Below are 55,615 nucleotides of genomic sequence, written 5' to 3' on the forward strand. Positions count from 1 at the left end.
ATGACGTGTGTGTTGATTTTTGCCGACACGAACAGCAGCAACGAAGCACCCACCGCCAGCGAGATGGACAGGAACACGCCGATCAGCGTGTCATTGGCCAGGGTGGTGCGATGCTGCGTGTACTTGAGAGTCAGGGCAAACAGCAGGCAGAAGCCGAACATCGAAAAGTACGGCGAGGTGTAGGATTCGCCGACCAGCACGCCAATCGCCACGCCGGTCATCGCCGCATTGCCCACGGATTGGCTGAAGAACGCCATCCGCTTGATCATCACCATCGACCCCAGCACACCCAGCAACGGTCCGATCAGCACTGAGCACATCAGCGCGTTGATCACGAACTCGTACTCGAACGGTTGCGGCAGCAGGTGACTCGCGGCGAGCGCCTGCAGGTGGTCGCGGATAAAGTCGTACAAGGCATTCATCGAATGGCCTCCAGGCGGTTGTCGATCTGATCGGCGGGGCCGTGAAACAGCACCCGTTGGTTGATAACGGTCACGGACTGCGCGATTCGCTTGACCTGTTCCAGGTCGTGGTTGATCCACAGGATCGTCACTCCACGGCCGTTCAGTTCGGCCACCAGCGCCTCCACCAGGCGCACACCGGCTTCGTCGATCCCGGCGGTCGGTTCATCGAGGATCAGCAGCCACGGCGCCGGGCTGATTGCCTGGGCCAGCAGCACGCGCTGGCGCTGGCCGCCGGACAGGCTGCCAAACGGCTTTTTACCCATCCCCGCCATGCCGGTCCGCGCCAGGGCCTGGGCGTTGGCCGCCCTGGCGGCGCGGCCTGCGCCGAGAAAGGCCGGCCGGCGTTGACCGAGCATGGCCATGAGGTCGTTGACCGTCATCGGCACGTTGCGGTCGAAGTCCGGCAATTGCGGGACATAGCCCATGGGCGTGGTGACCTCACCCTCGAAGCGGATCGCCCCCGTATGCGGCATCTGCCCCAGCAGCGCACGCACCAGTGAGGTCTTGCCGCCGCCGTTGGGGCCTACCAGGCAGTGCAAGGCGCCGGCTTCAATGCGCATCGTTACCTGGTCGAGCACCTGCGTACCTCCCAGTCGCAGGGAGACGTTGTCGAACACAATGGCGGGGCCGCGCATCCCGTAGTCCTCCTTCAGCGCATTCATTGCTGGGTGTACTCAACGGCTTGCGCCAGGGTTTCGAGGTTGTCGCGCATCGCCACCTCGAATTCGTCAGCGCTGTAGGTATCCCCGGTGATATGGGACAGGGCGAACACCTTCACGCCGGTCGCGGCTTCGATGGGCTTGGCCAGGTCGAGGGAAAAGTTCTTCTCGGCGAACAGCACCTTGACGTTGGCCTTCTTGATCGCCTCGATGGTGTTGGCCAATTGGCGTGCCGTCGGCGCGACGCCGTGGCGCGGCTCGATCACCGCGCTCACGAACAGGCCGAACTCCTGCATCATGTAGTCGTAGCCGGCATGGGTTGTCGCGCAGCGGAACGACGACAGGTCCAGCGCGGCGAAGCGCGTCATGAAGCCGGCGCGCAGCTCGCGGATACGGCCCGCATACGCCAGGGCATTTTTTCGATACACCGCGGCGTTGTCCGGGTCCAGCTCTCCGAGCCGGCGAGCGATCTCGAACACCTGCTGTATCGCCGCCGTGGTGGAGACGAAGGTGTGCGGGTTGACCACCTTGACGCCTTCCTGGTCGCCACCGATGGGAATCAGCGCCACCGTGGCATTTGCCTGGATAATCGGCAGCGTCTGCGTGCGGCCGGCAGCCTTGATGATCTGGAAGGCCCATTCATCGTGGCCGATGCCGTTGACCACCAGCACATCGATATTCATCGCGCGGGTAATGTCATCGGGCTGCGGCTGGTAGTTGTGCGGGTTGGCCTCTGCCGGGATCAGCGCAATGACTTCGGCCCGATCGCCGACGATATTGGCCACGAAACTGTAGTAGGGATGCAGGGTGATGCCGATCCTGAGTTTCTTCGCCGAGGCGAAGGCCGGGCCGGCGAGTGCGATGGCGGGTATCAGCACCAGCAGCGCGATGCAGCGGCGCCACAGGGCGCGGTGTTTCAGGGCAACAGTCATGGCTGGGTTCCTTTTACGCGTTCGATTTCGCTGGCGCCGTCGTAGGGGATGACTTGGCGCCAGCCTTCGCCGACCAGGGATTCGGGCTTGACGATGGCGGGGTAGGGTGCGTTCGGGTCACGGTGGACCCAGATCGTTGCCTGGTTGGCCCACATCACCCCGGCATGGGCGTGACCGATGACCAGCAGGTAGGCGCTCTGGCCCGGTGCATGGCCGCCGGAGCCGTAGTAGACCGTCGCGCCCTGGCCCTGGGTGGCCTGGGAGACGTCGCTGACGGGCTGGTCCGCCCCATGGGCATCCTCGTCGCCACCCTGATGGGCCAGGTGGGAACCGGGCAGGATCAATTGCCAGTGCACCTCGCCATTGGCCTTCCAGAAGGCGTCACGGTAGAAGGGCGGCAACAGCAGTTTCTGCGCGCGCTCCAGGGTGATCCAGCCGCCGGTATCGTTGTTGGACCAGATGATTTCTTCACCGGCGGGCAACAGCGCGCTGTGAATCGCCTGGTCGACCGCACCCAAGCCATCGAAGGAGCGCACCTGCCAGCTCAGCGGGGTGGGCGGGCCCACTCTTTCCGGGCGCAGCAGCACATAGCCGGCCACACCGGCGACGACGGCCAGGGTCGCCAGCACCAGGGCCAGGGACTCCCAGCCGCCGGAACGCGGGCGCACCTGTGTGATTGCAGTGCTCGGGCGCGCCATCAGAGGAACGCAATCCAGCGGCCCAGGAACACCACCCCGGCCCACAACAGCAATGAGCTGAAGCCGGCGATGCGCGCCTGGCCGGGCGGTGGCAGCGTCGTGTCCCATTCGGCGATTCGACGAAAGGCCCCCAGGTGGAAGACGGCCATGTTGATCCCCGCCAGCATCAACAGGCCCATCTTGAACAGGAACGCGGTGTTCTGCACATAGGTGGTGCCGTTGGCGCAGAACATCAGCAGGCCGGTGATCACACAGACCACGAATGCGGCCCAGGTGTACGGCAGCAAATCCTGGATCAGCTTCAGCGCGCCGCGCCGATGGGCGGCCACGCCCAGCAGGCGCAGGTCGACCACGGCAATGGTGCCGTAGACGATGGCGATGCCGATCACATGCACCGACTCCAGCATCGGGAACGCCGAGCCTGACTCGCGAATGAACGTCGCGACCGGGGTGTCCTGGACGGCTTGCAGCAGGGGTTGAATATCCATGACGAATACCTGAGAACGTGGGTTGAAAACGCTTAGATCGTGTAGGCGATCCAGCGACCGCAGATGATCACGACGCACCACAGGCCGATCGATAGCCACGCAAAGGCCTTGACCGGGCGCGACGCGTCGCCGCCGGCCTGGCCGGCAGGACGCAGCAGGGGGCGGCGCAGCAGCCAGGTCACACTGAACGCCGTCACCACCAGCACCATCTTCAGCCAGAACGTCGAGTTGACGAGGACCCGGTCAGGCTCGGCGATGATCATCACCAACCCGGTACACAGCAGCACGATCAGCGCGTTGCGCATCCACGGGTAGTAACGGCGTACGACGCCGCGCAAGGGCTCGTCGCCGGCGAATACCCCCGCCAGTCGCAGATCGGAAATCAGCGCGCAGCCGAAGAGCACGGTGATGGCGATGATATGAATGCTCTGCACCGTGGGGATGACCCACAGGATGTCGCGGATGGCAGTGCTCAACGGCGACGCATAGATCCAGGCAATGATGAGTGAAGAGGACATCGGCTTTTCTTCCGCAGTGGCTTAGAAATCTTGGGGGGTGGCGATCGGATGCAGGCCCGCCGCATCTTCCGGCAGCAAGTACCCTTCCTTGATCGAAACGGCTTTGGCGTCTTCGAACTTCTGGGCGTAGCGGCCGAAATTTCCATAGCGCCGGCCCAGCACGTCCTTCGAGTAGGGCACCTTGGTGTCGTAGATCAGCCCGCAGCCGGTTTCCTGATCGGTGAGGTAGCTGGCGCTGGGGACCTGGACCCACGGCGGGCGCACGCCGCCCTGCAGGTTGCCGGTGGCGGGCGCGCGGGCGGCGGCCTTGCCATCGCGCACCACCCGGGGGGCGGTGGGCATGGGCTTGCCTTTGCGTACCCATTGGTCCATGCCATCCAGCAGCGCCGCGACCACCAGCTCGACCGGTTCGTCATACAGCGTCCGGCAGCGCGGGTCGTCGCCCTTGCCGACGTCGGCAGCGAGGTGTTCGGTGTGCTCGGTGCCGAGGTCGGCCAGGCGCAGGTGGGGCATGCCGGTCACTTCGTAGTAGCGAAGCTGCGGGGTGTCGGTGTCCGGGGGAAGGGGGATGCCTTCGATCACGTCGTGCATCAGTTCGGACTGGCTGTAGACCGTCACGAAGGGCACGCCTTCGGGCATCTGCCGTGGCACTCGGATCACGTCGCCGCCCACTTCGCCGTAGGCCATGCGGCCGGTCATATAGGCGTCGATCAGCGGGGTGTCGTCGGGCATGCGCCATTGCTGGTGGCGGCCCTGGTCGAGATAGTCCATCCAGACTTGCGCGGTGACGGCCCAGCTATTCACATACACGCGCTGCACATCGAGGCCTGCCAGCGGGCTCTGGGCGCCGTTGGTTTTTAGCAGCAACGCCAGTTGTGCGCCGATGCCCTGGGACTGGGGCGCAAACGGATCGGGCGCTGCGCCGCGGGTGAAGTGTGCCGGGTCGTAATAAGTGCCCAGGGGCGCATAGCGGGCAAAGTCGAAGCGGCGCATGAACTCGAAGTTGACGATCCTTCCGTACTGGGCGATCTGCTCGGCTTCGGCTGCCGGGGTATCGGCGATGAACTTGGGATCCACCGCCGGCGCGTTCACATTCAGCGTGTAGCCGACGTACGCGTAGCCGCGCCGCAGCAGATAGTCGCGGGTCAGGATCCAGCCCGCGCCACGCTCGCCGAACCAACTGAACGGTTCGATGACCACCGTGCCATTGAAGCGCGCCGGGTCGGCCGGTTTGCGTACCAGGATACGCGTGGTGTAAGGCGCTTCCAGCAGGGTTTGGCCGGCGGCGTTGATGGCCGGGGCAACGCCTTGCAGGTAGTACTCCTCTTCGACGTAGCCGTACCGGTCGAGGTCGCTGTATTCGGTGCCCGGGCGTTTTGCCGAGGACAGCGGCGGTTTGCCGGAGGGCGGCACGGCGATGGCCGTGGGCATGCGCGGCACTTCGGCGAAGGTGTTCGAGGCGATCAGCAGCGACAGCACGACGCTGATACTGATGGGGATCAGGCGTTCCATGGGTAAAGCTCCAGCAGGGGTGGATGGGTGGCGTCACTCAAGGCTCAGAGATGCCTTGCCCTCGCTGTCGATCACGATCTGGTTGTTCTCGCACACGTATTCTTGAATGGCGTAGTTGGAGCGCTTGTACTCAAACGTAAAGCGATACGGGGTATTGAGTACCTGCGGGTCTTCGATCAGGACCTGGTTTTCCAGGTGATCCGGCCCGCGCAGCCGGATGCGTTCGGTGATCTTCATCGCCGGCCCGTGGGGCACGTCGTAGAAACGCACGTCCGTTCGCACGCGCTGGGTTTCGACTACGAGCGTGTCGCCTTCCCAGTGGCCGCGGGAATGGCCCTGGTACAACGGGTCGAGCTTTTCGCTTGGCGGCATGGCCTGGTCCAGGAGAATCCGCCGCACTTGCTGGAGATACTCGCCGAGGATGATCACTTGCTTGTCATCGCGAATGATCTGGATCGGGAAGAGCGCCGCCATCATCGTCGGCATGCCCTCGGGCAGGCACCTGGAACTGGTGGTGGCAATTGGCGTGCCGGCTGCGTTGGCCACGGCTTCTTTCTTCTTGAGCTCGACGTACTCGGCGGCGTAGGGCGCCTTGAGGTCCATCGGCCCGCCGGGGTGAACCGGGTCATCGGGGTTCTCGCCGAACCAGTCATCCGGGGTTCTTTCCCAGGTGCCACTGATGTCCGGCCGGGTAGCGGCGCTGTGCTTGTCGGCCTGGGTTTTCGCTGCCGTGGCGGCGTTGCTCAGCCCGGCGAATGTCACGAGGACCACACTCAGGACGAGCATGGCGGCGTTGGCGGTGCGTGCTGGTTTCATTGAAATATCTCCGCGTTGCTGGTTTGCCCAGTTCTGTTGTTATCGCACTCGGGGAGGGATGCGTTCAGCCGCCGCCCGTGAGCACCACGTCGCCGATCTTGATCTCCACCAGCAGCCCGCCCGGCTCACCGTTTTTCAACGGCTTGTAGGACACCTCGGCGTTCTCGCCGGCCTTGATCGACTCCGCCGTCCAGCCCGTGCGCTGCAGCGCGTTGACGCTGCCGGTCTCGATCTTGAAGCGCTGGGCCGGCGGGCCGGGAACGTCGACGTAGATCGTGATGTGCGGGTTGGTCCAGGCGAAGCGCTCGACCACACCCTTGATCGTGAGCGTCTGGGTCTGGTCGAACAGCGCGAATGAATGGTGGGCGCTGGCAACAGGCGGCAAGGCGCTGCAGGTGATGAGGGTCAGAAGACAAAGCCCCTGACGGAGCAGCGGGAAGGGGGACAAAAGGGTCATGACGGTGCCTCGGGTTTTTATGGTTCTTATGGGCCCAGCATAGGGCGCGTGCGTTCCGAGGCCGTAGCCCAAAACGGCAACCATTGAAGGCACTCGGACGGTTTTGTGCGGTGGAGACCGTGTGCAACGACGAGTGGGCGCCCCGGCCCGCGCACATGCTGATTTGGGTTACCGCATGCCCGGCCCTGGCCGGAACACTCCTGCCTCGCCTCACAACTATAAAAACAGGAGAGACGTCATGCGCATTCCCCCCTACGCGCCATTACTGTCGCTGGTTGCACTCTGTGCCGCCGGCTCCCAGGCACAGGCCTATACGGTCTACAGCGAAGATGACGGTGCAACCGTTTTGAACGCTGACCTGGGCGCCGGCTTCGGCTGGTTCGGCAGCACCCGCAACTACATCGGCGACCCGCAGAAACGGCCCGGCAGCATGCGCTGGCAGGAGGGCTACGCCAAATATGGCCTCAACGGCACCACCGACAAGATCACCGCCGGTTCCGTATACGGCGGCTTCGCCCTGCTCAGCAGCGGTACATGGGGGGACGGGGACCCGGGGGCGATCACGGCGGGCAATGAGCGCAGAACTGCGGTGGAAGATGCTTTCCTGGGCTGGAGGTCCGGCGACCTGCTGCCGGCCCTGGGCCCGGACGGCGTGGATTTCTCGTTTGGGCGCCAACTGGTCACGGTGGACGGTTTCCTGATCACCGACGATGGCTTCAACCCCGGCAAGGCATTCAGCCCCATCGAGGGCGTGCGCGATGGTCGGTTCGACCGTGGAGGCGCCTTTTACCTTGGGCAGCGCCTGGCGTTCGGCAACACGGCGGTGCTGAAACTGGGCGGCAAGGAGGGGCTGCACGGCAGCCTGATATGGCTGAAATCCGAGAACCCCGGCCAGTCCAAGACCGAGCTGGCGGTAGGCACTGTCGATTACACCACACCCATTGGCTCGATCGGTTCGACCTATATTCACGGCCTGGATGTGGATGAGAAATACGCCTTCGCGGATCGGCTCGAACGCAAGGGCATGAACGTCTACAGCATTCGCGGGCAGGGCAACGCCGGGATTGAAAACGCCGACTTTGCATTCGAGGTGGCTCGCCAGGAAAAACGTTCCGGTTCGCAGCGGGCAATGTTCTTCGACGCCGGCTACACCTTTGCCGATGTGCAATGGCAACCGACCGTCAGTTATCGCTACTCGCGCTATTCCGAAGGCTGGGATTTCCTGTTCCAGGGCGGCTTTCGCAAACGCTACCAGGGTGAAATCGCAGCCAACTACGCCGGCTCGGTGACGTCGAACATGCAGATCAACGATGTGCTGCTCTCTGTCCGGCCCACCGAGAAATTGACCCTGAACGCGATGGCTTTCGACTACCACCAGCTGTCCCGTCGCAATGAGCGGGATTTCGCGGCGCGGGAGGTTGACCTGTTCCTGGATTGGATGGTCACGGATAACGTCACGTTGTCACCGTTGATCGGCCTCTATAAGCCTGAGAAATGGTTCGGTAACGGTGGCGGGCAGAGCGGCAGCGCGTCGACCAACGCGTACCTGCAGTTCATTATGTGGGTGACGTTCTGAGTCGTCATTGACGGTTGTTGCAGGTCCCGCAGGCGTTGACGTGTCGCGTCAACGCCTGATTCATTCAGAGCATCCGGCGCAGCACGTCGTTGCGCGGATCGCGGTCGTAGAAGCGGTGCTTGAGGGCGCCTGCGACATGCAGCACGATCAGCACCAGCAGCGTGTAGGCGAGGACTTTGTGCAGCCACTGGAACACCGCGAACCAATCGTCATTCTTCGGCAACAGCTCCGGCAGGTTGACCCCGAAAAAGAACACCCCGTCGCTCATCGTAAAGGTGCTCGACATGGAGTAACCCATCAGCGGCACGATCACCAGCAGGACATACATGACGCGCTGCGTCAGGCGTGACAGGAAGCGTTCATACCCGGCCAGGGTTTCCAGCGGCTGCGGCAGCCTGGGGGTACGAAAGCGCACGGCGAGCTGAGTCAGCACCACCAGGAACGTCAACACCCCGAAGGACTTGTGCCACGGGTAATAGAGCTCGAATTTGCTCGCCACCTCATCATTCATGCCGGTCATATGCCAGCCTGCCCAGAGCAGGCCCAGCACCAGTACGGCCCGCAGCCAGTGCAACAGGCGCAGGGACGTCGGGTAGCGATCGATTGTCGGTTGATCCATTGGGTTCATATCAAGCTCTCCAGGGAGCGATGCACGGTGGAATGGCCACCCTCGACGTTGGAGGGTGGCTCGGTCAGGACAGCGCGTGTGCTCAGGCCGGCAGCAGCACGGTGATGACTTTCTCCTCGGTGTAGGCCAGCGCGCCGCTGAACCCGCCTTCACGCCCGATACCGCTGGTCTTGACGCCGCCCCAAGGCAGGTTGGCGTCCAGCGGGCTCCAGCAGTTGATACCGACGGCGCCGGCCTTTACCGCCGCCGCCACACGGTGCGCCCTGGCCAGGTCGCCGGTCCAGACCGTGGCCGCCAGGCCGTAGGTGCTGTCGTTGGCGAGGGCGATCGCTTCGTCTTCGCTGTCGAACGTGATCAGCGTGCCGACCGGCCCGAAAATCTCGTCCCGGGCGATGTCCATGTCGTTGCGGGCGTTGGCGAAGATCGTCGGGCGCACGAACCAGCCTTGCTCGGGCGTCGAGACGCCGCCGGCCAGCAGGGTTGCCCCCTGGTCGATGCCCCGCTGGATGTAGCGGTTGACGCGATCGAACTGGGCTTTCTTGGCCACCGGGCCCATCTGTACCCCGGGCTCGCGCGGGTCGCCGACGTTCACTGCGTGTGCGGCCTCGGCCAGCGCGGCGCCGAAACGCTCGGCGAGGCTGCGCTGCACCAGGATCCGCGAGCCGGCGGCACACACCTGGCCCTGGTTGGCGAACAGGCCGAGTGCACAGCCGCGCAGGGCATCGTCGAAGGACGCATCGTCGAACACAATCTGCGGGCTCTTGCCGCCCAGTTCCAGGGCCACGCGCTTGAACAGCACGCCGGCCGTGCGCTGGATTTCACGCCCGGCCTCGGGGCTGCCGGTGAAGCTGATCTTGGCCACATCCGGGTGCTCGCACAGGGCGCGACCGACTTCGTTGCCGTAGCCGGTGACCACGTTGATCACACCGTCCGGGAAGCCGGCTTCCTGCGCCAGCAGCGCCAGGTGCAGGGCCGACTGCGGGGTTTCCTCCGAAGGCTTGACCACCACGGTACAGCCCGCCGCCAGCAACGCGGCGAGCTTCCACACGGTGATCATCAGCGGCGAGTTCCAGGGCACGATGGCACCGACTACGCCGACGGGCTCGCGCACCGTGTACGACAGGGTTTTGGTGCCGAAGTAACCGCCGGTGGGAATGGTGCGACCTTCGAGCTGGTTGGCCCAGCCGGCGGCGGCGCGCAGGTTGGCGATCGCGTTGGGCAGGTCCATCCGGCGCGGTTCGACGGGCGAGCGGCCGATGGCATTGGCGTCCAGATCGGCCAGCAGTTCGCTGTCGCGCTCGACCAAGTCGGCCAGTTTCGCCAACAGTCGGCCACGCTGGGCGCCGCCGAGTTGGCTCCAGTCGCCCCTTTCCAGTTGGTGGCGTGCCGCCGCCACGGCACGTTCCACGTCTTCGCGGGTGCCACGGGCGGAGCTGCCATACACCTGCTCGGTCACGGGGTTGACCAGGTCGAAACGGCGACGGTCAAAGGCTTCGCAGGGCGTACCTTCGATGAAATGATTCAAGTGCTCAGTCATGTTGCGGTCCTCGAGTAGTGGGCAGGCTCACGCCTTGAGGGACGCCAGGGCGTCGCCGAAGATGTCCAGGGCCTTGAAGAACAGTTCGCGGGAGATCGTCAGCGAGGGCATCACGCGCATCACGTTGCTGTAGCGGCCGCAGGGGATCATCAGCACGCCATGGTTGAGCAGGTAGCCCATCAACTGGCCGATCTTTTCGCCCGCCAGGGGCGCCTTGGTGAGCGGATCCTCGACCAGTTCGATACCGATCATCAGGCCGCGCCCGCGCACTTCGCCGACCAGCGGGCTGTTGAAGCCGCGAATATGCGCCTGGGCTTCCAGCCCCAACGTGTGGGCGCGGTTGAGCAGGTCGAGTTGTGGATCCTGCAGGATGCTGATGTTGGTCAACGCCACGGCCGCCGACAACGAGTTGGCGGCAAAGGTGTTGGGCATCGAGCCGTCGGGAATCTTGGCCGCCAGGTCCGAACGCATGATCAGCCCGGCCATGGGCAGGTCGCTGCCGATGCCCTTGCCGAAGGTGAGCATGTCGGGCTTCACGCCGGAATGTTCGACCGCCCACATCTTGCCGGTGCGTCCTGCGCCGGATTGCACTTCATCGACAATCAGCAATGTGCCGCTGCGGTCGCAGGCCTGGCGCAGCAATTGCAGGAATTCCGGCGAGGGTGGCACGTAGCCGCCTTCGCCCTGGACCGGCTCCACGATCACGGCTGCCACGTCATCGGCGGCGGTGTAGGGGGTGTTCAACAGGTAGTCGATGTACTCGCCGGCGATCTGCTCGGCGCTTTTGTGGGTGGTGTCGAAGGGGAAACGGTAGGCGTACGGGTAGGGCGCGTGGATCACGCCCCCCATCTGGGCACCGAAGCCCTTGCGGTAGGCGGTGCCGGTGGTCAGCGCGCCCGAGGCATGCCACACGCCGTGGTAGCCGCCATGGAAGGCGATGATCTGGTGGCGTCCGGTAATGCGCCGGGCAAACTTGATCGCGGCCTCCAGCGCATCGCTGCCGCTCTGGGTGAAGAAGGTCACGCAGTCGCCACGCAAGCCATCGGGGGCGATCTCGGAGAGCTTGGCCGCCAATTCGGTGCGCCGCGTGCTGTTGATTTCCAGGGCGTGCATCAGCACTTCGGACTGTTCGCGAATCGCCTGCACCACTTTGGGGTGGCAGCGGCCGACGCTGCTGACGCCCACGCCGGCGGACAGGTCGATGTAGGTGTTGCCGTCGGGGTCTTTGAAGGTTGCACCGAAGGCGCGGTCCATGGCCACCGGCATGCGGCCGCCGCCGCGTGCCATCGACTCGGTGCGCGCCGACAGCGCCAGGGCATCGCGGGTCTTGGGGCCGGGCAGTGTGCCGGAGACAATGTGCGGGGCATCCGCGAAGTGCAGGGCTTGAAAGTTGGCTTCACTCATGACGGTCTCTCTGGAATGTCGATTTAAGTGTGCCGATCATCTCCGCCGCGGGTTCCCGGCCGGTAGCCCGAATCGGCACATGAGACGCGGGCAATCCAGCGCATAAACAATTTGCAGGATGTGACCGATGTGCGAGTATCAAAGGCATCGGCGATCTAAAAACAAGAATGTTGGTAGAGGCACACCCCCCCAATGAAAAACCAGACGATCAGCCATTTCCGCGATATCCACGTCCACGCAGCCACTATCCAACAGTGGAGCCAGGACTACAGCCAGCTCACCGCCGGTTCGGCCGAGAGTTCGCTGATGCAACTGACGACGACCGGTTGCCACCTGTTCCTCGAGCAGATCAACCAGCGTGTGGTGCAGAACGGCGTGGCGCCTCGCGACAAGATGTGCTTTGCGGTGCCGATCAATGTGCCCGGCTCGGTTCGCATGCAGGGCCGCGAGGTGGATGACAGCAGCCTGTTCTTCCTCCACGGTGGCGAGGAGTTCATGTTCCATATGCCGATGGGCATGGAGCTTTTGTCCATTACCTTTGAGCGTGAATTGTTCGAAGAGGCGCTGGAACAGACGGCGTCGGCGAAAGAACTCAATCGGTTGCTGCGCCAACCGGTGATAAAGGTGTCGCCCCAGCGTTTCGCCCAGGCCCGGCGTCGATTGCTGGCATTGTTCTCCGAGGCCCTGGTAAACGATGACCTCGACTACACGCGCGAGCGTGAGTCGGCGCTGGAACAAGCCATGCTCGGCGAGCTGCTGCAACTGATGACCGACCCGGCCTGTGACAAGCAGCAGCGCAGCCCCAGTTCCACGCGCAGCTTTATCGTCGAGAAATGTCATCGCCTGGCCACGACCGAAATGATCAACGTGCCCAGCGTGATCGATTTGTGCCAGCGTCTCCAGGTGAGTCGGCGCACGGTGCAGAACAGCTTCCGCTCGGTCGCCGAGACCACACCGCTGAATTACCTGCGCTCAGTGAGGCTCAACGGCGTACGCCGAACCTTGATGTCTACCCGGGCATCCGAGCTGTCGATTGGGGATGCCGCCGCCCAGTGGGGCTTCTATCACCTGAGCCATTTTGCCGCGGAGTACCAGGAGCTGTTCGCGCAGTTGCCGTCCCACACGACCCGCGCCGCCATTACCGGCAACGTGCGAGCCTGAACCCAAGCCTTTAGCAAGATCGGAATCAGCCTGCGTCGTCCGCTCGGGATGTGCAGGTGTTTCGCCGTGGGCGCTTGCGTTACCGATTTGGGATACCGGCACGCTGTCGGGCAGGCATAGGATCGATGCCAGCGTGCAACAACAACGACAAGCTATTCGGTACCGGTCGACAGCCGGCTGCACCGATCCTACAGCGACTGCCTCATACAATAAGGTCAACAGCATGAGTGTATCCAACTCGATCAACAGCTCCACGGAGCTCAAGCGTGGCGCCCTGGGTGTGGGCTTTATCATCTTCTTCGTGGTATCGGCGGCAAGCCCGCTGAGTGTGATCGCCGGCGGCTTCCCCATCGGCATCATGCTGGGTAACGGCGCGGGCACCCCGACGTTGCTGATCCTGGCCTTGCTGGTGCTGCTGGCGTTCTCGGTGGGCTACACCACCATGGCGCGCCACCTGACCAATGCCGGCGGTTTCTACGCGTTCACCGCCCGTGGGCTGGGCGGCCTGGCCGGTGGCGCGGCCGGGGTGCTGGCGATGTTTGCCTATAACATCCTGCAGGTCGGCTTGTACGGCATGTTCGGCGGGGTAGTCAGCGGCACCATGGAAGCCGCCTTCGGCCTGGTGCTGCCGTGGTGGTCCTATTCGCTGATGGCGATGGGAAGTATCGCGATCCTGGGGTATCGCAAGATCGACCTGTCCGCGCGGGTATTGTCGGTGATGGTGATCGCCGAGTACCTGGCGATCCTGGTCCTGGATTTCGCCATTCTCAAGTCCGGTGGCGACAGCGGCATCAACCTGGATTCGTTCAGCAGCCGCCATGTGTTCAGCGGCACGCCGTCAATCGGCCTGCTGTTTTGCTTCGCCGCCTTTATCGGCTTCGAGGCCACCACCATCTACGGTGAAGAAGCCCGGGACCCGCAGCGCACCATTCCGATTGCGACCTACTGCTCGGTGTTGCTGATCGGCGGTTTCTACGCGTTGTCGGTGTGGTCGATGGTGGTGGGCGTGGGCGCGGACAAGATCGTGCCGATGCTGCAGGCCTTGCAGGACCCGACTACGTTTATCTATGGCATGTCCGACCACTTTGTCGGCCCGCAACTGACCCAGGTTATCCGGGTGCTGTTTATGGTCAGCATCTATGCCGGCCTGCTGGCCTTTCACAACGCCGCCGCGCGTTACTTCTACGCCATCGGCCGTGACGGCTTGTTGCACAGCCAGTTGGGCACCACCCATCGCGTGCACCAGAGCCCGCATATGGGCTCGGCCTTGCAGAGCCTGATCTCGGCCGTGGTGGTGTTGATTTTCGCGGCGCTGGATGCCGATCCGATCCTGCAGCTGTTTGCCTGGCTGTCCAACCTGGCCACACTGTGCGTGATACTGCTGATGGCGCTGACCTCGGCCGCGGTGCTGGTGTTCTTCCGGCGCCATCCGCAGCTCAAGGTCGGGCTCTGGCGTGGGCAGATCCTCCCCGGTTTCTCGTGCCTGGCGCTCGTGGCCGTGCTGGTGCTGGCGGTGGTGCATTTCGATGTGCTGACCGGTGCCAGCCAACTGCTGTCCTACGGCCTCTGCGCGATCATTCCCCTGGCGTTGCTGGGCGGTGTATTCCTCGCGGCGCGGCTGCGCAAGGCGTCGCCGCAGCGGTTCCTGGCCTTGGGCAGCCACAAGCTTTAAGGCGTGGGCGGCGGTGTCTGCCTGCTCAGCCTGACCAGCAGCGCGTGGTCAAGGCTGTCGAAGGGTCAACCAGGCTGGAATGACCACGCCTGCCGAGTAGGCCCCGCTGGAAATACTCCCGAGGATCAGCCAGCGGCGTGGATAAATCATGGGGGAATTCAATGTTGGAGAGTTGAAAGGCGGCCACCGCAGCTCAGTCAGGCGGCACGCCATTACACGCGGAAATGCCCGACCAGCTGTTGTTGGTGATTGGCCATCTGATGCAATGCGTCACTGGCCTGCGACGCCTCGTGCATGCGCCCGGCGAGTGTTTCGCTGATACCGCGGATGTCGCTGACGCGATGGCTGATATCGTCCACCACGCTGCTCTGCTCCAGGGCCGCACTGGCGATCTGCTGATTCATTTGTTCGATCACATCCACGGCCTGGGAAATATGCCCCAGCGCAACCCGGGTCTGTTGCACCTGGAGCACGCTGCCGCCCGCTTGCTCGCGGCTCAGTTGGGTACTGTGCACCACCGCCTGGCTCAGCTGTTGCAACGTTTCGATCACCGTGCGCACCTGTTCGACCGAACTCTGGGTGTTGCTGGCCAGGTGCCTGACTTCATCGGCCACCACCGCAAAACCGCGACCCTGTTCGCCGGCCCGGGCCGCTTCGATGGCCGCATTCAACGCCAGCAGGTTGGTCTGTTGCGCGATGGCGCTGATCACGTCCAGTACCTGACCGATCTGGTTGCTGCTGTCGGCCAGGGCGTTGACTTGCTGGAGGGTGGTTTCCAGGCGTTGGTCGAGGGCCTCGATGCTGCGTTCGGCGGTGGAGAACACCGCCTGGCCTGAGCGGCTCGCGTTTTCGGCGGCGGTGGCGGCGTCGGCGGCGCTGTGGGAGTGACGGGCCACTTCCTGGGCACTGGCGCTCATTTCGTGCAGCGCGGTGGCGGCCAGCTCCACTTCGCGGTATTGGCGCTGCATGCCGGCGCTGACTTCGCGGGCAATACCGGAGGAGGTGTCGGCGCTGTCGCGGGTGTCCAGGGACGCGGTCTGGATGGCGCGAATAATCGGCTGCAAGGTGTCGAGGAAACGGTTGAAACCATTGGCCAGGCGGCCCAGCTCGTCGCGTCGCCCGAGGGGCAGGCGCTGGGTCAGGTCCCCGTCGCCTTCGACAATGGCATCGAGCAGCTCGGCCATCTTCAGCAATGGGCGAGTCACGCCGTAGGCCGCCAGCCAGATCAGCAGCATCCCAAGGCTGCTGGCCAGGATGCCCAGGCCAAGGTTGAGCCAATTGGCCTCACGGCTTTTGTCGTCCAGTTCGCTCTGCATCTGCCGGGCGGAGGCCTGCACCCGTGCCTGCGGGACCTTGATCTGCAGTTGCCAGGCTGGAGTGCCCGCTGCCGTTTGCACGGATTGGCGGATGTCCAGGGTTTCCCCCGCGACATCGCCGCTGCGTCCCGCCACTTGACCCGAAGCCGACACCAGGGTGACCTGGCTGTCGCCCTGGTAGAGGTCCTGGCTGAGGTTGGCGGCCAGTTTCTGCAAGGTGTCGAGGCTGATGTCCATGCCCACCACGCCGAGCACGTTGCCGTCGACGATCAGGGGGATGGAAATGCTGCTCATCAGGGCTTTGTGGCCTTCCACTTCGATGGTGTACGGCTCGACCACACACACCTGTCGTTGCGCCTGAGGGCAAGCGTACCAGGCGTTTGCCGGTGCGCTGCCGGGGGGCGCAGTGTTGGCGGCGATTTGTGCCTCGCTCAACACCTCCTGCACCAGTTGACCCGGCTGGCTCTGGGACCAGTACAGCGCAAAGCGCCCGGTTTCATTCCCGGCCAGGGCGCGTTGGTCGCGCCAGTCGGCGTCGCTGCCGGCCAGTGCATCGGGCAGCATGATCACGTACAGGCCGAGGACTTTTTCGCGCTGCCTGAGGGCTTCTCGGGCGATGCCGACCAGGGCTTGACGCAATTGCACGACCGTCAGGCGTCCATTGAGGGTTTGCTCGCGCAGTTGCAGAACCTGCTGGGCGAACCCTTCGCCATACAGCGCGGTTTCATTGAAAAAACGCTCCACCTGTTGGCCATGAGCCACGGCCTGGGCCTGCAAGCGTTCCAGCGCGGCCTGTGTCAGCAAAGCGCTGCTCTGCTCCTTAAGCAGCTTTGCACTGGTTTGATTCTGGTAGGCGCTGGCGCCAATCAGCGCGCCCACGACTGCCAGCAGGCAAAGTCCGCTCAGCAGGGTGATACGCCATTGGAGGGTGAGATGGGTTGGACGCATGGCTGGGGCTTCCTACGGGGGGCGTTGGCTGTGATGGGCGCGTTCTTATTCTTGTTGCGGCATCCGCGCATAGCACGGGTGAGGCTAGGGTGCGGGCATGACAGGCCGGGCGGCTATCCCAAATCGGCAACAGCGCGAGGATGGATCGGGCGGCCCCGACCTGTTTTGGGGCGGGGCTTTGGATGCTACCGATTTGGGATAGCGAGCCGTTCCAGGGCGGGCATAGGATCAAATTCAGCGCGCAACTAAAACAAAACGCTAACCGGTGCCGATGCGGTGTGGTCGGGCCAACCCTAAAGCGACTGCCTCATACAATAAGGTCAACAACATGAGTGTATCTATCCCGGTCAACAGCTCTACGGAGCTCAAGCGCGGTGCCCTGGGTGTGGGCTTCATCATCTTCTTCGTGATATCGGCGGCAAGCCCGCTCAGTGTGATCGCCGGCGGTTTCCCGATCGGCATCATGCTGGGCAACGGTGCCGGTACCCCGGCTTTGCTGATCCTGGCCTTGCTGGTGCTGCTGGCGTTCTCGGTGGGCTACACCACCATGTCGCGCCACGTGACCAATGCCGGTGGCTTTTACGCGTTCACGTCCCGTGGCCTGGGTGGCCTGGCCGGTGGCGCGGCCGGGGTGCTGGCGATGTTCGCCTATAACATCCTGCAGGTCGGCTTGTACGGGATGTTCGGTGGCGTGGTCAGTGGCACCATGGAAGCCGCCTTTGGCCTGGTGCTGCCCTGGTGGGCCTACTCGCTGATGGCGATGGTGAGCATCGCGATCCTGGGCTATCGCAAGATTGACCTGTCGGCACGGGTGCTGTCGGTGGTGGTGATCGCCGAGTACCTGGCGATCCTGGTCCTGGACTTCGCCATCCTCAAGTCCGGCGGCGACAGCGGCATCAACCTGGACTCGTTCAGCAGCCGTCATGTGTTCAGTGGTACGCCGTCAATCGGCTTGCTGTTCTGTTTCGCCGCCTTTATCGGCTTCGAGGCAACGACCATCTACGGTGAAGAGGCCAGGAATCCCAAGCGCAGTATTCCGATTGCGACCTACTGTTCGGTGTTGCTGATCGGTGGTTTCTACGCGCTGTCGGTATGGTCGATGGTGGTGGGGGTGGGGTCGGACAAGATCGTGCCGCTGCTGCAGTCCTTGCAGGACCCAACCACGTTTATCTATGGCATGTCCGACCACTTTGTCGGCCCGCAACTCACCCAGATTATCCGCGTGCTGTTCATGGTCAGTATCTATGCCGGGCTGTTGGCCTTTCACAACGCCGCCGCGCGTTACTTCTACGCCATCGGCCGCGACGGTCTGTTGCACAGCCTGCTGGGCACCACCCATCGCGTGCACCAGAGCCCGCATATGGGCTCGGCGTTGCAGAGTTTGATCGCTGCGGTCGTGGTGCTGATATTTGCCGCGATGGATGCCGATCCGATCCTGCAACTGTTTGCCTGGCTGTCCAACCTGGCCACGTTGTGCGTGATCCTGTTGATGGCGCTGACCTCGGTGTCGGTGTGCGTCTACTTCCATCGGCATCCCGAGCTGAAGGTCGGGCTGTTGCGTGGACGGATCCTGCCCGGTATTTCGTGCCTGGCGCTGGTGATGGTGCTGGTGTTGGCGGTGGTGCATTTCGATGTGCTGACCGGTGCCAGCCAACTGCTGTCCTACAGCCTCTGCGCGATTATTCCGGCGGCCTTGATCATCGGCATCGTGCTCGCCGCGCGACTGCGCAACAGCTCGCCGCAACGCTTCCTGGCCTTGGGCAGCCACAAGCTTTAAGGCCCTCGCGTTTTTATCGCTCGACTAACCAGACAATCGCAGCCTGCCGTTGCTCGGCATGGCGCGCCAGCGTGTGAAAGGAAGGTTTCAAATGCACAACTATAAAATGCTCATCGATGGGATCCAGGTGGCCGGTGAAGAAGGCCGGTTCGATGTGATCAACCCGGCCACCGGGGCCGTGTTCGCCCAGTGCCCGGCCGGTTCCCTGGGGCAACTCGACCAGGCGGTGAACGCCGCGCAGTTGGCCTTCAAGAGCTGGCGCCACAGCAGCCACCCTGATCGCTGTGAACGTTTGTTGGCGATTGCCGCCGATATCGAGCAGGAGGCCCCATCACTGGCCCGGCTGATTGTGCTGGAACAGGGCAAGCCGCTGGAGCTGGCCTTTTCCGAGGTCATGGGCGCCGCCGCCTGGACCCGCTACGCGGCCGGGCAGGAAATTGCGGTGGAACGGGTGGAAGAAACGCCCACCCAGCGCATTGAGCTGCACCGCAAACCCTTGGGCGTGGTGGCGTCGATCACCCCCTGGAACTGGCCGTTCATGATCGCCGTCTGGCACATCATGCCGGCGCTGCGTGCCGGCAACTGCGTGATCAGCAAACCGTCGAGCCTGACGCCGCTGAGCACCCTGGGCCTGGCCGACATCATTGCCCGGCATGTGCCCCGTGGCGTGATCAACTGCGTGACCGGCGAGCAGGGCTTCGGCAGTGCGATCACCTCGCACCCGGGGATCCAGAAGATCGTGTTCACCGGTTCCACCGCCACCGGGCAAAGCGTGATGCGCGGTGCCGCCAGCAACCTCAAGCGCCTGACCCTGGAACTGGGCGGTAACGACGCCGCCATCGTGTTGCCCGGCACGCCGGTGGAGGCGGTGGCCGAGGCGATCTTCCAGGCGGCCTTTCTCAACATGGGCCAGACCTGTGCTGCGCTCAAGCGCCTGTATATCCATGAGTCGCAGTACGAGGCTTTTGCCGACGCGCTGACGCATATTGCGGCGCGCCAGGTCGTGGGCGACGGCCTGGACGCCGGTGTCACCTTCGGGCCGGTGCAGAACCTTGAGCAACTGGAACTGGTGGAAGCCCTGGTCGATGACGCACGTGCCAACGGTGCGCGGGTGTTGTGCGGCGGTGCGCGTCTGGACCACCCCGGGTTCTTCTATCCGCCCACCCTGGTGGCGGACGTGACCGACGGCCATCGCCTGGTGGACGAAGAACAGTTCGGCCCGGTGTTGCCGTTGATTGCCTACCGGGATGTCGAGGATGTCCTGAAGCGCGCCAATGCCGGTGACATGGGCCTCGGCGGCTCGGTCTGGGGGCCGGATGTCGAGCAGGCCCAGGCCTTGGCCAGTCGCCTGGAGAGTGGTGTGGCGTGGGTCAACTGCCACGCTCAGATCCAGCCGAACACGCCGTTTGGCGGCAGTAAGATGTCGGGGTTCGGTGTCGAGTTCGGTCTGGAGGGGCTGCTGGAGTTCACGGGGCAGCAACTGTTGTTTGTGCGCAAGCAGGCTGTCGAAGAAGGAGTTTGAGCCATGCGTTATCTATCCTGTCATCCCGTATTCGGTTGCACGCTTGTGTGCACCCTGGCGCTCGGCGCTATCAGTCAGGTGCACGCTTATGAGCTGTACAGCGATGAGAGCCGTCACCTCAACGCCGACATGACCGCGGTGTTCGGTCAGTTCAACAGTCGCAAGAACTACGACGGCACGCCGGGCGGCTCCAGTTGGCGTGAAGGCTTTATCAAGTATGGCTTGAGTGGCGACCAGGGACTCGGCGGCAATGGCCGCGCCTACGGGGCATTTGCCCTGGTCAGCTCCGCCACGTGGGGCGATGGCGATCCGGGTGGCAACAGCGTTGGCACCGAGCGCACCACGAAGATTGAAGACGCCTACCTGGGCTGGCGCTCCGGCGACCTGTTCCCGGCGCTCGGTCAAGACGGCGTGGATATTTCCGGCGGGCGCCAGGTGGTCAAGGTCGGCCGAGGGTTCCTGATCAACGACGATGGGCTGAACCCGGGCAAGGGCCCGGCGGATGGCACCTTGAACCGTGGGGGCGCCTACTACCTGGCGGCCCGGCACGCGTTCGACCAAACCGCGGTGGTGCGCCTGGGGGGGCAGGATGGCCTGCACGGCAGTGTTCTGTGGCTCAAGTCCGATAACCGTATCCAGGCCGAAACCGAACTGGCCGCCGCGACCCTGGACTACACCGCCCAGCCGGGGACGCTCGGCTTGACCTGGGTGCATGGCCTGGACGTGAACGATCAATGGGCCAGCGACTTTCAACGCCAGCGCAAGGGCATGAATGTCTACAGCGTGCGCGGTGAGGGCGATGCGGGTATCCCCAACGTCAGCCTGGCCTTCGAGTACGCCTGGCAGGACAAGGACGCCGGGCCAGAAAAAGCCTGGTACGGCGAAGCGGGCTACACCTTCGCCGATATCGCCTGGGCGCCCAAGGTGACGTATCGCTACACCCGCTATTCGCAGAACTGGGACGCACTGTTCACCGGCCAGAGCACGGGCTACGGCACCTGGTTCCAGGGCGAAGTGGCCGGCAACTACGCCGGGCCGTTCAACACCAATACCCGCATCCACCATGTCGGGCTGAAGGCAACCCCACTGGAAAACCTGAGCCTGGGCGCGCTGTATTTCGACTACGCCACCGTGCGCAAAAGCAACGCGTTGAACCTCGATGGCCGTGAGTTGGATGTGTATGCCGAGTGGGCGGTCAACCCGCACTTGATCATCACCCCGCTGGTGGGGCTGTACACACCCAGGCAGGACGCGACCACCGGGGGCAACCAGGTCGGCGGCAACGGCACCAACCTGTACAGCCAGTTGACGGTGGCCGTGCCGTTCTGAGCATGACGCCTAGGGGGCGGCGTGGCTCGGCGGGTTGCGCATGTTTTCGGCAATCCGCCGGGTGGTGTCCATGACCATTTCGATCACGGTTTCCTGGCGCAGCAGCTTGAAGTTCTGGGTGGTGCCGACGGCCGACAGGCTGCCGACCACCTCGTCGAGGTCCGCCTGGATGATCGGCGCAGCGATACCGGTCAGGCCCAGGTTGAGTTCGTCGTGGGTCAGGCAGTAACCGTCCTTGCGGATTTTTTTCGCGGCCCTGGAGAAGCCCGCCCAGTCATACGGGCTGTCCGGGTCGTTGGCCATGTGCTCGTCGAACAGGCGTTGCAGGCGGCGTCCTTTCTGGAAGGCGATCAAGACCTTCGATTGTGCCCCGCGGAAAAACGGCAACGGTTGCCCGCGCCCGAACGCGAAGTGATAGGTGTCGGTGGGTTCGGCGATGTAGGTGTTGATGATGCGACCGTCGTAAAACACGCTGGCGAACACCGCCAGGCCCGTTTGCGCCGACAGCTCGTGCATCAGCTCGCGCCCGGCGAGAAGGATCGGGTCGTACTGGCGCATCATCCAGTCCAGCTCGATGACCCGCGGGCCCAGGCCGTAGCTGCCGGCGTCCACGCGGGTCAGCAGGCCGGCGTCACACAAATCCTTGACGTAGCGGTACACGGTCGCCCGTGACAGGCCCATGCGCTCGGCAATGGTGTCGGGGTCGATCTTCAGCATTTGCGGACCGAACAGGTCGAGGATGCTCAGCAATTTGCTCAGGCTGCTCATTGTGTTCCTAAAAGAAAGGGAAGGGCGCTTGTGGCGGCCCCACGGGGAGCCGGTTGCCCAAGCGCTGGCGCAACACTACCGCAGTGAGAGAAAAACGCAATCGCGGGTTAGCTTTTTAGGCTATTAAAACCTCATTAATCTCATTAAATGAGAAAAACACACATAAAGTGCTTGTTGGTTGCGGATTTGTGTGTGATAAATCTCAGCACTGCAAATGCTCAAGCAAGAGGGCTGAAAATGAATGGTGCGCAACTGATAGTGAATGCGGCAGCGGCAAGCGGTATCGAGTACTGCTTCGCCAACCCCGGGACCACCGAGATTCCCCTGGTGGCCGCCATGGCCAGCGCACCTGCTCTCAAGCCGGTGTTGTCGCTGTTCGAAGGGGTCTGCACGGGGGCTGCGGACGGCTATGGCCGGATCGCCGGCAAGCCGGCCATGACCCTGACCCACCTGGGGCCGGGCTTTGCCAATGGCATCGCCAACCTGCACAACGCGCGTCGGGCCAATACGCCGATCGTCAACGTCATCGGCGATCACGCCTCCTGGCATGTCAACTACGATCCGCCCTTGGCCAGCGACATCCAGGCCCTGGCCGGCACCGTCTCTGGCTGGGTGCGCACCTCGCGCACCGCTGCCGGTATCGGTGAGGATCTGCAGGAAGCCGTGCGTGCGGCCTGGCAGGCCAAAGGCCAGATCGCCAGCCTGATCCTGCCCATGGACCTGCAGGCCCACGCAGTGACCCATAACGGTGTGTTCGCCCCTCTGCGCGCGCCGGTTCGTCGGTTTGCCGGTGACCGGGTCGAAACCGTGGCGCAGGCATTGCGTGACGGCAAGCGGCTGGTGTTTATCGTCGGCGATGAGGGCTTGTCGGTCGCCGGCCTGGAAGCGGCGGGACGCCTGGCGCAACTGCCCGGTGTGCGCCTGTTTGCCGAGACCTTTCCGCGCCTGAGCTACCGTGGCGGTGGCTTGCCCGACCTGGATCGCCTGCCGTATTTCCCGGAAGTGGCGATTGAAATCCTTGAGCAGTACGACCTGGTCATCTGTGCGGGCGTGCCGGAGCCCATCAGTTATTTTGGCTACGAAGGCATCCCGTCGCGCCTCGCCGAGCGTGAGCGCCTGCTGAGCCTGGCCGAGGTCGGTGACGATGTCGCCGGCGCGTTGACGGCGCTGGCCGATGCCCTGGCTGCACCGGCCTACGTGCCGACGCCGGAGGGCATCGAACTGCCGCCCGGCCATGCCGAACTGACACCGCAGTCCATTGGCCAAGTGCTGGCCGCGTCACTGCCCCACGACAGCATTGTCTCGGTCGAGGGCGGCACCTGCGGCTACCCCTTCTTTACCGCCTCCGCCAACGCCGCGCGGCATCGGGTATTGACCAATACCGGTGGCGCGATCGGCCAGGGGATTCCGGTGGGCTTCGGCGCCGCTTTGGCGGAACGCGGCAATAGCGTGTTTTGCCTGCAATCCGACGGCAGTGCCCAGTACACCATTCAAACCCTGTGGAGCATCGCCCGCGAGCAGTTGCCGGTGGTGATCCTGATTGCCGCCAACCATCGCTACGCGATTTTGCAGAACGAGCTGCGCCGCTTCGGCATGACCGAAATGGACCCGCAAGCCCTGCGCCTGACCGTGCTCGACAACCCGCGTATCGACTGGAAGGCCCTGGCCAAAGGCTACGGAGTACCGGCCTGCACGGTCCAGACCAATGCCGAACTGCAACGGGCCCTGGCCAATGCCAAGGCCGACCGTGGCCCTTGCCTGATCGAAATGGCGCTGTGAAGGAGTCGACTATGCATCCGCTCGAATTATTACCTGCCGTCCAGGCGTTCCTGGCGCAGCCCGGTCGTCTGTTCATCGGCGGTATCTGGCAGGACGCCGCCAGCGGTCGCCGTTTCGCCGTGGAAAACCCGGCCACTGAACAGACCCTGACCGAAGTCGCCCAAGGCGATGAACGCGATGTGAATGCGGCCGTCGCGGCCGCCCGCGCAGCCTTTACCGGCACGTGGGCCTTGCAGTCACCGGCGCAGCGCGGCCTGTTGCTGTTTCGCCTGGCCGATCTGTTGGACCAGCACCGCGAGGAGCTGGCGCAGCTGATCACCCTGGAGAACGGCAAGCCTATCGCCAACGCGCGCGGTGAAGCGGCCAGCGCGGCAAACATCATTCGCTACTTCGCCGGCTGGCCCACCAAGATCGAAGGCAGCACGCTGCCCGTATCCCCGGCCAGCGGCGCGCCAATGCTCAACTACACGTTGCGCGAACCGGTGGGGGTCTGCGCGCTGATCGTGCCGTGGAACTTCCCGTTGACCATGTGCGTGTGGAAGCTCGGCCCGGCGTTGGCCACCGGTTGCGTGGCGGTGCTCAAGCCCGCCGAGCAGACCCCGCTGGTCGCGATCCGCCTGGTGCAACTGATCGAGGCCGCAGGTTTCCCCGCCGGCGTCGTCAACCTGATCACCGGCCTGGGTGCCGACACGGGTGCACCGCTGGCACAGCACCCCGACGTGGACAAGATCGCCTTTACCGGCTCGACCCAGGTTGGGCGGCTGATCGCCCAGGCGGCCACCGGCAACATGAAAAAGGTCTCGCTGGAACTGGGCGGCAAGTCGCCGAACATCATCCTGCCCGACGCCGACATCGTGCGCGCCGCCAAGGGGGCTGCCGATGGGATTTTCTACAACCAGGGCCAGGTGTGCACGGCTGGCTCGCGCCTGTATGTGCACGCCAGTGTGCTCGACCAGGTGCTCGAAGAATTGCAGCGCCATGCCGCCGCCTATGTGCTGGGTAATGGCCTGGACCCGGCCAACAGCATGGGGCCGCTGGTGTCCGCGCGGCAGTTGAACACCGTCAAGGGTTACCTGCAGCGGGGCCAGGAAGAGGGCGCCGAACTGATCTGCGGCGGCGGCCGTCCCGAACACCTGGAGCATGGGCACTTCATTCAACCGAGCGTGTTTCTCGACCGTGCCGAGCGCGCCTGCGTGGCCCGCGAAGAAATCTTCGGCCCGGTACTGACCGTCATGAGCTGGACCGACATCGACGACCTGGTGCTGCGCGCCAACGATTCGCCGTATGGCCTCGCAGCCGGCCTGTGGACCCGCGACCTGCGCTCGGCGCACCGCGTGGCGGCACAGCTCAAGGCCGGCTCGGTATGGATCAACTGTTGGAACGTGGTCGATCCCTCTTCACCGTTCGGTGGCTACAAACAATCCGGCTGGGGCCGGGAAATGGGCAAGAACGTGATCGATGCCTACACCGAGACCAAAAGCGTGTTTGTCGATCTGGCCTGAACTGAATAATCACACGAGGTAATTGCTATGGATCTGGAATTGAAAGGCCGCGTGGCCATTGTCACCGGTGGCGGTATGGGCATCGGCAAGGAAGTCGCACGTTTTCTCTCCGAGGAAGGCTGCAAGGTAGTGATCTGCGCACGGCGCATGGCGTTCCTGCAGCTGGCGGCCGAAGAGATCAGTGCACAGACCGGCAATGAAGTGCTGCCGCTGTTCTGCGACACCAATGACATGAAGGCCGTGTCGGAGATGGTCGAGGCGGCGCACAAGCATTTCGGCCGCATCGACATCCTGGTCAACGGTGCTGCGGCGCCGTCCGGTGTGGTGCGCAATGACATCGAACACGCCGGCGACGATGAACTGCTGTCGGACCTCAACACCAAGGTAATCGGCTACTTCCGCTGCGCCAAGGCCGTGACCCCGCACATGAAGGCGGCCGGCTTCGGACGCATCATCAACATAGGCGGCCTCACCGGGCGCAGCAGCAAGGTGCTTTCGGGCATGCGCAACCTGGCGATCGCACACATGACCAAGACCCTGTCCGACCAGCTCGGCCCTTCGGGGATCACGGTCAACCTGATCCACCCGGGCGTGGTGGACACCCCGCATATCCAGGAGCTGTACGACCGCGAAGCCGTCAAGCAAGGCAAGACCGCGCAGCAGGTCGAGCAGGCCTACATCGACGCGACACCGATTCGCCGCACCCTCGCACCGATTGAAATGGGCTGGCTGATCGGCTTCCTGGCATCGCCAAAAGCCGGCGCAGTGACGGGCGAATCCATCGGCATCGACGGTGGCTTGACCCGTGGCATCTATATCTGAGGAGCATCTGTGATGAGTAACGGAACCCTTTTGGTCGCCACCGTCGGGCAAGCGGTGATCCGCAGTGCCGACGATGGCCGTACCTGGCATCGCCTGGGCCTGGGGCAGGACCTGGAGTTCGATGCGATCACCCGATCCTTGAGCCTGCACCCCGACACGCCCGAGCGGATCTATGCCGGTACCGATGTGGGCTTGTGTGTGAGCCACGATACCGGTGGGCATTGGCGGCGCATCGATTCGCCTTTCAACGGGCAGACCGTGTGGAAAGTTGCGGTTGACCCGCAGGATGCACAACGCATTTTCGTCGGCACCGGCGCGCCTTCGCGTGCCGTGTTGTGGCGCACCCTGGACGGCGGCCTGAGCTGGGATCGCGCCCCGGTGGAAATCCCCGAGTTCTGCGACGGCGTCAGCCGCCCACGCCTGCTGGCCTTCGCCTATGACCCTACCGACCGCAACCAGCTGTGGTTCGGCCTGGAGGAGGGCGGGCTGTTCCATTCCCGTGACGGCGGCGACAGTTGGACCCGCGTCGACGACCGGCTGCTGTGGGACTACAACTCCGACGTCCACAACATCCTGGTGCTGCCCAACCACGGCGAGAAAGTCATTGTGGTGGTCTGCGTCAATGCGGTGTACCGCAGCCTGGACGAGGGGCTGACCTGGACCGGCATCATCGGTCGCGAAGCCTTCGGCCTGTACTACATCCGCGCCATGAACGCGCCGTTGGGCACGCAGAACGAGCTGTACCTGAGTATTTCCGATGGCACCCCCGGCACCACCAGCAAGATCCTGGTGTCCCGTGATGCCGCACTCACTTGGAACGTGCTGCCGCTGCCACAGCAGCCCAACTCCTGTGTCTGGGCGATGGCCTTCAACCCGGCCAACCCGCGACAGATCGTGGCGGGCACCAAGTACGGGCATTTGTTCACCTCCGACAATGGCGGTGACGGCTGGCAGAAGCATTGGCGGGAATTCAGCGAGATCGCTGATGTGCTCTGGACGCCTGCGGTTGCGCAGATCAAGTCCGGGCATCAATCCATCGTCAAAAAGCACTGAGGGATAACGCCATGAAGATCGAGATCCTGCGGACTCACTTATCGCTGTGGGTCAGTGACCCTGACGTGTCGGCACGCTGGTACGCCGACATCCTGGGCATGCACGAAAGTGCCCGGGGCGAGAGCTGGGTCATGATGGCATTTGGCGGCAAGCACCACGACATCGCCCTGATTCGCGCCGACCCCGGCGCCCATCAAGGCGGGTTGGGCCTGCAGCACTACGGCCTGGAAATCGCCGGGGACATGACCACCCTGCGCCAGCTCTACGGCATGTTGCTGGGCAAGGGCGTCGAGGTGGTGAAGATCACCGATCACGAGATCGGCCATGGCGTGTATTTCAACGACCCCGACGGCAATCGCATGGAGTTCTTCCTCGAGACCGAACACGACGATGCGCGCGGCAAGGCCCGGTTCAAGGCCGCCGGCGCGCCGAGCCGACATTTCAACCTGGATCCACTCGACCCACTTTGAGGCAACCCTGATGAAAACCGCGAATTTTGCTACGTATCACATCCGCAAATGGTACAGCTTTGTCGAAGAAACCCTGGCCAACGAAACCGGCCAGCTGGCCGATGGCGAGCCCCTGTTCAAGTACGCGATCGCCGCCGTGATCGCCAACCCCTATGCCGGTCGCTACAGCGAGTCGCTCGCCGAACTGGTCGACCCATCGCCGTTGCTGGGCGAAGAGTTTGGCCGGCGCATACAGGCACTGGCCGGTGCCCATGAGATTGTCAGCTATGGTAAGGCGATCCTGGTCGGCAGCGCGGGCGAATACGAGCACGGCAACGCGTTCCTGACCAACCCGGCCGCCGATCCGATTCGCGTCGCGCTGGGCGGTGGCAAGTCGTGGGTGCCTTCCACCGGCAAGCGCGGCGGCCCGGGTTCGACCATTGACGTCCCCCTGGCGCACAAGGATGCGCTCTACGTACGTTCCCACTACGACAGCATGTCGCTGATGTTCGGCGACGGCCCCGCGCCGGACGAAGTCATCGTGATCTGGGCCTTCGCCACGCGCGGGCGCCTGCACGCACGGCTGGGTGGCCTGCGTGCCGAAGACATCCAGGGCGTTGACGGGCTGCACTGATGACACGCGTGCGGCCTTGGCAACGCTGGTTTAAAACCACAACAAGAAAGCGGTGAACAGCGATGAAGCAGGAGAAGACCCAGGTTGTGATTGTCGGGGGCGGGCCCAATGGGATCACGGCCGCGCACTATATGGGGATGTACGGTATCGACTGCGTCGTCCTTGAGCTTGCCGACTGCATACTGCCTTACCCACGCGCGGTGGGCATGGATGATGAAGCGCTGCGCGTGTTGCAGGCCATCGGCATCGCCGAATTGGCAGTACGTGACATGATCTGCGATGTGCCGCTGCGTTATTACAACGCGCGGGGCGTGTGTTTTGCCGAGGTCAAGCCAAGTGCCGCGCAGTACGGCTGGCCGATGCGCAACATCTTCATGCAGCAGTTGCTCGAAGGCACGCTGCGCGAAACCCTGGGGCAGCGCAGCACTGTGGTGTTGCGCCAGGGCCATGAAATGCTGGAGCTGGAACAGGATGGGGAGGGCGTGACCTTGCAGGTCCGCGATGCCCAGGGCGAGGTCTATCAGCTGAGCGCCGATTACGTGATCGGCGCCGACGGCGGGCGCTCCACCGTACGCAAAAAGCTGGGCGTCGAACTGCTGGGGTTGACCCATGCGCGCAAATGGGTGGTGGTCGATACCGCCAATGACACCCTGGATGCGCCTTACACCGCCCTGCACGCCGACCCGCAGCGGCCCTTCGTGTGCATTTACCTGCCGTACCAGCAGCGGCGCTGGGAGTTCATGCTGATGGAGGGCGAGGACGAGGCGAAGATGTGTGACGAGAACACCATTCGCGACCTGATCCGTGGGCATATCGGCGACGCCGTGGACGCGCTGAATATCATCCGTATCCGCGCCTACACCCACCATTCGCGCGTGGCGGCGCGGTTTGTCCAGGGGCGTGTGGCACTGGTCGGCGATGCCGCGCATATATCGCCACCCTGGGCCGGGCAGGGCCTTAATTCCGGGTTGCGCGACGTGGCCAACGTGGCCTGGAAACTGGCCGCGATCATCCAGGGGCGTGCGGCCCATGGGATCCTTGCCAGCTACGACCAGGAACGTCGCGGACACGCCACCGAACTGGTGGCCCTGGCCGACAATATGGGCACGGTACTGGGGCTGACCAACCCGTTGATGGCCGGCGTGCGTGACTGGTTGTTCCAGGCGGTGAACAGCGTCGATAACCTGCGTTCGCACCTGCTGGAGTTCAAGTTCAAACCCAAGGCCACCCTCACCAAAGGGCTGGTCTATCACGAACGTGCCGAACTGCGTGAAGACGACCTGGTGGGCCAGCTGTTTGTGCAGCCGTTTATCGAAGACGCCCAGGGCCAGCGTCGGCGCCTGGATGACGTGCTGGGCAATTCCTATGCGGTGCTGGGTTACCGGGTCAATCCCCTTGAGCCACTGAGCGAAGACATGGCAAGGTTCTGGGCGCGCTGGGACACGCGCTTTATCCAGGTCAATCGCTCGCGCAGCGGCCTGGGCCGCCACCAGCCCTTGACGGCGACGGACGCCATCAGCGTGGAGGATGTGGATAACCGCCTCGGCGAATGGTTCTCCAGGGTGCGCGATTGCATCGTCGTGGTGCGTCCTGACCGGTTTGTTGCCGCCATCACCACGCCGGAGCGGCTTGACGCGGTATTACGCAAGTTAGCGGGGCAACTGTCATGAGCATCGATACGGGCGTATTGAGCCAGTTAGACCAGGCCATGCGTACGGTGCAAGCGATTGCGCCACTGGCCCCCGAGGCGTTGGACCTGCGCGGCGGCTACGCACTGCAACGCCAGGCGCTGGATGCGCGCCTGGCGGCGGGCGAACAGTTCAGCGGTTGGAAAATCGCCTTCGCCGGCAGCGCCGCGCAACGGCGCTTCGGCATTGACGAACCGGTGTATGGCGGCCTGACCGACGCGATGTGCGTGCAGCCGAACACGGCGGTGGCGCTGTCGCGGTTGATCCAGCCCAAGCTGGAGATCGAAGTGGCGATTGTGCTGGGTCGCAGCCTGGCGCCAGGTGACTACAGCGATGAGGAGATCCTGGCCGCAATTGCCGAGGTGGCACCCGCGTTCGAGATTGCCGACTGCCGTTGGCAGGAGTGGACGTTCGGGGTAGGGGCCTTTCTGGCCGACAACGCGGCAGCGGGCCTGTATTGCCTGGGCCCCAGAACCGTTTTCGACCCTGTTGAACATGCCAACGTGACGTTCCGCCTGGAATGCGCAGGCGCGATCTGCGGCGAAGGGGAGACCCAGGGCCGGGAAGATCCACCGCTGGCCAATCTGTGCTGGCTGATACGCCGGCTGCTGGCCGATGGTCAACCGGTGGAGGCCGGGCAGGTGGTGCTGTCTGGCGCGCTGTTGGCGCCGATGAATATCCAGCCCTGCACCTACCGCCTGCAGATGTTTGGCACGGAACTGGCTTTGCTTTTCACTGCGGACACTGCCGCAGTGTGAGCCCTAGCTGCCGTCAAGGATGACTCCAGTCCCCTTCAGGCCGATGACAACAACGGGGCCCCCGAGGAACGACCACCATGCTTGCCGAAGTTCGAACCTTCAATGACCCTCAACTGCACGCCGGTTCCATCCAGGGCTGGCAGCAGGTGTATGACCAACTGGGGCGTGGCAGCCTGACCAGTGAGCTGCGCCAGTTGTCGGCCGAGCGCTTTCAGATCTTCCAGGAAGTATTGGACAAACGCGTGGTGCAGCGCGGCCATGCGCCCAAGGGACGACTGTGCGCGGCCATGTCATTGGGCGGCGAGCCCGTTGTGCAGGGCCAGCAGGTGGGCACCCACAGTGTGGTGCTGTTGCGCGCTTGCGAGGAGTTTGTGCTGCATGCGCCGGAAGGCACGCACTTCTTCGCTTTCAACGTCGACACGGTGCGTTTCGCCAAACTCGCCGCCTTCGAGTTGTCCGGCGACCAGCTCAAGCGCTTGAGCACCCGCTCCCAGCTGTGCGTGGATGACGCGTTACGGCTGCGGATACGCCAGCGTATCTACCCGCTGTTTCGTCACCTTTTGCAACAACCCGAGGCCATCAGTGCAACCGCCGAGAACATGCTCGAAGACGAGTTGCTCAATGCCTTTCTCGACCTGTTCAGCAATGCCACCGACGAAGTGCGTTGCCGGCGCGGCAACTTCGCCGTGAGTGCCTACCTGGTCAAGCGTTGCCAGGAGTTGATCGATGCCAGCGGTGACACACCACTGAGCATTCTCGACCTCTGCGAACACCTGCGGGTCAGCCGACGGACCCTGCAGAACAGTTTCCAGGCGGTGACCGGCATGCGTCCGCTGGAGTACCTGCGCAACCTGCGCCTGAATGCGGTGCGTCGACGCCTGATCGCAACGCCGGCCTGCAGCCAGAACGTCGGTGATGTGGCGGTGGCGATGGGCTTTTTCCACCTGAGCCACTTTGCCGCCCATTACCGCGAGTTGTTTGGCGAATCGCCTTCGCACACCCAGCGGGCGATCGGCTGAATAGACGAAGGGTCAGGCCGCCGTGTCATCCAGTCCCGGGTCCACGCGTTTGCCGATGTCCTTGAGCCGGGCCAATTGGTCGACCACGCTGGGGGCTTCATCCAGGCAACTGACGAACGTCCACAGGTACGTCATCACCGCATAGATATGGCCGGCCTTCACCGCGGGCGCCAGTGCCAACTGGCTGATGGCGACCACGAACAGCAAGGCCGCAAGGATGCCGATGGTGAGGAAGGCAACCGCCTCACGGTCCGACAGCCCGATACGCAGCCGCGACAGCACCTGATAGTGGCGGCGCAGCGTGGGGGCGCCGACCTTTTCCACCAGGCTGATTTCCTTTTCCAGGCGGTTGTTCAGCCGCTCATGCAAGCGCTGGTTGCGCCGTGCAAAGCCAGGCACCACCACCAGGCACAGGCCCAGCGCCACCAGGCACGCCAGGCCGACCCAGGGTTCGATCACCAGCAACATGGCCGCCGCGCCGATGATCGAGACCAGCGCCGTCGCAATGGTGGGCACGTGTTTTTCGAAGAAATCGACGAACTCCCGTGCCAGTACCACCCGCGCGGCGGACGTTGAGGTGCTGTGGCGTTGCAGGCGCTGGTTAAGAATCACCGGCACGGCAAGGTCGGCGTAGATACGCGTAAAGGTGCGGGTGTCCAGGGCCCGTCGGGCGGCGCCCACCACCCAGAACCCGAGGACCACGGCGGCATAGAGCAGGGCATTACCGGTGTCGCCACGGATAATCGCGTCGACGGCAAACCCCGCAAACAACGGGTAGGCCAGCAGCAGCGCGTTTTCCAGCGCCACCAGCGACAGGGTGGCGGACAATTTGCCGGGGTAGGCCTTGGCGATCGCCTTGAGTGTCTGGCTGGCGGATTGTTGACCGATTTTGCGGCTCTGCTCGATCAGTAGTGGAGGTGTGACGGAGGGCATGGGCCACCTGGTTTACGCAAAGTAGGGGGGCGGGAACTCAGGGTCCCGGTATAAAGACCGCGGGTGATGTCGAGCAGATAGCGCGTTTCCTCGGTCATCAGTAACAAGTCGATCTGCACTTCTTCGATCACGATTTCCAGGGTGATCAGCAGGCAAATCGCCGGCGCGGTAAATAACCAGTGGTAATAGGACTGGCTGAACAGCGATGCGACAACCCCAAGGACCCACAGTGACAACACCAGGCGTGGCGCCTGTTTCTGCAGGGGAATCCAGAAGCGCTGCAACCGCTTGAGCTTGGCGCTATAGAGCCTTACCGAGTCTTCAAGCAGCGCCACGTCAATCACGTTTCGATCACGATAGTTGAAAGGCATACAGGCAATTCCAGGCTGACTACAAGAGGCGGGTGTGTGGCCTGGTCAAGGCGCGCGCAGGCAGCGCGCGATTCAACCAGGCCAGGTTGACTTCGTTGACTTGCACCCATTCGCCGTTCTGTGGAATCCCTTCGCAGCTCTTGAAAGCAATGCAACGTCCTTGTGCGTCGAGCAAGGCAAAGTGGCGGTACCGATTGACCCTGAAAATACAGAGGCGCATGCCTTCACCTGGGGGGGTTAGATGGCGACCAACTGGTCGGGCCAGCTCAGCTCGAATAAGGTGCCGCCGTTGTCGAGGTTCCGGCAGGTCGCGCGACCTCCATGGGACAGGGCAATCGCGCGTACGACGGCGAGCCCCAGGCCGCTGCCGCCCTGGGCGCGGGAGCGCGAGCTTTCGCCACGCTGGAACGGCTCAAAGATGTGCGTTGCAAACGCTTCTGCGATCCCCGGGCCTTCGTCCGCGACACTCAAGGTATTCAGGCCATCCTGGTTGCCCAGGCGCACCGTGACGTTGCCGGGGGTTGCATGGCGTTTCAGGTTGTCGAGCATGGCCAGCAAGGCTTGGCGAATCCGCGCCGGATCACACTGCACAGGCCGTTCGAGCAGGTCCAGGTGCAGCACGAACCCGCAGGCCTGCAGGCCCGGTTCGAACAGGCAGGCGTCGGCCTTGATCTCCTCGGCCAGGTCGGCACTCTGGATCTGCACTTCGAGGTAGCCGTTGTCCGCCAGGCCCACGACCCGCAGGTCCTCGATCAGGCGCGTCAGGCCTTCCACCTGGCCCAGCAGGCTGTAGAACTGCGCCTGGTCCGGGGTGAACACGCCTTCCGCCAACCCTTGCAGGCGGCCGCGCAGGATGGTCAGCGGGGTGCGCAGTTCATGTGCAATCGCGGCGTTCCAGAACGACTGCTCTTGCGCCATGCGTTTCAAGCGTTGGGCCATGCTGTTGAAGTCATCCACCAGCAAGGTGGCCTCTGCCAGTGAGCGGTCGGACGCCGTCGCCCGGGCATCGAGGTCACCATCGGCGAGCCGGCGAAGGCTGGCCGCGACCGAGTTCAAGGGCATCAGAATGCGCCGGGACAGTTTGATCGCCACCACGGCGCCCACCGCCAGGCTGATGCAGGTGATCAGCGCCATCCAGGCCCACTCCATGCCGGTGGGCAGCCATTCGTCCACGTCCAGATCCGACGGCGGCCAGAACGTCCAGAGCAACGCATAAAACACGTAGGAGCCGACCACGGCCAGGGCTATCACGCAGAGCACCACGGCGGACATCGACACGATGATCTGCCGGCTCAAACTGTTGGCGGTCTTCATGGCTGGCTCCCGAACCGGTAGCCGACCCCACGGATGCTGGCCGGTACGCCCTGGAGGCCGAGGTCTTCGATTTTGCGCCGCAACTTGCTGATATGGCTGTCGACGGTGCGCTCCAGGCTGTCGCTCTCGGGCGAACACAGGGCCAGCAACTCGGCGCGACTGAATACGCGCTTGGGGGCCTTGGCCAGTTGCGCCAACAATCTGAACTCGGTCACCGTCAGGTTGAGCCTGTGCGTGTGGGCACCGACCTGCACGCTGACTTCATGGCTGTCGATGTCGATTTCAAAGGCATTCACCCGCAGCACGCGCTGGTGGGCGCCGTAGCCATGATCGAGGGAGCGACGCAGCACCGCCTGGGTCCTGGCGACGACCTCGGCGGGGTTGAACGGCTTGACGATGTAGTCGTCGGCACCGATGCGCAGGCCCATGAGTTTGTCCATGTCCTGGTCCTGGGCGGTCAGCATGATCACCGGTGTGGTGCCTCGGTGACGGATCTCGGCCAGGACCATCCAGCCATCCAGCTTCGGCATCAGCACGTCCAGCAGTACCAGGTCGGGCTTGAGCGATTGATGCAGTTCAAGGGCGCGGCGCCCATCCAGGGCATGGGCGGTCTGGAAGCCGCTGCGCTTGAGATAGGCCGCGAGGATGTCGGCGATTTCCGGCTCGTCTTCGGCGATCAGTACCAACGCCTGGCGTGGGGCCGCGAGGTCCGTCGGTGTCGATACAGGGTGTGATTCAGTCATGGTCGGCTCGGTCGTGCTGTTCGGTCATCGCAGTATGGCGAATTACCATGGGGCGACGAAGGCTACTGTGCACCACGAGCATGCGCTTTCATGGGAGGTTTTATGGAGAAACGATGGAGACGCGGGTTTATTCGCAAACAGCGTGATCAGGCGTAGCTGATCCTGTCGCTGTAGGCGTTTTGCGTCATGGTGCGCTGGTAGTCGCAGGGGGTGGTGCTGACCAGTTTCTTGAAGTCGCGCAGGAAGTGGGATTGGTCGGAAAACCCCAGGTCGAGGGCCAACTGCGAAAACGATACATCGTGCTGGGTATTGAGGGTGTCCAGGGCCGCCTGGCAGCGGATGATCCGGCAAAACGCCTTGGGTGACATGCCGGTATCCTGGTTGAACTGGCGGTGCAGGGTCCGGCTGGTGTAGCCGCTGAGGTCTTCGAGTTGCTGGATGCGGATATCGCCGCGATGGTGCAGCGCCTGCTGGATGATCATGGCGGTGAGTCGTGACGTCTTGCCCATCAGGCGCGGGGTCAGGTAGTCGTTGAACAGCCGCATCTGGTCGCCCAGCAGCGGTGCCTGGACGATGCTTTCGAAGAGGCGTTGGGCGAACTCGGAGACTTCCAGCAGATCGAGCTCCCGCTCGGTCAACTCTTCGGCCAGTACATTGACGAAGCCGGGGATCACACCCGGCGAAAAGCGCACGCCGAAATAGTGGTGGTGCTGGTGCAGCTCGACCGCCTGGGCCACCAGCGGGGTGCCGCAGATGCGCGCAGTCGGCCGCGTCGCATCACAGTCGAACAGGATATCCACGCAGCCATCCGGCACGGCCAGCAGGTTGGTCGATTGCGCCACATCGAAGGCATAGAAATGCGAGATCGCCGGGTGCGCGGACGGCATCACTGAATAGCGTGAAGAGTTGAGCACGAACCAGGGTTGTTCGTTCGCGGTGTGGAGCCGGGGAGTCGGCACACTCGGTTTGATCATGGTTGCTCCTTGGGCAGGCAGCGCCAGGGGAAAATCAACGCATTAATCGCGCCAACTATCGTCATACCCGACTGGGCGGCATGTCCGAAATTTACAATACCGCCGCCATCCCCCGCCCGATACTCGATCTCGACAGCGTGGAGCTGCGCCTACCGCAGCGATATCACCTTCAGCCCGAGAATAACTATGTCTACAACTACAAAAATCGATTTTATCTACCTCTCCGAGCAGGACATGATCCGCGCGGGTGTGACCGACATGCTGGCCTGCGTGAACACCATGGAGGAAATGTTCGGCCTGCTGTATGCCGGTGACTACCGCATGGCCGGCCCGAACAATGATTCCCATGGCGCGATGGTGATTTTCCCGCATGATTCGCCGTTCCCGAACATGCCCAAGCCCACCGCGGATCGGCGCATGATGGCCATGCCGGCCTACCTGGGCGGCAGCTTCTGCACCGCCGGGGTGAAATGGTACGGCTCCAATATCGCCAACCGCGAAAAAGGCCTGCCGCGTTCGATCCTGATGTTCACCCTGAACGACCCCGACACCGGCGCGCCGTTGGCCCATATGTCGGCCAACCTGCTGTCGGCGTACCGCACCGGTGCGATCCCCGGCGTGGGCGCACGCCACCTGGCGCGCAAGGACTCGAAAGTCGTCGGCCTGCTTGGCCCTGGCGTGATGGGCAAGACCACCCTGGCGGCCTTCATCGCGGTGTGCCCGCATATCGACACCCTGAAGATCAAGGGCCGTGGCCAGCAGAGCCTCGACAACTTTATCGCGTGGGTCGAACAGACGTATCCGCAGATCACCACGATAGAAGTGGTCGACACCCTCGAAGCGGTGGTCCGCGACTCGGACCTTGTTACTTATTGTAGCTCCGGTGCCACGGGCGACCCCTCGATCTACCCAATTGTGCGGCGTGAGTGGGTCAAGCCAGGTGCCTTCCTCGCGATGCCGGCGTCTTGCTCCCTCGACGCGGGAATGGAGCAGCCCGACGTACGCAAGGTGCTCGACAACACCGGTCTGTACCAGGCCTGGTTCGAGGAATTGCCCAAGCCTGCGCATCACAACGTGCCGGTCATTGGCGTGCGCTTCATGGACATGATTGCCGAAGGCAAGATGCAGCTCGATGACGTCGAAGACATCGGCAAGATCATCGCCGGGGCCGCGCCTGGCCGCAGGAACGATGAGGAAATCATCATCATGTCGGTGGGCGGCATGCCCGTCGAAGACGTGGCCTGGGGCACGGTGGTGTACCGCAACGCCGTCAAGCACGGCATCGGCGTGACCTTGAACCTGTGGGAAACCCCGGAGCTGCGCTGAGCCGTAGCTTCATTCACTTTGACGAGGCATTCGACATGACAAAAATCACCAAGCTCAAGACCGGTTCACCGTTCGAAGACCAGGCCAGCTATTCGCGTCTGGTGTGCGTGGACAACTGGATCTACGTGTCCAACACCGCCGGCCGCAACCCCCAGACCAAGCTGATCCCGGAGGATGTCCTGGAACAGGCGCACCAGGTGTTCGCCAACATCGAATCGGCCCTCAAGGCTGTCGATTCGAGCCTGGCCGACGTGGTGTGTTCGCGGGTGTTCATCCAGGACCCCAAGGACGTGCCGGCGGTGATGGGCCTGATCGGCGAGAAGTTTCGCGGCGTCGACCCGGCCAGCACCGTGACCTGCCCGCCACTGGGCTCGACGGTCTACAAGGTAGAGCTGGAAGTGACGGCGTATCGCAACGCGTCGAAGGCGCAGGTCGACCTCATTCGCCTGTCGCAATAATCGTCACGCGGCCATGCACAGGCCTGGCCGCCCTTATTCGTTTACCGAGTCCTGACCATGGCACCGACAATAGCGCCCGTGACAACCTCCACCGTGTTTCCCAGCGCGACCGCCGTCGTCATCATTGGCGGCGGGATCATCGGCCTCACGGCTGCGCTGACCTTGGCTGAGCGCAATATCGCCGTGGTGGTCCTGGAAAAAGGCCGGATCGCCGCCGAACAGTCGTCCCGCAACCTGGGTTGGGTGCGCAAGACCAGCCGCCACGCGGCCGACATCCCGCTGGCCCTGGCCGCCGACCGCTTGTGGGCGCAGATGCCCGAGCGGGTAGGGGCGGATGTGGGGTATCGCCAGGAAGGCATCATGTTTGTCGGGCGCACCCCGGCGCAAATGGCAATGCACGAGGGGTGGCTCAAGTCGGTGGAGCATTTGTCGCTGGATTCACGCCTGCTCAGCAAGCGTGAGATCGACGCGCTGGTGCCAGGCGGCACGGGTGACTGGGCCGGTGGCATCTTTACCCCTTCCGATGCGCGTGCCGAACCGACGCTGGCCAGCAGCGCGATTGCCAGGGCCGCCATGGACAGGGGCGTGGTGATCATCGAGCAATGCGCGGTGCGTACGCTGCAGATGTCCGGCGGCACGGTCAGCGGTGTGGTCACGGAAAAGGGCGAAATCCGTTGTGATCATGTGCTGCTGGCGGGGGGCATGTGGTCGAGGCGCTTTCTGGGCAACCTCGGTGTGGCGTTGCCGACCTTGCCCCTGACCTGCTCGGTGCTGCGTACCCACCCCATGGAGGGGCCGACGCAGATCGCGGTCGGTGCGCCGGACTTTTCGTTTCGCAAGCACCAGGACGGCGGTTTCATTATTACCCAACGGGGTAAGTTGGATGCGTTCCTGACCCTCGACCATCTGCTGCTCGCCAAGCAATACATGCCGCAGTTCCGTGCGCAACGCAGTGTGCTGAACGTGTCGCTGGGCAAGCCGTTCATCAATGACCTGGCCCTGGCGCGGCGTTGGCGCGCCGACAGCGTCAGCCCGTTCGAGCGCGTCAGGGTGCAGGATCCGGCGGCCAACCCGCGCCTCAATAGCGACGCGATGAACAACCTGATGGCGGCCTGGCCGGTGTTTGAACAGGCACGGATCGCCCAGGCCTGGGCCGGCACTATCGACGTGACACCCGATTCCAACCCGGTCATCGGCCCGGTCGCGCAGATTCCGGGGCTGACCGTGGCCACCGGTTTCTCGGGGCACGGCTTCGGTACATCGCCGGCGGCGGGTCATCTCGCCGCGGACCTGGTCAGTGGGCATGCGCCGATCATTGACCCAAGCCCTTATCGCTTCGACCGTTTCTAAAGGAGCAAGCCCATGCCTGCAGACAGCTGTTTCTTCACCAACCGTTCGGGCCTGCGCCTGCACTATTTGCGCTGGGGCGCATCGAGTGGCGTGCCCCTGGTGCTGTTGCACGGCCTGCGCGCCTATGCCCAGACCTGGGAGTCGCTGGTGCAATCCCTGGGGGAGGGCTACTGCATCTATGCCCTCGACCAGCGTGGTCGTGGGTTGAGCGACTGGGCCGAGCCCTCCACGTATCACACCCAATCCTATGTCGAGGACCTTGAGGATCTGATCGCCCATGTCGGCCTGCAGCGTTTTGTCCTGCTCGGGCATTCATTGGGCGGCGCCAACGCCCTCGAGTATGCGCGGCAACATCCGGGACGCTTGCTGGGGTTGCTGATCGAGGACATCGGCCCCGGCTCTTCAACCCAGGGCGATGGCGCCGCACGTATCCGCCGCGAGATGGGCCAGACGCCGTTGCAGTTCGACAATTGGGACGCAGCCCGTGGGTTCTGGAGGGCTTCGCGCCCGGGGTTGTCGGAGCAGGGCCTGGCGTCGAGGCTGGCGCATTCGATGCAGGAACGCGACGGTGTGATTGGCTGGCGCCATGATCAGCAGGGGATTGCCCAGGCCCGCCTGAGTATCGAGCCGACGGACCTGTGGCCAGCGGTGCGTGCGCTGGATTGCCCCAGCCTGTTCATTCGCGGTGGTCGCTCGGACTTCCTGCCGCCGACGACGCTGCAGGCGATGAGGGCCAGCAACCCCCATGTGCGGACGGTGGAGGTCGCCGACGCGAGCCACTATGTGCACGACGATCAGGGCGCGGTGTTCAACGCGCTGATCGCAGGCTTTCTGGCGAACCTTGACCCGCCGAGGCAATGAGCGGCGGCCGCCCGCCAATGTCGATATCAGGCACCGGCGTGCCGCTATGAGGCTATTTTTGCGGCACGCAGGCCGCGTACTGTGACCCGTCATTAAGAAATGATGATCGCCTGACCTTCCAGTCAGTACGTCTTAACGTCGATCACAGAGAATAAAAAACAACGATGAATAGCCTGATTTCCAAGGACTCCAACGGCCAGCTGGCGCAGGGCTTCAAGCCGCGTCATGTCACCATGCTCTCCATTGCAGGCATTATCGGCGCGGGGCTGTTTGTCGGCTCCGGGCACGCCATCGCGGCGGCGGGGCCGGCCGTGATGCTGGCGTATCTGTTTTCCGGCCTGTTGGTGGTGCTGGTCATGCGCATGCTGGGGGAGATGGCGGTGGCCAACCCCGACACCGGCTCATTCTCGACCTACGCCGACCAGGCCATCGGCCGCTGGGCCGGGTTTACGATCGGCTGGCTGTACTGGTGGTTCTGGGTGCTGGTGATTCCCATCGAAGCCCTGGCCGCCGGGCATATCCTCAACCAGTGGTTCCCGCAGATCGACGCTTGGCTGTTCGCCTTGTTGTCGATCTTTTTGTTGGTGGTTACCAATTTGTTCAGCGTCTCCAAGTACGGTGAATTCGAGTTCTGGTTTGCCATGGCCAAGGTGGTGGCGATCATCGGCTTCATCGGCCTGGGAGGCGCGGTGCTGATGGGCTGGATTCCCGAACGGGAGGCCAGCGGCTTGAGTCGCCTGATGGAAGAGCACGGTGGTTTCGCGCCTAACGGTTTGTCGGCGGTGGTCGGGGCATTCATCACCATCATGTTCAGCTTTATCGGCACGGAAGCCGTCACCATCGCGGCTGCCGAGTCCAATAACCCGGCGCAAAATATCGCCCGGGCCACGCGCTCGGTGATGTGGCGCATCGGCGTGTTCTACGTGTTGTCGATCTTCGTGGTGATTTCCGTGGTGCCGTGGAATGACCCGCTGTTGGCGTCGGTAGGCTCTTATCAGCGTGCCCTGGAGCTGATGAACATTCCCCACGCCAAGTTACTGGTGGACGTGGTGGTGTTGATTGCCGTGGCGAGCTGCATGAACTCGTCCATCTACATTGCTTCACGCATGCTGTATTCCCTGGGCAAGCGCGGGGATGCGCCCACGCTGATGAAAAAGACCTCCGCCGCGAGTGTGCCGAGGGCCGCCGTGATCGCCAGCACGATCCTCGGGGCTGGCGTGACCTTGCTCAGTTACTTCATGCCGGCCGGATTGTTCCAGTTTCTGCTGGCCAGCTCGGGCGCCATCGCCTTGCTGGTGTATCTGGTGATCGCCGTGTCGCAACTGCGCATGCGCAAGGTCCTGCAACGCCGCAATGTCACCCTGACGTTCAAGATGTGGCTGTTTCCCTGGCTGACCTGGGTGGTTATCGTCTTCATCTGTTGCGCATTGGCGGTGATGCTGTTGACGCCCGAGCACCGCTTTGAGGTGTCGTCGACCATCGGCCTGGCCTTGCTGATTTCCCTGGTCGGCGTGATCACGGCGCGGCAGCCCGACCGCACCCAAAAATCGATCCCCCTGGCTTCGCGCCCATGAACCCCCGGCCGGTCACCTGTTTGGTATTCGTGCTGCTGGATCAGTTCACCCTGATCTCGTTGGCGTCGGCGGTAGAGCCGCTGCGCATGGCCAACCAACTGGCAGGCCAGGAGTTGTATCGTTGGCACACCGCCAGTGTCGACGGTCATCCTGTGTGGGCCAGCGACGGCATGCCCATCACGCCGGACTGTTCCATAGCCGCTGCGCCCTCTGCGGATATCGTCGTGGTGTGCGGCGGCACGGGTATTCAACACACCCTGAGCGACGAGCTGATGAAGTGGCTGCGGACCCAGGCGCGTTATTCCAAGCGCCTGGGCGGTATTTGTACCGGCAGTTGGGTATTGGCCCGGGCGGGGCTGCTCGACGGGTTTGAATGCAGCGTGCATTGGGAGTGGCTGGCGGCCATGCAGGAAGCCTTTCCACGGGTGAGCCTCAGCGCCAGCGTGTTCACCCTCGACCGCGATCGCCTGACCAGCTCGGGCGGCACTGCGCCCATGGACATGATGCTGCACCTGATCGGGCGTGAGCATGGGCATGAGTTGTCGGCGGCGATTTCGGACATGTTCGTGTACGAGCGCATGCGCAACGAGCAGGACCATCAGCGCGTGCCGCTCAAGCATATGCTCGGCACCCAGCAACCGAAGCTGCAGGAAATCGTCGCGCTGATGGAGGCCAACCTGGAAGAACCGATCGACCTGGATGAATTGGCCGAGTACGTGGCCCTGTCACGCCGGCAGCTTGAGCGCATGTTCCAGAAGTACCTGCACTGTTCGCCCTCGCGCTACTACCTGCGGTTGCGGCTGATCCGCGCGCGCCAGTTGCTCAAGCAAACCCCCATTTCGATCGTGGAGTTGGCCTTGCTCTGCGGGTTTGTGTCCACGCCGCACTTCTCCAAATGCTACCGCGAGTACTTTGGCGTGCCGCCCAGCGACGAGCGCCTGGTGACGGCGGGCGAGCAAGCCGGCATGTTGAGGCCGATGATTCGCGCCGTACCGGTGACGATGCCAATGAGTGCCCTGGAGCAGGCGCGGGGGGAATCTACCTTTGCCAGTGTCCGGCTCAAGGCCAGGCGCTGAGAGTAAGGTGAGTGGCGCTGATCAGCGACGCTTGCGTTTCGAATTTCAGGCCCCACTCACGCTGGCTTCAAACCCGCATGAACGCCTTGATTCTCTCGCCGCACTGATCGGCACGAATCATCCCAGGCGCCGCATCCAGCGCAACCAGGCCGTCCTCCATGAAAATCACCCGGTCGGAAATGGACAGGGCGAAGTCCATCTCGTGAGTCACGATCAGCATGGTCATGCCTTCTTTGGCCAGGTCGCCGATGACCTTGAGCACGTCGCCTACCAGTTCCGGGTCAAGGGCTGACGTCGGCTCATCAAACAGCATGATATGTGGATCCATGGCCAATGCGCGGGCGATTGCCACGCGTTGTTGCTGCCCCCCAGACAACTGATGCGGATACTTGTGCGCGTGAGCCAGCAGTCCGACCTTGTCCAGCAGGGCGTAGGCGCGCTGCTCGCTGATGAGCTTGTCGCGGCCGTGATAGCGCGGCGCGAGGGTGACGTTGTCAAGAATGGTGCGATGGGGAAACAGGTTGAAGCCCTGGAACACCATGCCGATGTGCTGTACCCCACGGCGTACTTGTTGCGTGTTGGTGTTATCACCGGCGTGGATATAGCTTTCGCCGAACAGAATGATCTCGCCTTGGTCGATGCTTTCCAGGGCGTTGACGGTGCGGATCAGCGAGGTTTTTCCCGAGCCCGACGGGCCGATGATGGAAATCACCTGACCCACATTTACATCAAGGTTGATGCCCTTGAGCACAGCGTGCTGGCCGTAGCGCTTGTGAATGTCGACCAGTTGCAGGGCGGGTGCCGAGCCAGGCCCGGAGGTTTTCCGAGCGCTTGCCGAAGGAGGGGCGGGTTGTGATGCGCGTAGGCGCCCCATGCTGGTGTCATCCAGCGTCTGGGGTATGCGGTTGTTGAGTTCCAGGTGGTGCTCCAGCCAATGAAACAACCAGCCGAGCACGGTCACGATCAGCACGTAATACACCGCCACAGCCGAGAGGGTTTCCATCACCAGGAAGTTTTGCGCGTAAAGGCGCTGGCCCACGGTCAACAGTTCGGTCAAGGAAATCACCGAGACCAGCGAGGTCAGTTTCACCACGGTGATGTATTCGTTGATCAGCGTCGGCAGGGAAATGCGGAACGCCTGGGGGATCACGATCAGGCGCTGCAAACCGATCAGGCCGATGCCCAGCGCGCGGCCGGCCTCTTTTTGACCTTTGGCCACGGATATCAAGCCACCACGGTGGATTTCCGCCATATAGGCCGCTTCGGTGACCACCAGGGCCAGCAGGCCGGAATAGAACGGGTTGGACAGGACGCCACGGGTGACCGGGAACATCTGCGGCAGGTTATAGACGAACACCACCAATACCAGCAGCGGCACGCTGCGAAAGAACCAGATATAAATCGACGCCGGCACGCTGATCCAGCGCGCGGCCGAAAGCTTGGCCGAAGCCAGCAGGAAGCCCAGCAGCATGCCGATGAACCAGGCCAGCGTGCTGAGCTCCACCACCGTAATGCAGGCTTTCCAGAAGTCCGAGAGCGAAAACAGAGAAAAAAAGTAAGGCCATTCAAATTGCATGTGTCTCTCCAACTGCTGGCGTCGACACAGGCTTTACCTGGGCCGGGCAGTCAAGCGAAAGCCGCCGACTGTGGGAGCGGCAGCGCTCCCACAGGGCTGCACCGGGTCAGTTAGTCGGTTCTTCGAGGTTGTATTTCTTCAACAGGGCGGTGTATTCACCGGAAGCCTTGCTCGCCTCAAAGGCCTTGAGCAGTGCCTGATAGAGCGCGTCGTTGCCTTTCTTGACGTAAATACCCAGCGTCTGCTGATAGATCGAGTGCTCGGTGCTCACCACGACGCGGCCCTTGGTGCGTTCTGCGATCATGCCGGCGGCGCCGTCGATCTCAACCTGAGCCTGCACATTGCCGGAGAGCAGCGCCTGGGTTACCTCCGGTGCGGATGGGAACTCGCTGACCATAATCGCGCCCTTGTTATTCGGGGTGCAGTAGTCGGTCGAGAGCGTGTTGAACTGCGTCACCCACGTGGTGCCTTTTTCCAGGCCGACTTTCAGGCCGCAGAGGTCTTCCGGTACTTTCGGTTTCAGCGGGCTGTCCTTCAGCACCATGATCGCTGCGCCGGTCTGGGCGTAGGGGATGGTTTGCGCTTGCGTCTGCCGCTGGGGCGTGATGTACATGCCGGAGATGATCGCGTCGTAGTGGCCGGCGTTCAGGCTGAGGATCAGGTTGGAAAACTTGGTGTCGACGAAGTCGGCCTTGAGGTCCAGGTGCTTGGCGAGCAGGTGCGCCAGCTCGGGGTCGGAACCGACGACGTTTTTATGTTCGTCGTATGACTCAAAGGGCGGATAGGTGATTTCCATGCCGATCTTGAGTACGCCGGGCGTCACCGTCGTTGCTGCATGGGCGCCGGCCGCACCAAGGAGTGCGACGGCCAGCAGGGTCAAGCGGACAGCATGATTGATTGGATTGCGCATCATCGATGACTCCACGTCGGTAAAGTAGGGTTGGGCGGGTGGTTAAACAGGGCGGTGTGACCAGGCTGAGGGTTGCATCAGGACGCGTCCTGCGCCTGGCTCTTCAAGTGACCGAAACTCGATGGCTTGCGCGCTTTCTCGTACAGCGTGAGTTCGCCCTGTTCGACTTTGCGGCGCAGGTACTGATAGGTCTGCAACGCTTGGCCGAACATGTGCTCACCGATGGTGATTTCCTGGTAATCCCTAGCGCCTTCAAGAAAAGCGCCTTCAAGAAACTGTGGCAGTGGCTTGATCTGCGTATGGAAGTCGCACGCGTAGAAGAGTGGGAAGGCGTAGCGCTCTTCGCTGACGGTTCGCACTCGGTGAGCCGTAGCGACAAACGTACCCGCGGTCATGACCTCCAGCATGTCGCCGATGTTGACCACAAAGGCACCGTCCACGGGTGGCGCATCAATCCATTGGCCTTGATCGTTCATCACCTCGAGACCTGGCTTGTCGGCAAGCAAAATGGTGAAGCACTCGTAGTCGGTATGCGCACCAATGCCGGGTGCGTCTTGGGCGGCCAGGTCAAAGGGGTAGTGAATCAGGCGCAGTTTCGACGGTGGGCGGGTAACCAGTGCCTCGAAATAGTCCTCTTCCAGGCCTAATGCGAGCGCGAAGCCCTTGAACAGGCGACGCCCCAGCGCAAACACCGCAGCGTAGTACGCTTCGACGGCGGGACGGAAACCCGGCAGGTCCGGCCATTCATTGGCCCCGATCAAGGGGGTCCCGGCCCTGACCAGCGGATCGTCTTCGCCTACTTCAAAACCGATATCGAACGCCTCCTTGTGGTCCGGTTTGCCTTTGGCATAGACCTCTTCGCCTTCAGGCACAAACCCCTTGTGGCTGCGGGAGGTGCCGATGTAATGCTGCATCTTGTACGCAAGGGATTGCGCAAACAGGTCCTTCGCCGCGTGACGCACGCCGTCGATCAACGACGACTCGATGCCGTGGTTCTTGATGTACAGAAAACCCACTGCGCGGGCGGCGTTACCGAGTTCTTCGGCCACTGCCTGGCGCTGTGTGATGTCGTCGCTGTACAGCCCGGCGATGTCCACCAGCGGAATGCGATTGAAGTTGGCGGCCTTTGGCGTTTGGTCAGGCATGAAGTAACGCTCCTTATCGGGTTGAGGCGCCGCTGAAACGCCGGAAATGCTCGCGCTCGGTATTTGCCATCCACACATTCAGCGACCACAGGTCGGCCACCGGCACATTGGTGAAGGGCAGGTGATGCAGGTAGCCGTCGGCACCGAACTCCGGTGTCAGCGTGCTGACCTGATAGCCGCGACTTTCCTGGGATCGCCAGATGGCCTCCCAATGCTGCTGATGGAAGGCCAGCGCTTGGGTGTACTCGGGAGCGGCGGGGTGGGGAACCTGGGGCCCCTGGTCATAACCGACCCGGGCTTGAATGTGGTGAACGCGCTCGACGAAAGCGCTGAGGTCATCTTCCGGATCGTTGAGCAGACGCTCGCAGGTGACGACCCAATGACTGATGTCGCTGGTGAAGCGCAGGTCCGGCAGTTGACGGATCAGCTCGAGGGTGACCCAGGGGTTGAACAACGAGCGCGCACGATGGGTTTCAAAGGCGCACACCTGGCCGTGCTTGCGCGCGACGTCCATCGCGCGGCCAAAGAAGTCGACTTGCTGTGCCAGTGGCCAGCGGTCGTTGCCAGCCAGCAGGTTGATGAAGCGCGGCGACAACTCAGCCGCCCAAGCGAGTTTTTTATCGAGGTCCAGAAGGTGTTCGTCGACGCTCGCCGATTGTTGCGGCAGAACATCGTAGGCGCTGAAGACGGTACTGATATAGCTGACATGGTTGGCGCGTAGAAAGGCTGCGAACTCGGCGCGTTCGCTGGCGGTCATGGGCAGGCGGGCTTCCATGCCATCGAACCCGGCCTCAAGCAACTCTTCGAGCGCTTGTGCCTTGCTTGCGGTGTAGCCCCACAACGTTCGGAATACTTCCAATTTCATCGATCTGCTCCAAAGGTGCCTTCGCATGATTGACACAGCGGCGTTTCGGCGTGGACCGAAACGCACAAAAAACGGCAGTGACAATCAGAAAAGGCAATCTTCGGGCCCCATCTCTGTGGAAAGGCTCCTTTGTTGCCGCCAATAGTAGGGAGGGGCGCTTGGCGGAAAGAATAGGGAAGTGCAAATAGATAGTTCAGAGATTTCTAAACTATTGTTCAGTGCGGCTCAGGGTGGCGTTATGGGTCAAAACTCGGTTATGACGGTTACCCCTGCCGTCTCGAAGCGGTCCATGTTCGTCAACGCGTCGATGGACTGTTCCAGGCTGATGGTTTTACCCACGAGTTTTTCAGGCGCCAGCTTGCCTGAGGTGATCATCTCGATCATGGCGCCATAGCGATGCGCCTGCATGCCGTGGCTACCGTAGATCTCAAGTTCATGGGCGATAACCTTGCTCATGGGGATGGCCGGCGTGGCGTGATCAGCGAGCATCAGCCCGACCTGGACGTGCTTGCCGCGACGGCGCAGGTTGTTGATGGAGTTGAAACAGGTGGTTGGGTGGCCCAAGGCGTCCAGCGAGACGTGGGCACCGCCCTGGGTGATTTCCAGCACGGCTTCGGTGACGTCCGCGACGCACTGGGCATTGATGGTGGCGACAGCGCCGAGGGCGCGCGCCAGATCGAGTTTTTCCTGGGAAATATCGATGGCGATCACGTTCGCACCAATGGCCTGGGCGATCATCACCGCAGACAGGCCTACACCTCCGCAGCCGTGAACCGCGACCCACTGACCGGCGCTGACGTTGCCTTGGTCGACGACTGCACGGAACGAGGTGGCGAAGCGACAACCCAGGCTTGCGGCGGTTGCGAAGTCCATGCTCTCGGGCAGCGCGACCAGGTTCAGATCGGCCTGGTGGATGCCGACGTACTCGGCAAACGAGCCCCAATGAGTGAAGCCCGGCTGGAATTGCGTGTGGCACACCTGCTGATTGCCGCTGTTGCACTGCGCACAGGCACCACACCCACCCACGAACGGCACGGTCACCCGGTCGCCGACCTTCCACCGCGTGACGTCGTGGCCCACCTCGGCCACGATGCCCGCCAGCTCATGACCCGGTACATGGGGCAGTTCAATGTCGGGGTCATGGCCTTTCCAGCCATGCCAGTCGCTGCGGCACACCCCGGTGCCAAGCACCTGGATCACCACGCCATGACGTTCCGGGGATGGATCGGCCACGTTCATCAGGCGCGGCGGTTTGGAAAAGGCTTCGTAGACGACTGCTTTCATTCAAATTACCTAGGCTTGGAGGGGCGATTCAGGCATTGCCATTATGAATGAGCGCCTTGAAATTACCTTTCAAGTTGCAATTGACCGAGCGCAAGAATTGAAATTAACCTTCATTTTTAAGCCTGAATTTGAGGGGTTATTTCATGGTTGAGCAGCTCGATAAAGCGGACATTGCAATATCGGAGCGTTTGCAGCGGGACGGCAAGCTGTCGAATGTCAAGCTGGCCGAGCAGCTGTCCCTCAGCGAAGCGTCCTGTTGGCGCAAGCAAAGACGGCTGGAAGAATGCGGGGTAATCGAGGGATACCAAGCCATTCTCAATCGAAAGAAACTCGGGCTGGGCCTGAAGGCGTTTGTCCAGATCTCCTGCACGGATCACAGCGAAGAAGCCACGGCAACGTTTGAAAAGATTATCCAGGCAGCCCCGCAGGTATTGAGTTGCCATAACACAACGGGGGAGGCGGACTTTCTACTTGAGGTGGTTGCACGGGACCTGGACAGCTATAGCCGCTTTGTCGAAACAGTGCTGAGGAAGCTCCCTGGGGTTTCAAGTATTCGCTCGAACCTCTCCCTGCGGGAGATGAAGACCACTCATCGACTGCCCGTCAGCGAGCTCTTGAGCATCTGAAGGCTGTCGGGCACGTCGAGAACCATCGTTCGTCCGGACAATCGAGCATTTCGGCACTGTTATCGAGCATTTCGGCACAGTCTCCCGGTTTTGTTCAACCTAGACTCGAGCTTCACTTCAAGACTCAGCTGGAGCCGCAATGAACATCAGATTAATCCTGCCTGCACTCTCCATGGCCGTCACACTCAGTGGCTACGCTGCGGATTTCTCACTGACCAGCCGGGATATTGCTGACAACCGCCCGCTGACCCGTCGCGAAGTGTTCCAGGGCTTCGGTTGCGAAGGTGGCAACACGTCTCCTGAGCTTTCGTGGAAAAACGCCCCCGCAGGGACTAAAAGCTACGCGATCACCGTTTACGATCCCGATGCCCCCACCGGCAGCGGTTGGTGGCATTGGACGTTGGTCAACCTGCCAGCCTCCACCCATAGTTTGCCCAGCGGCGTGGGGGCAAACCTGCCTGCGGGTGCAGTACAAGGGCGAACCGATTATGGCCAGCCGGGGTTCGGTGGCGCTTGCCCTCCTGTCGGCGATAAACCCCATCGCTATCAATTCACCGTGTGGGCCTTGAAAGTCGATAAGCTACCGCTCGACAACCAGGCCAGCGGAGCCTTGGTCGGTTACATGCTCAACGCCAACGTCCTGGCCAAAGCGACCATTACTTCAACTTACGGACGTTAAGAACCATGCGCCCTTGTGACGGCATACAGCACCGGGAAAATATTATCGATGCCTGTGTCATACGGGCGCGACATGCCCTTACCTTGCCCAGGGTGCCGGTGTTCGTGACCACCTTGTGTCGAGTGCGGCAGGGGGAAAAACTGTTGCAATGGGATGACCGGGAAATGCGCGCAGGGCCTCGGCATCTGATTCTGATGCCGGCCGGGCGCGAGCTGGGTATCTCAAACTTACCCGGCCCTCAGGGTCACTACATCGCCGATGCGGTGACCTTTCCCGTCTCGACATTGCGTCAATTCAGCAGCCGATATAGCCAGCAGATCAAGAGTGGTCGCGGTGCACTGAAGAGCGATCTATGCGTTCCCCTGGACAGGCACACCACCCAGGCATGGGAGCAGTTGCTGGTCGCCATCAATGCAAACGCCCCGCAGGCACTCTGCACACATTATGGGGAAGCGGTGCTGCTGAGCCTAAGCCTTGGCGGCCAGGCCGGACCTCTGCTGATGGGGCGCAACGATCCCTTGTGCGAGCGGGTGCAGCAGCTGGTAATGGCCAGCCCGGAGAGAGACTGGACGGTTGCGAGCATCGCACAGCACATGAACCTGGGGGAGTCGACCTTGCGTCGCCAACTGGCGAACGAAGGGAATAGTTTCAGGAATATTCTGGAGGGCGTTCGACTGGCGACAGCATTACAACGGCTGCAAACAACGTCTCGCCCGATCGGTGAAATTGCCGGCGCCTGCGGCTACGCCTCGGCCTCACGTTTTGCCGTGCGCTTTCGCTCACACTATGGCCTGTCACCCCGTGAGTTGCGGGCAGCGATTTGAGCATTTGCGGGAGGGCTTTCCCCAGTCTGCCGGCCGGCAGTGCGAGCCATGTGACGTTTATCGGTGGGTACCGGACCAGACTGTCTGGCGATAGTGCTACTGTCTACGCAGCACCCCCGGAGCCTGCTGGATGACTCATCAAACTTCAGTTCACCCCATCGCAACGCCTGCAGCCGGGTCAAGCACTGAAAAACCGCGCGTTCACCCACCTATGTGGCATGGCAATCCGGACTTACCCACCCTCGGCAGCACTGGGGCGGCCATTTTGGGTTTCTGCGTTGTGCTGCTTATGTTCCTGCCGGTCATAGGGGTGATGGTGCTGATCTTTTTCGGCCTAGAAGCGATGCAAGGCGCATCGTCCAGCGATGGGGCGAGTCTCACCACGTCGCCTCTCATCCTGTTCATGCTTGGTTTTGTTATGCTCATGGGGCTGGTTTTCGCGTGGATGTTCTCTGCGTCCAGAGTGCTGGCCTTCACCTTTGACGAAAACCGGCAACTGCTTACTCTCACCGTCACCCGTCGCGGCCGTAAACCCGCCGAAGTGCAGGTGCCCTTTAGCGATATCATTTGTATCAGCCCTTACCTGCTCGCCAGTTATGACCGCCATGGACATTTCAGCGTCGTGTATCAAGGGCCGAGGGGCAAGGAGTTCGAATATCGATTGGCTGAGGGGACTTCTCTGGAAGACATGGAATTTCATGCCGCATGGCTGCGCGCAATAATAGGCGAACGGATGCATGAACCAATGAATCTGGACAAATGAACGAAGCACCTCCGAGCACTATCACCTTTCAATCGCATCGATAATCGCCCCGCCGTCAGCGCCATCCAGCAAATACCCACGGCGTCGAATGGATCGAAACACGCATCGGCAGTGTCACCTTGTGCCAGTTTGGGCGCGTCCATTCGTCTGTTGCCCGGCACTCTGGGGGGCATGGTGTTTCTCAACCTTAAGCACGGATATCCCGAGCCCAAGAACGGAGAGCCAGCATGGAAATCAATGAGAATGCCCCGGGCAACATTTCACAGCAGGCTGTTACGCGCGGCACGGACAACGAGACAGGGCACGACCCGAAGCGTGATGAGGATAAGATCCCGCTGCCGCCGGACGACGATGCACCCCTTGAGGAGGATATGTCTGATGTGGACGCTGCCGATTCAGTGGCGAGCGAGCACCCTGACAACTGAGGTGTTTCAGATCAACGAACCCGGCCGGGGTGTCGCAGGTGGCTGGGAATCCGAAGGCGGCTGTAAAGCCGCCTTCTGGGCAATCGCTACCGGGCGTTCAGCCCGTCGAGAAACTCGGTGTGTTGCAACGTCCTGGAAAACATCGGCAGCGTGAAGCGTTCTGCGGCCTGTTGTTGTTCGTCGGTGAAGGTCGCGGTGCAATCGATCAGGGTCACCACGTTATAGCCCTTCTCATAACCTGATCGTACCGTGCCTTCGACACAGCAATTGGTCAGGAAGCCTGCCACCACCAGGGTCTGGATGCCGTTGTTGCGCAGCACCAGGTCCAGGCCCGTGGTGGCGAAACCGTCCAGCCCGCGCTTGCCCTCCACGAGGATGTCGCCGGCTTCCCGGGTAATCGCCTCGCTGATGTCGGCACCCCAACTGCCGGTGCGAAAGGCGCTGCCATCGGCAACGCCCTTGAGAATCCCGTAGTCGCGGGTGGTCAGCTCCGGGTAGCCCTCGGCGAACTGGATCGGCAGGTGGATGATCTTCACGCCGAGCGCGCGCGCCTGTTCAACCGTGGTGGCGGTGTTCGCGAGCATATTGGACGTGTGCATGACGTCTTTGACGGCGTCATGGAACACGCCGCCTTGGGTGGTGAAATCGTTCTGGTATTCGATCAGGACCAGGGCGGTGGTGTGTGGGTTCATGTCGGGTCTCCGATAAGTGGGTCGAACAACAAGCGTAGAACAGCAGGCAGGGTTGAGTGGGGCGGCAGTCAAACACAAAACTATGGCTCGGAACGCCGCATCCGTTCACAGACCGCGAGCAAAGCGGGCACTTTGATACTATGCTCATTGCCAATGCGAGCCATCTACGGGTTTCAATGTTCGGCCGCCAAGGGCACCGACCCTGGCAAAACATTGACGTTGGCCAGCAGCCTTGTATCGGCAAGACAGCCGGTGGGCGGGCTTCAGGCGTTTTCAACGGCTCACGCAACAACCCGCACGCGGCATACAGGGAAACGTTCAATGCCTGCCTCAAACCTCACCTGCTCGAAAATCTCCAATGTGGGGGCCAACGGCTCCAACCAGAACACGCCGTCGATCCAGGCTGTAAGCCGGTACGGGTGGATGACTGTTGGTAAATGCCAAGCACGATGGAGAACAGCATGAACACCCAGTCGATCCACAAGACCTTGGGGCGCTTCGCCGGCTGCGTGGCGGGGCTGGCGATAGTTGCCGCCAATCCGGCCCAGGCTGCCGCCGACGGCATCTCCAGCGGCCCTACCGCGAGCTACAGCATTGCCTTCAGCAATTCCTACGCAGGTAGCGATTTTCGCAAGGTGATGGTGCGCAACTGGCAGGAAATTGCGCTCCAGGCGCAAAAGGAGGGCTTGATCCGTGAGGCTCCCGTCGTCAGCGCCAATAACTCGGCTTCGGAACAGGCGGCTCATATCCAGGACATGATCGTCAAGGGCGTCGATGCCATCGTGATCCTCGCTGCCTCCGACACGGCCCTCAACGGGGTGATCCGCGATGCCTGCAACGCCGGCATCGTGGTGGTCGTCATGGCCAGCCTGGTCACCGAGCCCTGTGTCTATACCGTGGATTACAACTGGTCCGCCATGGGCCGTGTGGAAATGGACTACATCGCCGAGCGCCTGAAGGGCAACGGGACATTACTGGAGATCCGCGGCATCGCTGGCGATGCCACGGATAAAAACATCAGCGATGGCATTCGCAAGGCCGCCAGCGACTATCCGGGCCTGAAATTCGTCAAGACCGTATACGGGAACTGGACGGCTTCTGTCGCCCGCAGGGAAGTCACGCTGGCGCTGCCGTCGCTGCCCACCATTGATGCCGTGGCTACCCAGGGTGGCGACGGATATGGTGCGGCCATGGCGTTCAAGGCGGCGGGTCGCCCTTTACCGATCATCGTGATGGGGAACCGTCAGGACGAACTTGCCCTGTGGAAACAGGAACGCGATGCCAATGGCTACGAGACCGTCTCTGTCTCTGCCTCCCCGAGCGTCTCCCAGATGGGGTTCTGGGTGGCCCAGCAGATACTGGCGGGCAAGCAGGTGCCGAAGTTCGTCGAAGTGCCGCTGGTACGTATTGATGCCAAAGACCTGGACGCCTGGCTTGCCACTATGCCGGTGGGCGGTGCCGCCAATCCGTTCTACGGCCAGGCTTCCGTTGCGGCGATGATCGATGCGGCCATCAACCATACGGCGCCGCCGGCGCCTTTGCCGGAGGTGACGAAACAGTAGCGGCGGGCTAGGAGGCGAGGCCCCATGTTGACATTCAAATCAGCCACGGCCAGGCCTATTGCCGTCAGGATCGGCCTGGCGGTTGCCGCACTGGTGTTGCTGATGCTGGCGGTATCGCTCGTGAACCTCTACGGCCTGCGAGGCATGGTTCGTGCGGTGGATTCCGCCAGCCATTCCGCGGAAATTCTGGCCTCGGTCAACGGGGCTACCGGGCGGGTGGAAAACTTCATTGCCACCCGCGACCAGGACAGCGTGTCCCAGGCCGAAGGCTTGGTCGCGACGGCTATCAACGGCCTTAACGCCATCCCGGCGGCAGAGGCGCAATCGCTCAAGGGCAGCCTGGATAGGCTCGCTGCGGCGATCGCGTCCTTGCGGGTGGCGACGCTGACCATGGATGGCGAAACCGAGAATATGACCGCCCATTACGCTCGGATGCGAGAGGCGACGGCCCTCGTTGAACAGGGCATCGCCGTTGGGCTGAAGGGCCTGGACTCCCGCGCCGCCGACCACCAGGCGCGAGTGAGCAACGCCCAGAGCGCCCATCGCATCCTGGATATCCTGCGCAACGGCGAACGTATCATTACCGCCAATGTGGCCCAGGTGCTGGTGACCGGTGATGGTGCGGCCGCCACTGCGGCGCGCAACGCCTGTGCGGCGCTGCCGCCTGTGGTCGAGCAATTGCGTGAGTTAATGGGGGCGCCGCAACAGGTGGAGACCCTGGAACAGTTGGCGACGGCGGTGGCAGCAGCCAGCCTGGCGCTCGAGCAGCTTGGCGAGGCTCCCAGGCTCCGGGGCGGCGAGGCTTTGCGGCATCTGGGGGCTGTTGGAGGCGTGGCAGAGCGCCTTGAAGTCATGTTGGCTGAAGTGGACGAGCACATTGCCCATGACGCCAGTGACATTCAGGCCGCCATCGGTTTGCTGCAAAACGCCGCCGCGTTGTCCAAGCGTTTCGCCGAACGTGTTGCCACCCTGGAGGCGCAGACCTTGTCGTTTCGCCTGGCGCCGTCGGCCGAGGTCGCCAGTTCTGTAGGCGTCATCCTCGATGAACTCTCCCGTCTCGCCCGGGTTCTGCCTTCGTCTGTGGGGCAGCAGGCCAGCGCTACGCCCCTGACGGTCAGCGATCAGATTGCTGGCTACCGGGCGGCATTTGCCGGGTTCCATCAGGCGAGCAACGCCTTGGGCGACGCGCGCGACCAGGTTCGTATCGAGGCACGCAGCGCTGGCCTGTTGGTTGCGCGCTTCGCAGGCGAAGCGCGTTCAGACGCCTTGGTCCACAAGGATCGCGGCATGCTGGCGACAATAGTCGCTGGCGCCGTCGCCATCCTGCTGGCCGGAGCCATCGCCTGGAGCACCTCGCGGTTTGTCGCGCAGCCCATCGTCGCCCTGGCTTCGGTCATG

At 62.7% G+C, this 55,615-nt stretch carries 53 protein-coding genes and 2 pseudogenes (2 of these 55 only partly in view); 28 read left to right on the forward strand and 27 right to left on the reverse strand.

Going from position 1 to position 55,615, the window contains the following annotated elements; translation table 11 throughout:
- From PspCFBP13509_RS15205 to PspCFBP13509_RS15245, 9 genes are all read right to left on the reverse strand, one after another.
- Positions 1-422, reverse strand: the 5' end (the start) of a protein-coding gene (locus tag PspCFBP13509_RS15205; RefSeq protein WP_065927408.1) for a metal ABC transporter permease. 484 nt of this gene lie to the left of the window's left edge; the window shows 422 of its 906 coding nt (coding positions 1-422); its start codon is at positions 420-422; the stop codon falls past the left edge of the window.
- The gene (locus PspCFBP13509_RS15210; RefSeq protein WP_065927409.1) at positions 419-1,126 is read right to left on the reverse strand and encodes a metal ABC transporter ATP-binding protein; all 708 of its coding nucleotides are present in this window, start codon (positions 1,124-1,126) and stop codon (positions 419-421) included. The genes PspCFBP13509_RS15205 and PspCFBP13509_RS15210 overlap by 4 nt, the downstream gene beginning before the upstream one ends.
- Positions 1,123-2,055, reverse strand: a complete 933-nt coding sequence (locus tag PspCFBP13509_RS15215; RefSeq protein WP_065927410.1) for a metal ABC transporter solute-binding protein, Zn/Mn family — start codon at positions 2,053-2,055, stop codon at positions 1,123-1,125. Before PspCFBP13509_RS15215 ends, PspCFBP13509_RS15210 begins: the two co-directional genes overlap by 4 nt.
- Entirely contained in the window at positions 2,052-2,753 is a 702-nt protein-coding gene (locus PspCFBP13509_RS15220; protein ID WP_065927411.1) for a DUF6162 family protein, read from the reverse strand. The genes PspCFBP13509_RS15215 and PspCFBP13509_RS15220 overlap by 4 nt, the downstream gene beginning before the upstream one ends.
- Entirely contained in the window at positions 2,753-3,241 is a 489-nt protein-coding gene (locus PspCFBP13509_RS15225) for a DUF6644 family protein (protein ID WP_065927412.1), read from the reverse strand. Before PspCFBP13509_RS15225 ends, PspCFBP13509_RS15220 begins: the two co-directional genes overlap by 1 nt.
- A gap of 32 nt (positions 3,242-3,273) precedes the next feature.
- Positions 3,274-3,759, reverse strand: coding sequence for a DUF6644 family protein (locus PspCFBP13509_RS15230; RefSeq protein WP_065927413.1), 486 nt, complete (start codon positions 3,757-3,759; stop codon positions 3,274-3,276).
- Between the two features lie 21 nt (positions 3,760-3,780).
- Positions 3,781-5,271: an alpha/beta hydrolase domain-containing protein gene (locus PspCFBP13509_RS15235; RefSeq protein WP_137212271.1), complete on the reverse strand. Its 1,491-nt coding sequence runs from the start codon at positions 5,269-5,271 to the stop codon at positions 3,781-3,783.
- A 33-nt stretch (positions 5,272-5,304) separates the two neighbouring features.
- Positions 5,305-6,087, reverse strand: coding sequence for a hypothetical protein (locus tag PspCFBP13509_RS15240; RefSeq protein ID WP_137212272.1), 783 nt, complete (start codon positions 6,085-6,087; stop codon positions 5,305-5,307).
- Positions 6,088-6,151: 64 nt separating this feature from the next.
- A complete protein-coding gene (locus PspCFBP13509_RS15245) occupies positions 6,152-6,544 on the reverse strand; it encodes a DUF6152 family protein (protein ID WP_065927423.1) in 393 nt (130 codons plus the stop codon).
- A gap of 238 nt (positions 6,545-6,782) precedes the next feature.
- Here PspCFBP13509_RS15245 and PspCFBP13509_RS15250 point away from each other — a divergent pair, with 238 nt between their 5' ends.
- Positions 6,783-8,120 (forward strand): hypothetical protein, encoded by a 1,338-nt coding sequence (locus tag PspCFBP13509_RS15250; protein WP_137212273.1) that lies wholly within the window; start codon positions 6,783-6,785, stop codon positions 8,118-8,120.
- Positions 8,121-8,184: 64 nt separating this feature from the next.
- Here PspCFBP13509_RS15250 and PspCFBP13509_RS15255 read toward each other — a convergent pair whose 3' ends face one another.
- From PspCFBP13509_RS15255 to PspCFBP13509_RS15265, 3 genes are all read right to left on the reverse strand, one after another.
- Positions 8,185-8,748, reverse strand: a complete 564-nt coding sequence (locus PspCFBP13509_RS15255; RefSeq protein WP_027606691.1) for a cytochrome b — start codon at positions 8,746-8,748, stop codon at positions 8,185-8,187.
- An 82-nt stretch (positions 8,749-8,830) separates the two neighbouring features.
- Positions 8,831-10,285, reverse strand: a complete 1,455-nt coding sequence (locus PspCFBP13509_RS15260; RefSeq protein ID WP_065946934.1) for an aldehyde dehydrogenase family protein — start codon at positions 10,283-10,285, stop codon at positions 8,831-8,833.
- 27 nt (positions 10,286-10,312) lie between these two features.
- Positions 10,313-11,689 carry an aspartate aminotransferase family protein gene (locus tag PspCFBP13509_RS15265; RefSeq protein ID WP_065946935.1) on the reverse strand — a complete coding sequence of 459 codons (1,377 nt, stop codon included), beginning with the start codon at positions 11,687-11,689 and terminating at the stop codon, positions 10,313-10,315.
- A 192-nt stretch (positions 11,690-11,881) separates the two neighbouring features.
- Between PspCFBP13509_RS15265 and PspCFBP13509_RS15270 the strand changes: the two genes are divergently transcribed.
- On the forward strand, positions 11,882-12,850 hold the full coding sequence (locus PspCFBP13509_RS15270; protein WP_065927427.1) for a helix-turn-helix domain-containing protein: 969 nt from the start codon (positions 11,882-11,884) through the stop codon (positions 12,848-12,850).
- Positions 12,851-13,073: 223 nt separating this feature from the next.
- Positions 13,074-14,522, forward strand: a complete 1,449-nt coding sequence (locus tag PspCFBP13509_RS15275; protein ID WP_137212274.1) for an APC family permease — start codon at positions 13,074-13,076, stop codon at positions 14,520-14,522.
- A 212-nt stretch (positions 14,523-14,734) separates the two neighbouring features.
- Here PspCFBP13509_RS15275 and PspCFBP13509_RS32155 read toward each other — a convergent pair whose 3' ends face one another.
- Together PspCFBP13509_RS32155 and PspCFBP13509_RS32160 are read right to left on the reverse strand one after the other, a co-directional pair.
- Positions 14,735-15,490, reverse strand: a complete 756-nt coding sequence (locus PspCFBP13509_RS32155) for a methyl-accepting chemotaxis protein (RefSeq protein ID WP_370671276.1) — start codon at positions 15,488-15,490, stop codon at positions 14,735-14,737.
- Positions 15,491-15,592: 102 nt separating this feature from the next.
- Positions 15,593-16,786, reverse strand: a pseudogene (locus PspCFBP13509_RS32160) (PDC sensor domain-containing protein); the annotation flags it as partial.
- A gap of 328 nt (positions 16,787-17,114) precedes the next feature.
- Here PspCFBP13509_RS32160 and PspCFBP13509_RS15285 point away from each other — a divergent pair.
- The 3 genes from PspCFBP13509_RS15285 (at position 17,115) to PspCFBP13509_RS15295 (ending at position 21,414) form a co-directional block, all read left to right on the forward strand.
- Positions 17,115-18,563, forward strand: a complete 1,449-nt coding sequence (locus PspCFBP13509_RS15285; protein WP_065927430.1) for an APC family permease — start codon at positions 17,115-17,117, stop codon at positions 18,561-18,563.
- A gap of 91 nt (positions 18,564-18,654) precedes the next feature.
- A complete protein-coding gene (locus PspCFBP13509_RS15290) occupies positions 18,655-20,085 on the forward strand; it encodes an aldehyde dehydrogenase family protein (RefSeq protein WP_065927431.1) in 1,431 nt (476 codons plus the stop codon).
- A gap of 3 nt (positions 20,086-20,088) precedes the next feature.
- Positions 20,089-21,414, forward strand: coding sequence for a hypothetical protein (locus PspCFBP13509_RS15295; RefSeq protein WP_178084548.1), 1,326 nt, complete (start codon positions 20,089-20,091; stop codon positions 21,412-21,414).
- Between the two features lie 9 nt (positions 21,415-21,423).
- Here the strand turns inward: PspCFBP13509_RS15295 and PspCFBP13509_RS15300 are convergent, their stop codons facing one another.
- On the reverse strand, positions 21,424-22,182 hold the full coding sequence (locus tag PspCFBP13509_RS15300; protein WP_065927432.1) for an IclR family transcriptional regulator: 759 nt from the start codon (positions 22,180-22,182) through the stop codon (positions 21,424-21,426).
- A 237-nt stretch (positions 22,183-22,419) separates the two neighbouring features.
- Between PspCFBP13509_RS15300 and PspCFBP13509_RS15305 the strand changes: the two genes are divergently transcribed.
- The 9 genes from PspCFBP13509_RS15305 (at position 22,420) to PspCFBP13509_RS15345 (ending at position 31,886) form a co-directional block, all read left to right on the forward strand.
- The gene (locus PspCFBP13509_RS15305; RefSeq protein ID WP_065927433.1) at positions 22,420-23,961 is read left to right on the forward strand and encodes an acetolactate synthase large subunit; all 1,542 of its coding nucleotides are present in this window, start codon (positions 22,420-22,422) and stop codon (positions 23,959-23,961) included.
- An 11-nt stretch (positions 23,962-23,972) separates the two neighbouring features.
- Entirely contained in the window at positions 23,973-25,463 is a 1,491-nt protein-coding gene (locus PspCFBP13509_RS15310) for an aldehyde dehydrogenase family protein (protein ID WP_065927434.1), read from the forward strand.
- 27 nt (positions 25,464-25,490) lie between these two features.
- Positions 25,491-26,285, forward strand: a complete 795-nt coding sequence (locus tag PspCFBP13509_RS15315) for an SDR family NAD(P)-dependent oxidoreductase (RefSeq protein ID WP_027606679.1) — start codon at positions 25,491-25,493, stop codon at positions 26,283-26,285.
- A 12-nt stretch (positions 26,286-26,297) separates the two neighbouring features.
- Complete coding sequence (locus PspCFBP13509_RS15320; protein WP_137212276.1) at positions 26,298-27,338, forward strand: VPS10 domain-containing protein; 1,041 nt, start codon at positions 26,298-26,300, stop codon at positions 27,336-27,338.
- Between the two features lie 11 nt (positions 27,339-27,349).
- The gene (locus PspCFBP13509_RS15325; RefSeq protein WP_012724261.1) at positions 27,350-27,808 is read left to right on the forward strand and encodes a VOC family protein; all 459 of its coding nucleotides are present in this window, start codon (positions 27,350-27,352) and stop codon (positions 27,806-27,808) included.
- A 10-nt stretch (positions 27,809-27,818) separates the two neighbouring features.
- Entirely contained in the window at positions 27,819-28,421 is a 603-nt protein-coding gene (locus PspCFBP13509_RS15330) for an amino acid synthesis family protein (protein ID WP_027606677.1), read from the forward strand.
- Between the two features lie 62 nt (positions 28,422-28,483).
- Positions 28,484-30,091, forward strand: a complete 1,608-nt coding sequence (locus PspCFBP13509_RS15335) for a bifunctional 3-(3-hydroxy-phenyl)propionate/3-hydroxycinnamic acid hydroxylase (protein WP_137212277.1) — start codon at positions 28,484-28,486, stop codon at positions 30,089-30,091.
- Entirely contained in the window at positions 30,088-30,867 is a 780-nt protein-coding gene (locus PspCFBP13509_RS15340) for a 2-keto-4-pentenoate hydratase (RefSeq protein ID WP_137212278.1), read from the forward strand. The genes PspCFBP13509_RS15335 and PspCFBP13509_RS15340 overlap by 4 nt, the downstream gene beginning before the upstream one ends.
- A 77-nt stretch (positions 30,868-30,944) precedes the next feature.
- Complete coding sequence (locus PspCFBP13509_RS15345; protein WP_137212279.1) at positions 30,945-31,886, forward strand: helix-turn-helix domain-containing protein; 942 nt, start codon at positions 30,945-30,947, stop codon at positions 31,884-31,886.
- Between the two features lie 12 nt (positions 31,887-31,898).
- On the opposite strand, the gene PspCFBP13509_RS15350 is transcribed toward PspCFBP13509_RS15345, so the two are convergent.
- From PspCFBP13509_RS15350 to PspCFBP13509_RS15375, 6 genes are all read right to left on the reverse strand, one after another.
- The gene (locus tag PspCFBP13509_RS15350; protein WP_065927439.1) at positions 31,899-32,819 is read right to left on the reverse strand and encodes an ABC transporter six-transmembrane domain-containing protein; all 921 of its coding nucleotides are present in this window, start codon (positions 32,817-32,819) and stop codon (positions 31,899-31,901) included.
- Entirely contained in the window at positions 32,792-33,190 is a 399-nt protein-coding gene (locus tag PspCFBP13509_RS15355) for a hypothetical protein (protein ID WP_065927440.1), read from the reverse strand. Before PspCFBP13509_RS15355 ends, PspCFBP13509_RS15350 begins: the two co-directional genes overlap by 28 nt.
- Positions 33,191-33,209: 19 nt before the next feature.
- Complete coding sequence (locus tag PspCFBP13509_RS15360) at positions 33,210-33,410, reverse strand: hypothetical protein (RefSeq protein WP_065927441.1); 201 nt, start codon at positions 33,408-33,410, stop codon at positions 33,210-33,212.
- Positions 33,411-33,427: 17 nt separating this feature from the next.
- Positions 33,428-34,504, reverse strand: coding sequence for an ATP-binding protein (locus tag PspCFBP13509_RS15365; RefSeq protein ID WP_065946943.1), 1,077 nt, complete (start codon positions 34,502-34,504; stop codon positions 33,428-33,430).
- Positions 34,501-35,247 carry a response regulator gene (locus PspCFBP13509_RS15370; RefSeq protein WP_065927443.1) on the reverse strand — a complete coding sequence of 249 codons (747 nt, stop codon included), beginning with the start codon at positions 35,245-35,247 and terminating at the stop codon, positions 34,501-34,503. The genes PspCFBP13509_RS15365 and PspCFBP13509_RS15370 overlap by 4 nt, the downstream gene beginning before the upstream one ends.
- Positions 35,248-35,393: 146 nt before the next feature.
- Positions 35,394-36,221, reverse strand: coding sequence for an AraC family transcriptional regulator (locus PspCFBP13509_RS15375; protein ID WP_065927444.1), 828 nt, complete (start codon positions 36,219-36,221; stop codon positions 35,394-35,396).
- Between the two features lie 186 nt (positions 36,222-36,407).
- Here PspCFBP13509_RS15375 and PspCFBP13509_RS15380 point away from each other — a divergent pair, with 186 nt between their 5' ends.
- The 6 genes from PspCFBP13509_RS15380 to gbdR all read left to right on the forward strand — a co-directional run bounded on the left by PspCFBP13509_RS15380 (position 36,408) and on the right by gbdR (position 42,866).
- Entirely contained in the window at positions 36,408-37,547 is a 1,140-nt protein-coding gene (locus PspCFBP13509_RS15380; protein ID WP_065946945.1) for a tyramine oxidase subunit B, read from the forward strand.
- Positions 37,548-37,582: 35 nt separating this feature from the next.
- Positions 37,583-38,005, forward strand: coding sequence for a RidA family protein (locus PspCFBP13509_RS15385; RefSeq protein WP_027606668.1), 423 nt, complete (start codon positions 37,583-37,585; stop codon positions 38,003-38,005).
- A gap of 57 nt (positions 38,006-38,062) precedes the next feature.
- Positions 38,063-39,355, forward strand: a complete 1,293-nt coding sequence (locus PspCFBP13509_RS15390; RefSeq protein ID WP_065927446.1) for an NAD(P)/FAD-dependent oxidoreductase — start codon at positions 38,063-38,065, stop codon at positions 39,353-39,355.
- A 12-nt stretch (positions 39,356-39,367) separates the two neighbouring features.
- Positions 39,368-40,216, forward strand: coding sequence for an alpha/beta fold hydrolase (locus tag PspCFBP13509_RS15395; protein WP_065927447.1), 849 nt, complete (start codon positions 39,368-39,370; stop codon positions 40,214-40,216).
- 164 nt (positions 40,217-40,380) lie between these two features.
- Positions 40,381-41,790 carry a GABA permease gene (gene gabP / locus PspCFBP13509_RS15400; protein WP_065941630.1) on the forward strand — a complete coding sequence of 470 codons (1,410 nt, stop codon included), beginning with the start codon at positions 40,381-40,383 and terminating at the stop codon, positions 41,788-41,790.
- Entirely contained in the window at positions 41,787-42,866 is a 1,080-nt protein-coding gene (gene gbdR, locus PspCFBP13509_RS15405; protein WP_065946948.1) for a choline metabolism transcriptional regulator GbdR, read from the forward strand. Before gabP ends, gbdR begins: the two co-directional genes overlap by 4 nt.
- A 67-nt stretch (positions 42,867-42,933) precedes the next feature.
- On the opposite strand, the gene PspCFBP13509_RS15410 is transcribed toward gbdR, so the two are convergent.
- The 5 genes from PspCFBP13509_RS15410 to PspCFBP13509_RS15430 all read right to left on the reverse strand — a co-directional run bounded on the left by PspCFBP13509_RS15410 (position 42,934) and on the right by PspCFBP13509_RS15430 (position 48,646).
- A complete protein-coding gene (locus PspCFBP13509_RS15410; protein ID WP_065927450.1) occupies positions 42,934-44,442 on the reverse strand; it encodes an amino acid ABC transporter permease/ATP-binding protein in 1,509 nt (502 codons plus the stop codon).
- Positions 44,443-44,548: 106 nt separating this feature from the next.
- Positions 44,549-45,352, reverse strand: coding sequence for an ABC transporter substrate-binding protein (locus PspCFBP13509_RS15415; RefSeq protein ID WP_137212336.1), 804 nt, complete (start codon positions 45,350-45,352; stop codon positions 44,549-44,551).
- Between the two features lie 77 nt (positions 45,353-45,429).
- Complete coding sequence (locus PspCFBP13509_RS15420) at positions 45,430-46,497, reverse strand: isopenicillin N synthase family dioxygenase (RefSeq protein ID WP_065927451.1); 1,068 nt, start codon at positions 46,495-46,497, stop codon at positions 45,430-45,432.
- Positions 46,498-46,510: 13 nt separating this feature from the next.
- Complete coding sequence (locus tag PspCFBP13509_RS15425) at positions 46,511-47,362, reverse strand: sugar phosphate isomerase/epimerase family protein (RefSeq protein ID WP_065927452.1); 852 nt, start codon at positions 47,360-47,362, stop codon at positions 46,511-46,513.
- A 243-nt stretch (positions 47,363-47,605) separates the two neighbouring features.
- The gene (locus tag PspCFBP13509_RS15430) at positions 47,606-48,646 is read right to left on the reverse strand and encodes a zinc-dependent alcohol dehydrogenase family protein (protein ID WP_137212280.1); all 1,041 of its coding nucleotides are present in this window, start codon (positions 48,644-48,646) and stop codon (positions 47,606-47,608) included.
- A gap of 143 nt (positions 48,647-48,789) precedes the next feature.
- Here PspCFBP13509_RS15430 and PspCFBP13509_RS15435 point away from each other — a divergent pair, with 143 nt between their 5' ends.
- The 5 genes from PspCFBP13509_RS15435 to PspCFBP13509_RS15455 all read left to right on the forward strand — a co-directional run bounded on the left by PspCFBP13509_RS15435 (position 48,790) and on the right by PspCFBP13509_RS15455 (position 51,963).
- The gene (locus tag PspCFBP13509_RS15435; RefSeq protein WP_065927454.1) at positions 48,790-49,272 is read left to right on the forward strand and encodes an Lrp/AsnC family transcriptional regulator; all 483 of its coding nucleotides are present in this window, start codon (positions 48,790-48,792) and stop codon (positions 49,270-49,272) included.
- A 139-nt stretch (positions 49,273-49,411) separates the two neighbouring features.
- Entirely contained in the window at positions 49,412-49,951 is a 540-nt protein-coding gene (locus PspCFBP13509_RS15440; RefSeq protein ID WP_137212281.1) for a kinase inhibitor, read from the forward strand.
- 5 nt (positions 49,952-49,956) lie between these two features.
- Positions 49,957-50,775, forward strand: coding sequence for a helix-turn-helix transcriptional regulator (locus PspCFBP13509_RS15445; RefSeq protein ID WP_065946951.1), 819 nt, complete (start codon positions 49,957-49,959; stop codon positions 50,773-50,775).
- A 130-nt stretch (positions 50,776-50,905) separates the two neighbouring features.
- Positions 50,906-51,538 (forward strand): hypothetical protein, encoded by a 633-nt coding sequence (locus PspCFBP13509_RS15450; protein WP_242001072.1) that lies wholly within the window; start codon positions 50,906-50,908, stop codon positions 51,536-51,538.
- A gap of 227 nt (positions 51,539-51,765) precedes the next feature.
- Positions 51,766-51,963 (forward strand): hypothetical protein, encoded by a 198-nt coding sequence (locus PspCFBP13509_RS15455; protein ID WP_027606646.1) that lies wholly within the window; start codon positions 51,766-51,768, stop codon positions 51,961-51,963.
- A gap of 86 nt (positions 51,964-52,049) precedes the next feature.
- Here the strand turns inward: PspCFBP13509_RS15455 and PspCFBP13509_RS15460 are convergent, their stop codons facing one another.
- A complete protein-coding gene (locus PspCFBP13509_RS15460) occupies positions 52,050-52,655 on the reverse strand; it encodes a cysteine hydrolase (protein ID WP_137212282.1) in 606 nt (201 codons plus the stop codon).
- A 461-nt stretch (positions 52,656-53,116) separates the two neighbouring features.
- Here PspCFBP13509_RS15460 and PspCFBP13509_RS15465 point away from each other — a divergent pair, with 461 nt between their 5' ends.
- Positions 53,117-54,217 carry an ABC transporter substrate-binding protein gene (locus tag PspCFBP13509_RS15465; RefSeq protein ID WP_137212283.1) on the forward strand — a complete coding sequence of 367 codons (1,101 nt, stop codon included), beginning with the start codon at positions 53,117-53,119 and terminating at the stop codon, positions 54,215-54,217.
- Between the two features lie 1,287 nt (positions 54,218-55,504).
- Positions 55,505-55,615, forward strand: a pseudogene (locus PspCFBP13509_RS32165) (sensor histidine kinase); its annotated part runs 939 nt beyond the window's last position; the annotation flags it as partial.

Source organism: Pseudomonas sp. CFBP13509, assembly GCF_005233485.1.
GTDB classification, from domain to species: domain Bacteria; phylum Pseudomonadota; class Gammaproteobacteria; order Pseudomonadales; family Pseudomonadaceae; genus Aquipseudomonas; species Aquipseudomonas marginalis.

Excerpts from the sequence above, each read along its gene's own strand:
- PspCFBP13509_RS15210 (WP_065927409.1), bottom strand. The coding sequence starts at position 1,126 with ATGAATGCGCTGAAGGAGGACTACGGGATGCGCGGCCCCGCCATTGTG.
- PspCFBP13509_RS15215 (WP_065927410.1), bottom strand. The coding sequence starts at position 2,055 with ATGACTGTTGCCCTGAAACACCGCGCCCTGTGGCGCCGCTGCATCGCG.
- PspCFBP13509_RS15220 (WP_065927411.1), bottom strand. The coding sequence starts at position 2,753 with ATGGCGCGCCCGAGCACTGCAATCACACAGGTGCGCCCGCGTTCCGGC.
- PspCFBP13509_RS15225 (WP_065927412.1), bottom strand. The coding sequence starts at position 3,241 with ATGGATATTCAACCCCTGCTGCAAGCCGTCCAGGACACCCCGGTCGCG.
- PspCFBP13509_RS15230 (WP_065927413.1), bottom strand. The coding sequence starts at position 3,759 with ATGTCCTCTTCACTCATCATTGCCTGGATCTATGCGTCGCCGTTGAGC.
- PspCFBP13509_RS15235 (WP_137212271.1), bottom strand. The coding sequence starts at position 5,271 with ATGGAACGCCTGATCCCCATCAGTATCAGCGTCGTGCTGTCGCTGCTG.
- PspCFBP13509_RS15240 (WP_137212272.1), bottom strand. The coding sequence starts at position 6,087 with ATGAAACCAGCACGCACCGCCAACGCCGCCATGCTCGTCCTGAGTGTG.
- PspCFBP13509_RS15245 (WP_065927423.1), bottom strand. The coding sequence starts at position 6,544 with ATGACCCTTTTGTCCCCCTTCCCGCTGCTCCGTCAGGGGCTTTGTCTT.
- PspCFBP13509_RS15250 (WP_137212273.1), top strand. The coding sequence starts at position 6,783 with ATGCGCATTCCCCCCTACGCGCCATTACTGTCGCTGGTTGCACTCTGT.
- PspCFBP13509_RS15255 (WP_027606691.1), bottom strand. The coding sequence starts at position 8,748 with ATGAACCCAATGGATCAACCGACAATCGATCGCTACCCGACGTCCCTG.
- PspCFBP13509_RS15260 (WP_065946934.1), bottom strand. The coding sequence starts at position 10,285 with ATGACTGAGCACTTGAATCATTTCATCGAAGGTACGCCCTGCGAAGCC.
- PspCFBP13509_RS15265 (WP_065946935.1), bottom strand. The coding sequence starts at position 11,689 with ATGAGTGAAGCCAACTTTCAAGCCCTGCACTTCGCGGATGCCCCGCAC.
- PspCFBP13509_RS15270 (WP_065927427.1), top strand. The coding sequence starts at position 11,882 with ATGAAAAACCAGACGATCAGCCATTTCCGCGATATCCACGTCCACGCA.
- PspCFBP13509_RS15275 (WP_137212274.1), top strand. The coding sequence starts at position 13,074 with ATGAGTGTATCCAACTCGATCAACAGCTCCACGGAGCTCAAGCGTGGC.
- PspCFBP13509_RS32155 (WP_370671276.1), bottom strand. The coding sequence starts at position 15,490 with ATGCAGCGCCAATACCGCGAAGTGGAGCTGGCCGCCACCGCGCTGCAC.
- PspCFBP13509_RS15285 (WP_065927430.1), top strand. The coding sequence starts at position 17,115 with ATGAGTGTATCTATCCCGGTCAACAGCTCTACGGAGCTCAAGCGCGGT.
- PspCFBP13509_RS15290 (WP_065927431.1), top strand. The coding sequence starts at position 18,655 with ATGCACAACTATAAAATGCTCATCGATGGGATCCAGGTGGCCGGTGAA.
- PspCFBP13509_RS15295 (WP_178084548.1), top strand. The coding sequence starts at position 20,089 with ATGCGTTATCTATCCTGTCATCCCGTATTCGGTTGCACGCTTGTGTGC.
- PspCFBP13509_RS15300 (WP_065927432.1), bottom strand. The coding sequence starts at position 22,182 with ATGAGCAGCCTGAGCAAATTGCTGAGCATCCTCGACCTGTTCGGTCCG.
- PspCFBP13509_RS15305 (WP_065927433.1), top strand. The coding sequence starts at position 22,420 with ATGAATGGTGCGCAACTGATAGTGAATGCGGCAGCGGCAAGCGGTATC.
- PspCFBP13509_RS15310 (WP_065927434.1), top strand. The coding sequence starts at position 23,973 with ATGCATCCGCTCGAATTATTACCTGCCGTCCAGGCGTTCCTGGCGCAG.
- PspCFBP13509_RS15315 (WP_027606679.1), top strand. The coding sequence starts at position 25,491 with ATGGATCTGGAATTGAAAGGCCGCGTGGCCATTGTCACCGGTGGCGGT.
- PspCFBP13509_RS15320 (WP_137212276.1), top strand. The coding sequence starts at position 26,298 with ATGAGTAACGGAACCCTTTTGGTCGCCACCGTCGGGCAAGCGGTGATC.
- PspCFBP13509_RS15325 (WP_012724261.1), top strand. The coding sequence starts at position 27,350 with ATGAAGATCGAGATCCTGCGGACTCACTTATCGCTGTGGGTCAGTGAC.
- PspCFBP13509_RS15330 (WP_027606677.1), top strand. The coding sequence starts at position 27,819 with ATGAAAACCGCGAATTTTGCTACGTATCACATCCGCAAATGGTACAGC.
- PspCFBP13509_RS15335 (WP_137212277.1), top strand. The coding sequence starts at position 28,484 with ATGAAGCAGGAGAAGACCCAGGTTGTGATTGTCGGGGGCGGGCCCAAT.
- PspCFBP13509_RS15340 (WP_137212278.1), top strand. The coding sequence starts at position 30,088 with ATGAGCATCGATACGGGCGTATTGAGCCAGTTAGACCAGGCCATGCGT.
- PspCFBP13509_RS15345 (WP_137212279.1), top strand. The coding sequence starts at position 30,945 with ATGCTTGCCGAAGTTCGAACCTTCAATGACCCTCAACTGCACGCCGGT.
- PspCFBP13509_RS15350 (WP_065927439.1), bottom strand. The coding sequence starts at position 32,819 with ATGCCCTCCGTCACACCTCCACTACTGATCGAGCAGAGCCGCAAAATC.
- PspCFBP13509_RS15355 (WP_065927440.1), bottom strand. The coding sequence starts at position 33,190 with ATGCCTTTCAACTATCGTGATCGAAACGTGATTGACGTGGCGCTGCTT.
- PspCFBP13509_RS15360 (WP_065927441.1), bottom strand. The coding sequence starts at position 33,410 with ATGCGCCTCTGTATTTTCAGGGTCAATCGGTACCGCCACTTTGCCTTG.
- PspCFBP13509_RS15365 (WP_065946943.1), bottom strand. The coding sequence starts at position 34,504 with ATGAAGACCGCCAACAGTTTGAGCCGGCAGATCATCGTGTCGATGTCC.
- PspCFBP13509_RS15370 (WP_065927443.1), bottom strand. The coding sequence starts at position 35,247 with ATGACTGAATCACACCCTGTATCGACACCGACGGACCTCGCGGCCCCA.
- PspCFBP13509_RS15375 (WP_065927444.1), bottom strand. The coding sequence starts at position 36,221 with ATGATCAAACCGAGTGTGCCGACTCCCCGGCTCCACACCGCGAACGAA.
- PspCFBP13509_RS15380 (WP_065946945.1), top strand. The coding sequence starts at position 36,408 with ATGTCTACAACTACAAAAATCGATTTTATCTACCTCTCCGAGCAGGAC.
- PspCFBP13509_RS15385 (WP_027606668.1), top strand. The coding sequence starts at position 37,583 with ATGACAAAAATCACCAAGCTCAAGACCGGTTCACCGTTCGAAGACCAG.
- PspCFBP13509_RS15390 (WP_065927446.1), top strand. The coding sequence starts at position 38,063 with ATGGCACCGACAATAGCGCCCGTGACAACCTCCACCGTGTTTCCCAGC.
- PspCFBP13509_RS15395 (WP_065927447.1), top strand. The coding sequence starts at position 39,368 with ATGCCTGCAGACAGCTGTTTCTTCACCAACCGTTCGGGCCTGCGCCTG.
- gabP (WP_065941630.1), top strand. The coding sequence starts at position 40,381 with ATGAATAGCCTGATTTCCAAGGACTCCAACGGCCAGCTGGCGCAGGGC.
- gbdR (WP_065946948.1), top strand. The coding sequence starts at position 41,787 with ATGAACCCCCGGCCGGTCACCTGTTTGGTATTCGTGCTGCTGGATCAG.
- PspCFBP13509_RS15410 (WP_065927450.1), bottom strand. The coding sequence starts at position 44,442 with ATGCAATTTGAATGGCCTTACTTTTTTTCTCTGTTTTCGCTCTCGGAC.
- PspCFBP13509_RS15415 (WP_137212336.1), bottom strand. The coding sequence starts at position 45,352 with ATGCGCAATCCAATCAATCATGCTGTCCGCTTGACCCTGCTGGCCGTC.
- PspCFBP13509_RS15420 (WP_065927451.1), bottom strand. The coding sequence starts at position 46,497 with ATGCCTGACCAAACGCCAAAGGCCGCCAACTTCAATCGCATTCCGCTG.
- PspCFBP13509_RS15425 (WP_065927452.1), bottom strand. The coding sequence starts at position 47,362 with ATGAAATTGGAAGTATTCCGAACGTTGTGGGGCTACACCGCAAGCAAG.
- PspCFBP13509_RS15430 (WP_137212280.1), bottom strand. The coding sequence starts at position 48,646 with ATGAAAGCAGTCGTCTACGAAGCCTTTTCCAAACCGCCGCGCCTGATG.
- PspCFBP13509_RS15435 (WP_065927454.1), top strand. The coding sequence starts at position 48,790 with ATGGTTGAGCAGCTCGATAAAGCGGACATTGCAATATCGGAGCGTTTG.
- PspCFBP13509_RS15440 (WP_137212281.1), top strand. The coding sequence starts at position 49,412 with ATGAACATCAGATTAATCCTGCCTGCACTCTCCATGGCCGTCACACTC.
- PspCFBP13509_RS15445 (WP_065946951.1), top strand. The coding sequence starts at position 49,957 with ATGCGCCCTTGTGACGGCATACAGCACCGGGAAAATATTATCGATGCC.
- PspCFBP13509_RS15450 (WP_242001072.1), top strand. The coding sequence starts at position 50,906 with ATGACTCATCAAACTTCAGTTCACCCCATCGCAACGCCTGCAGCCGGG.
- PspCFBP13509_RS15455 (WP_027606646.1), top strand. The coding sequence starts at position 51,766 with ATGGAAATCAATGAGAATGCCCCGGGCAACATTTCACAGCAGGCTGTT.
- PspCFBP13509_RS15460 (WP_137212282.1), bottom strand. The coding sequence starts at position 52,655 with ATGAACCCACACACCACCGCCCTGGTCCTGATCGAATACCAGAACGAT.
- PspCFBP13509_RS15465 (WP_137212283.1), top strand. The coding sequence starts at position 53,117 with ATGAACACCCAGTCGATCCACAAGACCTTGGGGCGCTTCGCCGGCTGC.